Below are 45,357 nucleotides of genomic sequence, written 5' to 3' on the forward strand. Positions count from 1 at the left end.
GTAATGAGATAACAAAAACAAGCATCTGATTTGAAGCACATTTTTATTGTCTGACATACACTATAGACGCAAATGAACGGTCGTTCAAGTAATGTTATACATTGGCATAACAAACATCATATTAATAATATTTTCTCTACATGCGATGAATGAAATCGATCAGCTCCATTTCGATAAGTCTTGTTCGTACTACAGAGCCACTAAAGTTAAAAAATATTTTTATCGTTGTTTTTTCTTACTACTTACACAGTGTTACCTTCTTAAGATATTGATATTAATAGAGTAGTATGAATTAAGCAGAGTAATGTAATTTAGCCATTACAATTTACTTGAACGATTACTCAAATAATTATTGAGCGATTGCTCAATAATTATTTATAGTAGTCTCTATTGACTCGCTTACTAAGCAAAGTTGCTAATTTTGAGTAAATACTCAAGCCAATAATTGAATGTAATCAGCGATTGCTTTGAAGCGGGCATGAAAACTCTAAAACAGACCAAATCTCAAACCTATTATTAGGAATTATGTTATGACCGAATTTACTCTACACGATAAAGACACAGCCCCAGCAGAAAGCAAAGACTTACTTGATTCTTCAATCAAAGCATTTGGTATGGTACCTAACCTACACGCTGTGATGGCTGAAGCGCCTGGCTTGCTAGAGGGCTATCAAAAGCTACATCAACTGTTTTTAGACAGCAGTTTTGATGATGAAGAGACCACTGTTGTATGGCAAACTATCAACGTTGAGCATGCTTGCCATTACTGTGTGCCTGCGCATACTGGTATTGCTAAGAGCATGAAAGTAGATGACGCTATCACTGATGCATTACGTGATGAAACGCCACTACCAACTGAAAAACTGGAAGCATTGCGTACCTTCACACTATCTGTAGTCCGTAATCGTGGTAACGTTGATGACAGCGCGGTTCAAGCGTTTTTAGATGCAGGTTACACTAAGCGTCAGATTCTTGAAGTTATCCTTGGTGCTGCTCAAAAAATAATGAGCAACTACACGAACCACATAGCTAACACACCAGTCGACAAACCATTCCAGAAGTTTGAATGGCATAAAGCTGACTAATACGTTTTTCAGCTAACGCTGACACAGTCTATTTGATGTTTTCATGCTGTTGTTCGAAACATCTTCGGGCAGCAGTTTTTCATTTTAATTCATCGCTAATGAGAGATCCTATGGAACAGGTAAAAAAACCCTTACAAATAGACATCGTGTCAGACATTGTATGCCCTTGGTGCGCTATCGGTTATAGTCAATTGGCCGAGGCATTAAAACAAACCAACACGCCGCATGAGATTCATTGGCATCCATTTGAACTAAATCCTAATACGCCGCACGAAGGACGAAACTATCGTGAGCATATTATGGAGAAGTACGGTACAACTGCTGAAGACGTTAAAGAGAGCCGAGCTAGAATGACAGCAGCAGGTGCAGAAGCTGGATTTAATTTTCAGTTTACCGATGATTTCCGTACCTACAATACTTTTAATGCGCATCAGTTGCTGCATTGGGCTGATCAGCAAGGACGTATGCACGACCTAAAACAAGCATTATTCGTTGCACACTTCGTTGATAATAAAAACGTGGCTGACAGTACCGTACTGGCAGATGTGGCAGCAGATATCGGACTGGATCGAGCTGAGGTACTTGCGGTCATCGAAGATCAACGCTTTGCCAATGTGATACGTGAAGCCGTACAGCATTCAAAGCAGCAAGGTGTTCAAAGCGTACCATCGGTTATCTTTAATGGTCGTCATCTGGTGAGCGGCGCACAAGGTGTAGAAAACTACAAAAACATCTTAAAGCAACTAGCAGACATGCCAGAATAAAAACAATAAACTGGATCTGATTTACCAATTACACCCTACTGAGCACAGTATATAAAAAGGTATCATCATTATGTCAAACTCTAATCATTACGAGCCACCCAGCGTCTGGACATGGGATGCAGAAAGCGGTGGTAAGTGGGCAAGTGTCAACCGCCCTATCGCTGGCCCAACACATGAAGCGGATCTACCTCGCGGCAAACATCCGTTACAGATCTACTCAATGGGCACCCCTAATGGCCAAAAAGTCACCATTATGGTTGAAGAGTTATTGGCATTAGGTGTGACAGACGCTGAGTACGACGCGCACCTTATTCAAATTGGTGAAGGCGGACAGTTCTCATCAGGTTTCGTTGAGCTAAATCCAAACTCAAAAATCCCTGTACTTTTGGATACAGAGACTGGTAGCCGTGTGTTTGAGAGTGGCGCCATTTTATTCTATCTTGCTGAAAAATTCGGAAAACTACTGCCTAAAGATGCAGCAGCACGTACTGAAGTCATGAATTGGCTCTTTTGGTTACAAGGCTCTGCTCCTTACTTAGGTGGCGGTTTTGGACATTTTTATTTTTATGCGCCCGAAAAGTTTGAGTACCCTATCAATCGATTCACAATGGAAGTAAAGCGACAGTTAGATGTACTAGAACGTGAGCTTGCAGAAAATCGCTACCTAGGTGGCGATGAGTATACGATTGCAGATATCGCCACTTGGCCTTGGTATGGCAATCTAATACTAGGCGAAGCATATAATGCAGGAGAGTTCCTACAAGTTGAGAGCTATCCAAATGTACGCCGCTGGGCAACTGAGATTTTAGAGCGTCCTGCTGTGCAACGTGGTCGCAAGGTAAACCGCACTTGGGGTGAACCTGCTGAGCAATTACACGAACGTCATGACGCCTCAGACTTTGAGCTAAAAACTCAAGATAAAGTAGACCCTCAGACAACTGAAGAAGCAAAAAAATAGACGCTTTGTCTATGACTTACTAGCTTACTTAAGTAGTCTTATTAATTGATTTTAAAGGTAATGTTAACTTTTCCTATTACTACTTGGGACTACTGTAAACATCCAATACTTTTGCACTTAAGACTGCTAATGTAAGGCTGTTAAATACCAACTAACCATAAAAATATTATTAAAAAGGATAAGAACTATGTCAACAGATTATGCTCAAAAAATTCAAGCCGGTACTACGTTTCCTGAAATGGAAGTACAAGTATTAAACGGTGAAATCACTTCATTAGGCAAACCTAAAAACGGTCATGACTGGAAACTGGTTGTTGTATACCGTGGTAAGCACTGCCCAATTTGCACAAAATATCTAAATACCTTAGAGACAGTAAAACAATCTTTCTATGACGTCGGTGTCGATATCATCGCAGTATCTGCAGACAGCAAAGAGCAGTTAGAAGGTCATCTAGATCAAATAGATGTTAGCTTCCCTATGGCTTATGGTCTGACTATCGAACAGATGAATACGCTAGGTCTATATATCTCTGACCCACGTTCAGAGAAAGAAACCGACCATCCTTTCGCTGAACCTGCTGTATTCGTTATCAATGCTGAAGGAAAAGTACATATCGTTGATATCTCGAACGCACCGTTCTCTAGACCAGATCTTGAAGCCTTGGCAAATGGTTTGGATTTTGTTAGAAACCCAGAAAACAACTACCCTATCCGTGGTATGCACGGCTAATTGATATAGTAAATATAAAGTGTTGATTCACTCGATTATTTAGCTGCTCAATATCTAACCAGCATCTAACCAGTTAAATAATAGAGGGCGTATTGAGATAATTCTTGATACGCCCTTTTTTTGTTTATTGATAACTTAACTGCTATCAAATGCAGTCGCTTCATACCTAACTTCATCAGTATTTGCTCAGTACTAATGTTTGAGTAGCACTGTTAATCTATAAAAAGAGGTTCTGTGTGAAAATCATAGACTAGCCAGCCTATAAGGGCTATATTTGAGCTCGAAATATCATCATAAACATGTTCCCTTTTAATTAATCTGTATTTCATTTTTTATCGGTTAGTTTTTATAAATAAAACAGACTGTGTTTATGGTCTGGTTCGTATTTCGCTTTGGCAAAATCTTGATATAATTGTACGTTCTAATTCACCAATGCTGTTTATTATTTGTTGTTAACACTCGTACACTGAGATTAATTTCTGCTAAAATCATGCAGCAACATTATCAATATCTCATCATAGGTATGAGTAAAAGGATTCGATATGCGATTGAAATCAATCGTTCAAAAATTACATGAACGCGCTCCAAAACTGGGCAAAGCTGCCTCACTGACGACAGCAACCAGCGTTATCACTTTCAATAGTATGTTAGCTGGTCTACCTGTCTGGGTCATGGGTGCTACCAAGGCTATCACCGGTGCTGCCATCGCTGACAAAGCCGTTATCGATGTGACGAACTATTGGATCAATAGCAACAATGCATTGATCGATAACGTATTACCGCGCAAAGATTGGCGCATTAATCTGCCTGATGATGTGCATACCAACGGTAAGTATCTACTGGTGAGCAATCATCAATCATGGGTTGATACCAGTATCGTGCAATATATCAGCGAAAAACGTTTGCCATTGACGCGCTTTTTTACCAAGTTTGAGCTCATATATATTCCTGTCATTGGTCAAGCTTTCTACTTTCTCGACTTTCCTATGATGCGTCGACACTCTAAAGAAGCCATCGCCAAAAACCCTGCTCTAAAGGGTAAGGATATCGAAGAAGCGAAACGAGCATGTGCATTGCTCAAGGACAAGCCTTTTACACTATTGAACTATCTAGAAGGGACTCGCTTCACTCCTAGCAAACATGATAAACAAAAATCCCCATATACGCATTTACTTAAGCCACGCGCTGGCGGGTTATCACTGGCTATGAGTGCATTAGGGGAAGAGATTGATGGGATTTTGGACATGACGATTGTCTACCCTGACGGTGTTCCCACTTATAGTGATCTATGGAAAGGCAATATCAAGCGTTTAGGTGTCGATGTACGACATATTGAGATACCCAAAGACCTGTTTACGGCGATCAAAAACGGTGGCTATGAAACAGATGAAGCGATAAAAGCACAGATGTTTGATTGGGTAGAACAGATATGGCATCAAAAAGATCAACTAATCACAGAAATGTTGGCTGACTTTGAGAGCAGTGACTTTAAGAGCAATGACTCTGAAACTAAAGATAGTACTGAACAGGCTTAGCCTATTCTATCTACCAATAATCTTTATTATTTGATAACCTCAAGGTGTGTCGCACGTGTACTAATATGATAAAGGTAAAGCCATATAATGATGAAGTTCCGCGAAAAATGGTTTCGGGCGTTGTGCCTTGCAATATTAGTACATGTTGGGGTTTTCTTTATTTTCTATCTCAACACTCATCAGACGGATTCGGTAGAAGTAGCTGAGAGTCAAACGAACTCGACTGAACCTATTGCTATCAACAATGTAGATCTACCTGAAAAGGTCTATACCACTACTGTCACCAACACTAAGACATCTAATGACACTAACAACAATGTAGAAGACACGGTCAATAAAAAATCTGAGATTGGTAATGAGCTTGAAGCATCTCAGCTAACAAGTAGTGATGAGCAAACAGCCAACGTGGAAAGCAGAAAAGCACCCTCTTCTCCAGCGACCAACAACGTCGATAATAAACCTAAAAAACCAGCTTCTACATCGATAGAATCAGTACAAGCAAACAAAAATCCTCCGCAAAAGGAAAAGGCGCTAGATGCCCAAACTGATAGCACTACCCAGTCTATAGTTGCAAACACTGATGATAAATTAGAAGTGACCCCTGCCGTCAAATCCGTACAGTTAAACTTGGGAGATTTGAATCAAGCAGCTTGACGATAATAGTCAAACCATACCTGTCTTGGCGACTTATAGCCTAAACTCTTTTGAATCCTCGTTTGGTTGTAGTACAGCTCAATATAGCCAATGATATCATTGATTGCTATAAACCTTGTTTTATAGTCTTGGTAATACACTAGCTCATTCTTTAATGTGCCCCAGAAGCTTTCTATGGGTGCGTTGTCGAAACAATTGCCTTTACCACTCATCGAGCCTTTGAAATTATGCTGCTTGATGATTTTGTGATAGGCATGACTACAATACTGGCTGCCTCTGTCAGAGTGCACAATCAATCCTTGGCTTGGACGTTTATTCTTGATTGCCATATTGAGTGCACGACATACTAAATCTGCGGTCATTCGCTTATTGATAGCATACCCGACCAGCTCTTTGGTGTATAAATCTTTGACTCCAGCTAAATACAACCAACCCTCATTGGTCCAGATATAAGTAATATCACTGACCCACGATTCATTAGGATGCTTAGCATCAAATTGCTGATTTAGTATGCTTGGATAGACAAGCTTGTTATGGTTGGAATCAGTGGTGATTTTAAAGCGTTTGTGACGACGGCATTTGATGTCATGTTCTTCTTTAATGCTTCTGACCATATATAGGCTAATATCGTGCCCTTGCTCTATCAGCTTTGCGTGCAGTCGATCAGCACTATAACGTGCTTTTGTTTTACTATGTGCCGCTCTGACAAGTAGCTCAGACTGATTACGATGTATCTGTTGCTCACTAATATCACGACTCAGCCAGTCATAGTAGCTAGAATGCTTAACCTTTAGTACACGACACATAGTAGTGATACTAAAGAAGAGATCGTTGTTTTTGATAAAGGCGTACTTCACTAACTGTCACTGCGGGCATAGCCCTACGTCTTGCGTCACTAAAACAGTCTACTAGACTGTTTCTTAACGTTCCTCATTGGCAAAGTACGCCGTCGCCTTTTTTAATATCTCTCGTTCCTCTTCGGCTACTTTAAGCTGTCGTTTGAGCTGCTTTATTTCCTGAAGAGCCGTCATAAGATCAGGATCATATTGTTCTGTGCCGATAAGCTTGCCTTGATTGGCTTTATTATGCCAATTAGATAAGGTCTGCATGGCGATGCCAAGGTGCTTTGCGGTCGCTGAGATATTGCCATTATTGTCTGCTATCTTCTTGACGGCCTCGGCTTTAAATTCGTCACTGTAGCTTCTTATTTTCTTGGTCATGATAAACTCCGATTAATACGCTTAGTTTACCAAGTTTAGGTGTACGGTTTTTTCAGCATAGCTCACACAAATACATGACGTTATTACCGCACTAGAATGACCGGTGATAACGTGCTAGCGATAATTTCTGTCGTTGTACTACCGAGAAACAGTTGCTGCCATTTCGAATGTCCGTACGCCCCCACCACCATAATGTCGACATTGTTCTCTACCTGAAACTTTAACAATCCGTCCACCGCATCAGAAGCAGATAAATGATGTGCTTCAACGACAAACCCTGTATCTTCTAACTGTGCAGCGGCGGCGCTCATACTTTGCTTGGCGGCGTCATTCTGATTACCTACCATCACGATATGGCCTTTTAGACCTTTTAATAATGGACTTTTTGACACCATTCGTGCCGCTTTAATAGAGGTTTTGCTACCATCAAAGGCAATCATATAAGAGCTTGGCTCTTCAAATTTCTCTGAGCAAATCAATATGGGAATATCTGACCCACGAGCGACTGTCTCAATCTGACTACCAATATTGATCCGACTGTTCTTATGATCTTCTCCGCGTCGTCCCATTACAATCGCACGATTTTCTTCTTTGAAATGCTCAATACTAGGAAGCAGTTTGCCGTGGCGTTGATAAACGCGAACACTGACATCAGCGAAACTGCTTTGAATATGACTTTTGGCATCTTGTACCAACGCATTGCTATAGCTGTTGACGACTTTTGCTCTTTGCTCATCCAATTGGGACAACTCTTCTAATAAAAACTGACGACTATTGATGCCTATCGCGCCTGACAAGTCACGCCTAACTGAAGCAGGCACGTCACTGACATGTAATAACCCAACAGGTACGTTTAATTTACTGGCATACCATGCTGCATAGTCACAAACCGATTCAGTCACTGCCGAGCCGTCAATACAGGCCAAAATGTGCTGTGATGTTGTCATAATCTGTCCTTAAATTTAATTATTTAATCCTATACAGCTTGTTAGTCCTGACCAAGCCATGCTCTTTGGCTTATGTTCTCTGCTTTATACTCTTTAGCTTATGCTCTTTGGCTTATGTACTCTGACTGGGGTATGTTTCATTTACCTTATAATAGTTATTTTTCAAAAATTATCTTATTAAGTAAATTTACCCCTTCATTTGATAATAACCAATTTACACGGCTTCATCCAGCGATGTGTGCGACCCTTTTGCAATAATTGCAATTTGTTACTGACAGCCTTGTACATGGCTCACCGCAGATTGAAACTTAGCTATATAGAAAGTCTTATCATCGTCTGACCACATGCGCTAGCAAAGTTTGCTACAATGTATTCTTTAGCATTTATGATTTCGGTATCGTTATTTAGGTGATTGGATTATGGCAAAAAATGCCCTACAGGCTCAATTATTAAAGGCTGGATTGGTTGATAGCAAAAAGGCCAAAAAAATCAGCAAACAAACGCAACATGCCAAGCGTACTGGTGACTCAGAAAGCGTCGAAGCAAAGAAAGCGCTGGCAGAGGCGCAAGCCCAAAAGCTGGAAAAAGATCAAAAGCTTAATCAAGAAAAACAGCGCGTATTGGAAGAGAAAGCATTGAAAGCCAATATCGTCCAAATGATTAGGCAGCATCAAATTACTGAGACAGAAGGTGAGGTTAGCTATCAGTTTGTCGATGAATCCAAAGTAAAGAAAATCGCTATCACTCAGAAACTCTACGATCAAATCGTGGCTGGCCACGTGGTTATCGCACGCTTGGAAGAGAGCTACGCGCTATTGCCTCGTCCATTGGCTGATCGTATTGATTCAAAAATGGAAGGCTTTATGGTTGTGTCAAACGACACTGCTGAGGAAGCATTGGCAGAAGACGATCCGTATGCCGCTTATGTGATTCCAGACGATTTGATGTGGTAAGGCATTATTCTACTGCTGTTGGCTTTACTATAGTGTTATAAGCATCCCCTCAAAAGCCCTTTATAGAATTTACGTTCTATAAAGGGCTTTTTGCATTTATATAGGTTAGGCAAATCTTTAGAGCGCAAAATAAACGTTAAATGTGTCGATAGACTCAATCAAACGTACACAAATCGGGCTTCTTTAACCTAACATTGCTGGTTTGGTTAAAGAAAGTAACCTAGCGATCTAATTGCTAGAATATGGATATAATCAACTTGAACAGTTATTCAATAACCACTACAATGCGTTTTTAGTACGTTTTGTGGTAATACTTTGTTTATTTTTGAGTAATCACTCAATATTGTTCATATTTTACCTGTGTTTGTTACCTGATAGTTCGGTGCCCTCGTGCCCGTTGTATTTGCTTAATTTGTTCCAATTCACTTTTACTTTTTCTCAAAAAGAGATAATTCATGCCAAAACATTTACCACTCTCACTATTGTTTCTTCGCCTTGGTGTTTTCATCGTATTTTTCTTTTGGACACTCGACAAATTCGTAAATCCTGAGCATGCCGCCAATGTGTTTGCTAAATTCTACGCTTTAGAAAACTTAAGCATCACTATTGTTTATCTGATTGGTAGCTTACAAATCATTCTTATCTTCTCGTTTGTCATGGGTTTATTCAAAAAATGGACATACGGCATTATCTTATTACTACACGCCGCTTCTACTTTTGCATCTTTTGGTCTTTATCTAACGCCTTTTGATAACTTATTGTTCTTTGCTGCATGGCCAATGCTGACAGCCTGTTTGGCGCTATACCTAATGAGAGACTATGACGCCCTAACATTGGGTAAAAATACGTCTCCAGTATAACTGTTGGCAGCAGTGCTTATTGCTTCAGTCGTATAAATGTCAGCCAATAAGACATAATATATATACTATCAAGACTGCCGACTTCATTTTTTTATCGTAGTTAGGCGATTCAGACAATTAGCTTAGCTTTGATCGCCAATTTTTGTTAAATATAGTTACTCGAATTCTGTTACTTAGACAATGAGTATTCTACTGTTTGAGCAATGACTACTGTTTTAGCTTTCGCTCCCTTATTTGGCCGGACTTTTCATGATTAAAAGAATATTTTTAATACTATTAATATTGATATTAGCGGCAAGCTTTTTTTATTTTGACCTAAATCAATTATTGACGCTTGATGGCTTAAAAGGGTCGATGGCGCAATTTAATGAATACAAAGCGCAGTCACCGCTATTGATTATCGGTGGGTTTTTCCTACTATATGTCGTCGTTACTGCCCTCTCCTTACCAGGCGCTGCGATTTTGACGCTAGCCGCTGGTGCACTATTTGGTTTGGTTCAGGGCTTACTCGTTGCCTCATTTGCATCGAGTATTGGTGCTACGATTGCTTTCTTGGCATCGCGATATCTACTGCGTGACACCATCAAACAGCGCTTTCCTGAGCGGTTGTCAGCTATTGATGCAGGCGTCGAAAAAGAAGGTGGATTTTATTTATTTACCTTACGTCTGGTACCCATATTTCCCTTCTTTTTGATTAACCTATTGATGGGTGTGACGTCTATTAAAACATGGACTTACTACTGGGTTAGTCAAATCGGTATGCTGGCTGGAACGTTTGTCTTCGTCAATGCAGGGACACAGCTGGCACAGATAGACAGCTTATCGGGTATTTTATCTTTCAACTTAATTGTCTCATTTGCATTATTAGGTTTCTTCCCATTAATAGCAAAAGGAGTGTTGAACATGTTTAAAAAACGCCGTGTTTATAAAAACCACACCAAACCTAAAAAGTTCGATCGCAATATGATTGTGATTGGCGCAGGCGCTGGCGGATTGGTCACAAGCTACATTGCCGCAGCAGTAAAGGCAAAAGTCACATTGATTGAAGCAGGTGAGATGGGCGGTGATTGTCTAAATTATGGCTGTGTACCTAGTAAGGCCATCATTAAGAGCGCAAAAATTGCTGATCAAATTCGTCATGGGGAGAACTACGGGTTAGAGAATACCGTACCACAGTTTTCGTTCAAAAAAGTGATGGCACGCGTACAGCAAGTAGTGGCCGATATCGCGCCACACGACAGTGTTGAGCGCTATACCAATCTGGGTGTCGATGTGGTCAAAGGTTATGCCAAATTGGTCGACCCATGGACAGTAGAAATCAAACTGAACGACGGCGGCATGCAAACCTTAACAGCGCGTACCATTGTCATTGCCACTGGCGCTCGCCCATTTGTACCGCCTCTACCAGGTATAGAAGAAACAGGCTACGTAACCAGTGACACGCTATGGACGAAATTTGCTGAGCTAGAAGAAGCCCCGAAAAAGCTAGTAGTACTGGGCGGTGGCCCAATCGGTAGTGAGCTTGCGCAAAGCTTTGCTCGTCTGGGTTCTAATGTGACGCAAATTGAGATGAGCGATCGCATTATGGGTAAAGAAGATCTTGAAGTGTCTACCTTTGCTCACCAGTCGCTTACTGATAGCGGTGTTAATATTTTGACCTCACATCAAGCAATGCGCTGCGAGATGCGTGATGGTAAAAAATACATTATCGTCAAACACAATGAAACAGAAATCGATATCGAGTATGATGAGCTACTTTGTGCCGTTGGTCGTAGCGCACGCCTTGAAGGCTATGGTTTAGAGGCGCTAGGTATCGAAACCAATCGTACGATCGTGACCAACGAATATCTCGAGACGTTATATCCCAATATTTTTGCCGCAGGCGATATCGTTGGCCCATACCAGTTTACTCATGTTGCTGCCCATCAGGGTTGGTACGCCGCAGTGAATGGTTTATTTGGCAATCTGAAAAAGTTTAAAGTAGATTATCGCGTCATTCCTTGGGTTACGTTTATCGATCCAGAAGTCGCTCGTGTTGGTATTAACGAGCAAGAAGCCATTGATAAAGGCATCGATTACGAGATTACTCGTTTTGAGTTTGAAGAGTTAGATCGTGCCATTACAGATAGCGCGGCTAAAGGCTTTATCAAAGTTATCACACCAAAAGGTAAAGACAAAATATTGGGTGTTACGGTGGTTTCTGAACATGCAGGCGACCTAATCGCAGAGTTTGTACTGGCCATGAAACACAGTCTGGGTCTTAATAAAATATTGGGCACCATTCATAGCTACCCTACTTGGGCAGAAGGTAACAAATACGCCGCTGGTGAGTGGAAACGTGCTCAGGCGCCTGAGACCGTATTAAGTTGGTTAGAGAAATACCATACTTGGCGTCGCGGTTAGTTAATGACGGTTAGTTAATATCAGTTAATTAAGGACAGTTTGCTGATCAACGTCATTAAATGACGCGACTGGTAGCAAAGTTCTAAAAGACTCCAATAAAGCTGGTTTAGATTTTGTGGTATTTGTTTGGTTTGACATGGCAGGCTATGAAATCTTTACCAGCTTTACTAACATTTAAATCATAACGGAAACTTGAATGCGCGTTATTACCACTTTACCGATGCTCAAACGTCTTACGCGATATAGCACCTACGCTATGGTGATGAGCATTTGTATTGGTATATCAGCAAGCACAGCATCGCCAACTACTGCCAATATTAACCAAGACTTATCACCTTGGCAGCAGATAGAAGCCCAAGGTAGCAATCAAGACGTTTATTTCTATGCATGGGGCGGTGACCCACAGATTAACGCTTATCTACAATGGGTCGCTGATCAAGTCGATGATAAATATAATATCAACTTAGTTCATGTCAAATTGAGCGACACCAGCGAAGCAGTCAGTCGGGTACTAGCAGAAAAGTCTGCCCATAATGATGATCAAGGTAGTGTCGATTTGGTCTGGATTAATGGTGCTAACTTTGCCACCATGAGTGAAAACTCGTTATTACTCAAACAATGGGCCAATAAACTGCCCAATTTTGCGCTGACGGACCCAGAGAATAATCCAACCGTAAATTTCGACTTTGGTGTGCCGACCAACGGCATGGAAGCACCGTGGGGACAAGCCTCTCTGACGTTCTATTATGACAGCTTGTCGACCAGTAAACCGCCAACAACGCTAACTGAACTGACCACTTGGACAGCACAAAACCCTGGCCGCTTTAGCTACCCAAAGCCACCTGATTTTTTAGGTATGAGTTTCTTAAAATACGTCTTAGTCATGCTGCATGAACAACAAGATGCTCAAACGGGTAAGAACACTAGCGCACAGCTCAACTTGCCTGCCACTGAAGAAAACACCGCGCTCGTATTAGATCCGCTATGGGCGTTTTTGGATGGCTTTCATCCAACCTTATGGCGTAATGGCGAGCAGTTCGTGCAGACAGGCTCGCAGATGCGGCGCTTGGTCGATGATACGGAGCTGAGTCTCGCGTTTACCTTTTCGGCACCAGAGGTTCCTGCAGCCGTACAGCGTTATGACTTACCCAAAAGCATTCGCAGCTATGCGATGAGTGACGGCAGCTTAAGCAATACTCATTTTGTCGCTATTCCTTATAACGCTAGCCACCCACAGGCCGCACAATTAGTAGCCAACTTTTTGATGAGCCCAGAAGCCCAAGCAAAAAAACAAACCCCTTCGGTATGGGGTGATAAAAGCGTACTGGTTCAATCTACGCTTAGCCCTGTACAACAAGCATTATTCAAAATGAAGCAGTCTCATCCAAGCGCCCTGCCCTTTGACAGTGTCAAACGTACGGTAAGCGAGCCGCATCCAAGTTGGGTAGAGGCCATCCAGCAAGGCTGGCAAGCACGTTATGGGGTGAGTCCATGAGCCAAGATTTTGACAAAATAACGAAAAAAGGTGATAAACCTAGACCTATTACGCTTGAGAAGAAAGACCTGTTTACGCGCATCGTGTCTTTTAGTCCCAAACTCTTAATTCTCATATTAATATTACCGGTACTCTGTGGCCTTATCTGTGTACTGTTGCCTGCCCTGAGCTGGCTTCCTGCTCTAGAAAAAACGACTCTGAATCTGCAAGGGTTTATAAACCTGTGGCAAACGCCTGGCATCACGCAGATGGCTGCGTTAAGTCTCGCTACAGGACTTATCAGCACCTTACTTGCTTTTGTCATTGCCCTGATGATATTGGCCGCGTTTTTTAACAGTGTTTGGTTGCAGCGTATTGAGCACTTACTAAGCCCTATCTTGGTTATTCCTCATGCAGCTGCAGCCATTGCCGTTGGGTTTTTGATTGCGCCATCAGGCATGTTTGCACGCCTCATCTCCCCGTGGCTAACTGGTTGGGAGATGGCACCCGATGGTATGTTTCCGCATGATCCATACGGTATCAGCATCATCTTGGGTTTAACCTTAAAAGAGCTGCCTTTTCTATTATTAATGGCACTGGGCGCACTTGCTCAGCCTGAGCTTGGTAAAAAACTGCGTCAACAATATACCGTTGCGCTCAATTTAGGTTATTACCCAATTACTGCCTTTTTTAAGACGGTCTTGCCCCTGTTATATCCTTTTCTACGTTTACCAATTTTAGCAGTGTTGGCATATGCCAGTGCGAGCGTTGAGATGCCGTTGATATTGGGCCCTAACACACCGCCAACGCTTGCCGTCTCTATCATACAATGGTTCAACGATGTTGACCTGACATTGCGTATCAAGGCATCAGCAGGCGCATTATTGCAGCTCGTACTGACAGCAGGTTTAGTCGGCTTTTGGCTGGGCGGCGAAAAAACTATCAAGGCAATATTTAGTGTTTCGTCAGTCAATGGCAAACGTCATTATGCAGATACTATCTGGCAAAAAGTCACCGCTATACTTACCGTAGGCGTGATTGGTTTTATGCTCATGTCACTCGCTGGCCTTGTTTTATGGGCATTTGCAGGGTTTTGGCGGTTTCCAGCGATGCTACCAGAGCAATTCGTGCTATTACACTTTCAAAGTGCCTTTACTCAAATGAGCACACCATTGGTCAATACGCTTAGCATTGGGGCCGTCAGTACTGCCTTTGCTGTTTTTCTGACGTTGCTATGCTTGGAGGCTGAGCAACTGAGTGCTAAGCCATTGTCACACTTCACCAGTTTTATTATTTACTTACCGCTCTTGGTGCCAAGTATTGCGTTTTTATTTGGCTTGGTATGGTTACAGCAGTTGGCCAATCATCAATCAGAATTTTTTAATGTGGCCTTTGCTCATCTTTTATTCGTGCTACCGTACGTGTTTTTATCACTGGCCAGTAGCTATCGACGCTTAGACTCACGTTTCGCTCATGTGGCCGCTAGCCTTGGCGCTGCACCCATCAAAGTGTTTTTTCAGATAAAACTGCCGCAGTTATTTGCCCCTATTTTGATTGCCATTGCTCTCGGTCTAGCAATCAGCTTTGGTCAGTACTTACCAACTCTATTGGCGGGCGGTGGACGTATTGCTACTATTACGACAGAAGCGGTGACATTGGCAAATGGAGCCAGTCGGCGTACCAGTGCTGTCTACGCAATTATGCAAATGGCGCTACCGCTCATCGGTTTTGTATTGGCTTGGATGCTACCCAAATATTTCTTTAGAAGTGGCGCACGATAGCAGGTTGACCACGAATAAGAAAAGTTGTGAAAAGCATCAGCTATCGAAAATAGCCGTTATGAAAAAAATAGCTGCTAGAAATACGAAATACTAAAATAATTAGTTGTAAAAAACGCAAATAAAGGGTTCCTGATGCCATCATCTCTACAGATAAAAGACTTACAGCTGTTTCGTCAAAACGAGCAGTTATTGAGTATCAATGAGCACATCGCTGGTGGCGACATCCTAACCGTGATGGGCCCTTCTGGTAGTGGCAAATCCAGCTTACTGAACTGGCTAACAGGCACTTTGGCGAGCGATTTTACCGCGACGGGTACTGTCTGGTTAAACGATAAAAATGTGACTCACCTGCCAGCCCATTTGCGCCGTATTGGGGTGCTGTACCAAGATGCACTGCTGTTTTCGCACCTATCAGTCGCGGGCAACATTGCTTTTGCTATGCCAAAAGGAAATAAGAGACAGCGAGTTGAAAAAATAGCGCAGTCTTTAGCTCAAGTAGGATTAGAAGGGATGGGAGATCGTCATCCTGATAACCTATCAGGTGGTCAACAAGCACGTGTCGCCCTACTACGCACGCTGCTAAGTGAGCCCAAAGCGATACTACTTGATGAGCCCTTTAGCAAGCTCGATACCCAGCTGAGAATGGATACGCGGCAATTGGTGTTTGAGCAAATTCGTACTCATAAGTTGCCTGCTATTATGGTCACGCACGACCAAAGCGACGCTGAAGCAGCCAATGGTAAAGTTATTTACGTAGGACAATAGTCTTGTAGATTAAAGCCAAAAATCTAGCTAAAGTATCAAAATAAGCAAAATATAAAAGGCAGCTCGCATGTTAGACAAGTTCATTACGCCCGTGATCAAGCCGCTGCTAACCCCAATAGTAGCGACATTGCATAAGCTCGGCATCACAGCTGATCAGCTTACGGTAGCTGGATTCTTGGTTGGTATGTTGGCACTACCACTCCTCGCGTTTGAGCTATGGTATGGCGCGCTAGCAGCGATTATATTGAATCGTATCTTGGATGGGCTTGATGGCGCGTTGGCACGTTACGCACAGCAAAGCTCAAGCGCTGGCGGTTACTTAGATATCACGCTCGACTTCTTGTTTTATGCAGCCGTACCGCTTGGGTTTATCTTGGCCAATCCTGCCCAAAATGCCATTGCAGGCGCGTTGTTATTATCGGCATTTATCGGGACAGGTTCGAGCTTTTTGGCCTTTGCAATTTCTGCAGAAAAGTTTCAATTAGACAAGCCTCAGTTTAAATATAAGAGCTTTTATTATCTCAACGGTCTCACTGAAGGCACTGAAACGATTGCTATCTTTATCGCTTTTTGCATTTGGCCGCAGCATTTTGTGCTACTGGCTGGTATCTTTGCTACTGCCTGTGCTATTACTATTTTTACCCGTATACATGGTGGGTATCATACTCTTAAACAGCTAGAATCTTCTAAGTAAGCGTCTGAAGATATATGCCGTCTTGAACACCCGATTATGACATTCTAAGCGTTTACTGAGTTATCGAGTCGCAACTCTTCTATAGATAAGGCCATATCTTCAGCAAGGGCGTGTACTGTCGAGCTTTCTACATCACGCTGTGCAAAAGCACGCAGACCCATGACTTCTGCCTGTAGGCGGCGACCAAGTCTAACCGGATCAAGCTCACTATCCATCTCACCGACATTCTGCGCTTCTCTAAAGCATTCTATAAAGCGTGTCTCCATACCTGCCAGCAGCATTTCCACCTTGGTTAACGCTGTTTGTTCACGCGCACCAAGCTCTAGTAAGCTTTTGACCAACATACAAGCACGGCTCGGTAACGCTTTATCACGAATCCCGCCAAGCTGACGTATGTAAGCCGCAAGGCCCAATAAAGGCGTTTTATGATGGCTCAATACTCGCTCAAGTTCAGTCAATCCTAGACGCGCATAATATTCTAGTGCTTCTTGAAACAGTCCCTCTTTATTGCCAAAAGCTGCGTAGATACTGCCTGGGCGCATATCAAGTGCTTGCTCGATATCCTTTAATGAGGTGGCATGATAGCCATTTTGCCAAAAAAGCTGTAGCGCACGCTCCAAGGCATCATGACGGTTGTAAAGTGCGGTGCGTGACATAATGTGCCTCATTTAAAAAGCCGTGACCTCATATAAAAATGGGCACGGCTATAAAACTTGAATGATTGCTCAATTTTATCCTGAATGGGTGCGACAGTAAAGTTAATATAAGAAATGGTCTGGTAAACAAACGTAATGCTAGGGCGCGACTTAGCTATCAGCAATCACTCTACAATAATTCAACAGTCATGCTGATAGCTAGTAAATGGTCTCTACAGTGGCTAGTGATAATCTAGTTAAAAATCCAATTGATCGGTCAGTAATACGTGTTTGCTCTTCTGATAAGCGGACAAACCATCACCGCCCAACTCACGGCCGATACCGCTTTGCTTAAATCCGCCCCATCCTGCTTCTGGCAGTACGATTTGTTGCTCGTTAATCCAGATATGCCCGGCTTTTATTTGTAGCGACATCTCAAGCGCAGCAGTCTCATCGGCGCTCACGATGGTAGCTGCTAGAGCAAACTTGCTATCATTAGCTAGGCGAATAGCCTCTGCATTGTCGATAAAGGTTGTACTGACTAATACAGGCCCAAACACTTCCTCCATCCATAATTGGCTGGTCGTTGGTACGTCTGTATAAATCGTTGGGGTTGCAAAATATCCTGAACCAGTAACTATCTCGCCACCAGTCAAACAAGCAAGATGTTCGTCAGCGGCAATATCAAAGAACTTCTTAACTTGATTCAGCTGCTGCTCGCTCACCAATGGACCCATTTGCGTATCTGTCGCGAAACCATCACCTATTTGCAAACTTTCCGTTTTTACTTTTAACGTCTCAAAAAGCTGTTCAGCGATGTCTTGATGAACAACCAATCGCGACGTGGCCGAGCATATCTGACCAGCATTGGTAAATATACCGCCAATAATTAAATCACAAGCGTAGTCAATATCAGCATCTGCACAGACCACAATAGCAGACTTGCCACCCAGCTCTAGGCTAATGTCTTTGATGCCTTTTGCTGCTTGGATCATGACCTTTTCGCCGACTACATTACTACCAGTAAAAGACACTTTGTCAATCAGCGGATGACTGGTCATAGCAGTGCCCACTTCAGCAGCACCCGGTAAAATATTAACCACCCCTTTTGGCAAGCCTATCTCAGATAGGATATTACCTAGCATAAGCTCTGGTAGTAGTGTCACCTCAGACGGTTTTAATAGCACGGTACAACCTGCCGCTAGCGCAGGTGCCAGCTTCCAAGAAGTCGTTACCATTGGGAAATTCCAAGGGGTAATCAGCGCACAAATACCCACTGGCGAGTATGTCTTTAACAAACGAATACCCGATTCAAGCGTTGATACTTTAGACCATGTTGCCTGATCTGTGATGAGATTGGCATAATAACGATAGCAAGCGATGGCATCGCCGACGTCTATCTTTGCTTCTTCAATTGGCTTACCGTTGTTTAATACAGACAGTCCAACCAACTTATCGAATTGCTGCTCCATAGACTCTGCAATCGCATTTAGATAGCGGGCACGCTCACTTACACTAGTCTGTGACCAGCCAGCAAAAGCTTCATCAGCCGCTTTAACTGCCTGCTCTACATGGGCACTGGTGCATAAGCGTGTCGTTGCAATCACCTCGCCTGAATTTGGATCATACAACACATGGTTATTTGTATTATCAAAGCTTGCATCACCAGAATCGGTCACAGGTGCTGCAATCGTAACCCAGTCACCATTGATATAAGCGGCATTTAATACAACTTCGTTTTGAGCCGTTTGTATGGCAGTTTCTCTGGTTAATTCTGTAGAGTTCAGCATTTCCATAATGGTCAATCGCCTTATATGTTTGATCAAATTGTCTTTATGTGCGTAACGTCCGTAATGTGATTGGCTAAACGGTCGGTTTAACTGACTACAGAAAAACCGACCATTTGCATATTATCGTCAGGCTAGATGCCTTATGAATACTAGACGCGTCACTAATACAGTAGATGCGCCACTGAGGTGATAACTACCAAGCTGATAAGCGTACGAAGGATAAAGATTAAAAATAGCTCTAATACATTTAGCTTAATATTTGATTTCAAAATCAGCGCACCCACTTCAGACATATAGATAATCTGAGTAATTGAGGCAGCTCCAACGATGAATCGTGTCATCTCACTTTCAATGCTTTTGCCGACTAGCGCTGGCAAGTACATATCTGCAAAGCCCATAATCATGGCAGGTGCAGCCTTTGCCGCCTCTGGAATCTGTAACCACTCAAGTAGTGGTACAAGTGGTGTTGCAAGCCAATTAAAGACTGGCGTGTATTCTGCTAGGCCAAGACCTATGGTACCGATAGCAAAGATAACAGGAATCAGTCCAAAATAGATATCAAGCAGATTGTGTACGCTGCGTTTGAACACTTTACCTAAGCTTGGCATAGAGTGCGCGCGAGTAACCGCACGATTGACTGCCCACTGGTACGTTGTATATTCAGCAGGAATACCTTCATCTAGCATGCTTTTGCCAGAATGATACGTATCAGGCTTAAGTGATAATGGTGGTATACGCGGCATGATAATCGCAGCGATGAAACCGGTTAGCGCAATGGTCAGATAAAAGAAGACGAAGTTATTGTCTACACCGATGGTTTTGGCAACCACATAGGTAAAGGCGATAGAAGTGACTGAAAATGTAGTCGCGATAATGGCGGCTTCACGCTGACTGTAGAAGCTTTTGTCATACTCTTGCATAGTGACTAGCAAGCCGATAGACGCTGCACCAAACCAAGAAGACATTGCATCGACAGCAGAACGACCAGGTAGTTTGAAAAGTTTGATAAACACTTTACTGGCTAAGGTACCCAAAAATTCCATCAAGCCAAAATCAGTCAAAAATGGCAGCGATAAAATGGCAAAGAAGAACAACGGAATTAAGACAGGAATCAAATCTTCAAAAATGACACCGCCCGTATTACGATTGATAATAAACTCGGGGCCGACTTGCAGGAAAATCATCCAAACAAACAACATACCTAAAAAACGCGTGGACAGCCAAAACCAATCAACATTAAAAAGCTTTTTTACCAGTGAATCTTCATGCAAATTAGGCTTTAACGCTTTGACTGCCAGTGCACCAAGAGCGGAGATAGTCACTATCGCCATAGCAATATAGGCTACCAATCCACCTAACACGGACTGTAGCGTATCGGTCAATACACCTAATAAGATTGTGACCTTACCATTCCACTCAAACGGTATGATAAAAAGTGCGATACCTAGTGCTGAAAACAATAGGAACTTCCACATTGCTGCACGCCACTGTCCTGCTTTTGGCGTTTCTGGATCAACCGTATTATTCCCTAAAATCGGCTGCTGCGACTTATCCATGTAACTCGTCATTTAATTTCTCCTTAATGGGCGATGATTGCCAGTTTTTCCATTTCTCTGTCTGACCAATACCTGGGTTGAGCGAATTGGTTGGATCCAGTTTTTTATAAAAATAATGTAGCTCAGTTTTAGCAGGATACACATGCCCCACGTTGTGCTCAGCAGGATACTCAATATGACGTTGGTCATAAAATGCCAGCAGGTCTTCCTTGAATTGCTTCGCATTGGTCTTAGGTTTCAATAAATAGTCTTAGTGCATGACATGACAGAAAAAATGCCCCAGATAAAAGGCTTTACTGACTTGTTTTTGTAAATGTTCAGGTAGAGTCTCGTCCCAATCTACGGCATTTCTAGGTAAAGCAATATCGGTCGATAGCAGCTCGCCAAACTTATCTTGATTTAAATTGTGATAACGAAACATGGCAGCGGTCGCGGCACTGCGAAATACCAATAACGTTTGCGATTCAAGCTCTGTGCATACATGCAGCGCACCTTGATATTGCTGCATATGATTTTGCAAAAAATCCTGCGCAGCAGCGATATTGTTGCCATCGTTTTTATTAGAATCTTTATTAATGCCATTATCAAAGTCGTTACCAAAACCATCTGCGACTTTTATAATCAAATGGTATTTATATGAGAGCGCTTGCGTACTCAAAGTGGCTGGTAATGACGGCGGCATAAACCTAGATGTCAGTTGCAGTATTCGATCTGGCAGCGTCTTTGGAAGATGCCATTTATCCAGATAGTAGCCAATCTTTGCTTGCAGTCGATACAGCGCCCCTATCTTGCTAGCAGGAAGCTTACGCATGCTCAAGCAAGTGTCTCGACCATAGTGCATCGTGATGTCGTTATAGTTTTTGTGCATATACTCAGCCAACACGGGCAATTTCAACTCGCTTTTTAACCATTGTTTTCTGAGTGTGGTCAAGGTGTCAGCGTCGTTGGTCGAGATATAAAATGTTTGCTCGTGTTTAGGCTTGGCAAAGGTCGCTACCCTCACTGCAAATACGATGACCTTGCCAGCTGAGCCAGATGCTTCGTACAGACCGTTGGGATCATTATTAAATCTAGCAGGTGTCTCTGCCTCACAATCACGGACTTTATGTTGATAATGATGGTTGGTACAGACTTTACCATCGCTTGCACTATCTGACGCTTCGCTAAATGTGCCAGCTTGCAGGTTCTCTAGCATTTCCTCTGGATGCGACCCCAAATCCAGTCCCAGATGATTGATTAACTCAAACGCTCCTGAGGTATTGCGTCTGGCAAAGCAACCAGTTCTGCTGCATCATTAAGTAAATGCACACCGCCCAATAACTGCATAGAAATTACGACTAATGGCCTGTCATAATCCCCATTCGGAGTTGAGCCACCTGTTAAGCCTGTATTGGCCGCTTGAGCAATGATAATTACATCAAAAGCAGCACAGATATTAATGACGCGCCATAGTGCCACAAGAGAGTGCGGTATCACAACTGCGACGGTAGCGTCTGTGATAGCCTCAATTGCACCTTGCACATAAGACTGCTGTTGGCTAGGTTTTGTCAATACATTGGTCGTACCAACGACAACAGCAAGCGCCGTCAACAAACGCGGTATTTGCTCATGTCTACTTTCTGACATTTCTCTAGCATTGGGCGTCATGAAGGTGCTTCCTTGCGTAACCAGCGTTTGTCATTTTTTTGTCGTTTTTTAGAACTGTGACTATCGGTCTCGTGATTATCCGTGGCATTAGCGCCGGTATTACTTTAACTAAAATAAGTCACTGTCTCAGCCATTTCTTTTAGAAAGTCGTCTGCTTCATCAATCTCATAAATGATTGGTTGTTTACCCTTAGTGTCTGTTTCTAATGCGTCTAGCAATTGCTGCTTATCAGTGATTCTGCGATAGCCAGCGCCAAATCCTGCTGCTAATGGCTCAAAGTTTGGCGTTTTGATATTGACGCCAATCAATAGTAGGCCGCCCTCTTCCATATAACGACGTATCTCACCGTAGCCTTGGTTGTTCCATAGCAAAACGATCAATGGCAGCTCAAGCTCGGCTGCGCAGATGAGCTCAGCAATCGTAAATTGAATGCCGCCATCACCCATTAGACTGATGACAGGTAGATTTGAGCCAACCATGGCCCCAATAGCAGCAGGCAAACCATAACCTAATGTGCCAAAACCCGTCGATGAATTAAACCATTTACGAGTCGCTAAGGCTTCTAGGCCAAGGTTGCCACTGTAGACAGGCTGCGTTGAATCACCAACGAAAATAACGTCTTCTACTTCATCTCTAATTAGCTTTAGTAAGGCATTTTGACCCGCAAAGTCTGTCGTTACATCCTTCAAGATGGCTTGTTTTGTCTCATTGACACGTGACAGTGCTTGATGATCAAGTGTCTGACCTTCTAAGCGACTACATAAACCACTAATCGCCATTTGCGCGTCAGACAGTACCGCAATATCTGCTCTAAACGGACGCTGCAATTGCTGGGCATCACAGTCGATACGTACCAGCGTGCCGTTGATTTTGAACTCACCATTAAAGAACACATCATAGTCAGTCTCGCCAAGCTCAGTACCAATCGCTAACACCCAATCCGCCTCGGTAATCACGGCTCGGCCTGCTTCTAATGACTGATTGCTACCTAAACTTAATGGATGACCAGGTGGCAGCAAGCCTTTTGCATTAATCGTCAAAAACGTTGGCGCATCTATCAGCTCTGCCAATCGTTGTGCATCTTGATCGACATCAACACAGCCGCCTCCATAAAGTATTACAGGGTTTTTCGCGGTTTGTAATGACTGCACGATTAGGTCTAATTGCGTAGGATTCGGCAATGGTCTTGTGACCTGTGGTAGGCTCAAATTATTTGTACTAGCTTCGCTATTTGCTACAGCATTTAAACTAGGCGGCTTAGCAACATGACTGGCATCAGCGGTGATGACATCGATAGGCAGCTGAATATGTACAGGGCCAGGACGTGCCCCATTAAATAAGGCAAAAGCTTCTGCAATGACCTTCGGTAGCGACTCAGGTTGCCAAATGGTCTTACTCGTCAATGCTACTTTACTAATCATGCCTTGCTGATCGTGAAGCTCATGTAAATGCCCTTCGCCACTACCTGTGTCTTTTACTTTATTGACACTAGAGATTACTAGCATCGGTATCGAATCAGCCAGTGCTTGCGCCATCGCTGTCATAATGTTAGTCATACCAGGGCCAGTGATGATAAAGCATACGCCGATTTTTCCAGAAGCACGGTAGTAGCCATCTGCCATAAACCCAGCGCCTTGTTCGTGACGCGGTGTCACATGACGGATATTGGTATTTGGCAGACCGCGATACAGCTCTACCGTGTGTACACCAGGGATACCAAAAACGGTCTCTACACCATAATACTCTAGCCACTGCACCAACAGCTCACCGCAGGTCAATGATGATGTATCAGTCAAATGAGAAGGCGTTTGCGTCAATTGGGTCATGGGTCAGTCATCCTAAAAAATTTCGCTGAATATGCAGATAATTATCAATACCTCAAAACAACCTTTGTATTTTTTCTTTCATACCGATTATTAGTCACTAATTAATGGCTGCAAAGGCTGCTCATTATAGAGGTAATCATTGATGGTGATTAGTAAACCGCCTTAACCTTGTCGTCATAGCGTACGCCCGGCAGGATGCATAGCATCTCGAACAATAAGTTCGCCGCCAATACCGAAGTATTACCAAATGGATCATACGGTGGTGATACTTCAACTAAGTCCCCACCTACCACATCTAGGCCGCGCATACCGCGAATGATTTCGATACCTTGAGTAGAGGTCAGACCACCGATTTCAGCAGTACCCGTACCTGGGGCAAACGCAGGATCAATACCGTCGATATCGAAGCTCAAATAGACAGGACCATCTCCTAGCTTTTCGCGTACTTCAGCCATGAGCGGTGTTAGCGACTTATACCAGCACTCTTCAGCAGGTACCACACGGAATCCTTGCTCAGTTGACCAGTCAAACTCTTCAGCGCTATAGCCTGTACCACGTAGACCAATTTGCACCACACGATTACCATCGATGAGGTTTTCTTCAACAGCGCGGCGGAATGGCGTACCGTGCGCGATTTTTTCACCAAACATATCATCATTGATATCAGCATGGGCATCGATGTGTACCATGCCGACAGGGCCGTGTTTTTTAGCAAGTGCACGCAGGATAGGCAATGCAATAGTATGATCGCCACCTAGTGTTAGAGGAATCGCGCCGTGTTTGACGATTTTATCGGTATAGAATTTTTCGATGATATCAACGCTTTTTAGCAGGTTGAATGTATTGATAGGCACATCGCCGATGTCAGCGACTTGTAATGACTCAAAAGGCGCAGCACGAGTGGCCACATTGTAGGGACGAATCATTCTTGACTCATCACGAATCTGTCTAGGACCCAATCTTGCACCGCTACGGTTGGATGCACCAATATCTAAAGGTACGCCAACGAACGCCACATCTAACCCTTCAGCATCGGCTTGAGTTGGCAGACGCATCATAGAAGCGAAACCGCCAAATCTTGGCATATCGTTGCCGCTTAATGGTTGATTGAATGTCATAAGTTACTTCCTTGTTCTATTTGGTTTAAGTACACAATTTGCTACATGCCATTGACAATACATAAATATAAGAGAAGGAACCATGGTAAAATTTAGAAGTAAACTTCTATTTTTTCGTACTAAAGTGCGCTTATAGGTCACTATCAGAAGTTTATGAGAGGCAGTATTGATTGAAAGAAAGGTGATATTGATTTAATAAATAAGGAGCCGCTTTTGATATTGGATGAACTGATAAAGATAGACATCAAAACACTACGCAGCTTTATGGCTATCGTAGAGTGCCAAGGCGTGACGGCCGCGCAGTCGCGTTTGAATGTCACTACTTCTGTGATCAGTGGGCATTTGAAGCATTTAGAAGACCGCTTAGGCATGACGCTATGTCATCGTGGTCGAGCAGGATTCAAACTCACGGAGGACGGTGCGGCGGTGTATGAGGCATGTTTGGGCTTTACCGAATCAGTCGCCAGCTTTCAACATCAGCTGCATTATATTAAACAATTAGACTCAGTTCACGGCGGGCACATCAGGCTTTGCTTGATTGATCAGATGCCCAAGTTTTTTTATGATGCGCTTAGACAACGTCTAGCCAACAGCTACCGTAATAACCCGTTAATACACTTTTCTATCGACGTACAAAGCCCTGAGAGCATGTTAGAAAAGCTCTTAAGTAACGAGAGTGACATTGGCGTGGGTTATTTTGGCAGCTTTCCACCTTTACTGACTTTTAAGCCAGCATTTGTTGAAAAGCAAGTGGTCTGTTGTGGTCGCGAGCATAGATTGTTTTACAACTCAGAAGGATTAACTTTTGAGGATTTAGAACAGAACTATCCGTGGATAAAAAGAGGCTATGTGGTAGAGCATCATATCAATCATATTCGTCCCAAGACGTTAAGCGCGACTACTTATCATATGGAGGCGACAGCGCAGCTTATCCTAGCAGGTCATCATGTGGGTTATTTGCCACGCGATCTAGCAATGCGCTATGAAGAGATGGGGCTGATGAAAATACTACTGCCTGATGAGGCAAGCTATGAAGTGAAGCATCACTGGGCATACCGAGAAAACCTACACAAACATGTGGCAGATTTTTTGAATAAAATGATAAATTTGTTGTCAGAGAATTATTCTAAAGCCTAATTTATCAGCAGATTTTGCTACTCGGATTCTCAGTGTTTCTTAATCACAGTGTCCTAATAGCTGGTGCATTGTCTTGTATTGAAAGTAATGCCTTTAAAGACAAGGCTTTATCTTACTGTTTTGATCATCAGCTGTTAACAATTTGCGACAAAATTTTAGGCGGTCGCTGCTTGGTCTTGGTACTTTAGACCAATGGTTCTTAGCTTCCCTTTGTCATCGACTTCCTTAATAACCAATGACCATTCATCGCTTATCACAACAGTATCGCCTGACACTGGCGCAGTACCTAAGTGTGATTTCACGTACTCGGCCACCGTCTGCTCCCACATGTTTTTTGCGCTGTCTTCATCGGACGTTTTAAGTGTTTTTACCAATGTCTCAGACGCCATAATTCCTGTAAAAAATGGCAAGTCTCCAAGCTTAACACTTGGTGATAGCAACCAATCGCCATAGAAGTCATCGATAGCTTTGCGATCTAATGTCGTGTCATTAAAAATCTTAGCGATTTTGCTAGCGTGATTACCTCTCATCGCATACCAGACACTGTCACCGAATTTTAGCTTTGTGTTGTCATCGACTACTACGATTTGCTGATTACGGACTAGCGCAAAGACACTGATTTCATCTGGGTTAATACCTTTGGAGATACCCATAGGATGACGCCCAATGGCAAATGCGCCCGACTTTGCCTCAAACTCATACAGCGTGATACTGGCCTTATCGGATACCCAGACTTCATGCTCCTCTTTTGGGTCTTTATTGGTCGGAATACGTACTTTAAACAGATTGGCCATCGTCGGGATGGTTGTACCTTGCAAAATCAACGACAGAACCACGACGCCAAAGGCAATATCAAACAGCATAAAGGCGTTATCTATCCCAGCCATGACGGGTAAAATTGCCAAGGTAATAGGCACTGCACCGCGCAAACCAACCCAAGAGATAAACCCAATCTCTCTGTCTTTAAATTTGAAAGGTTTTACGCTGGTATAGACGGCAATAGGACGCGCGACAAAGATCATAAAGAGCGCGATTGCAACCGAATAATGCCAGACATTGAGGACGTTTGATGGAGTGACCAGCAGTCCTAATACTACGAAAAGCACTGCTTGTGATAGCCAAGCAAAGCTGTCCATCACTCGCATGACATGTTCTGTTGAGCGCACCTTGTGGTTGCCGATTAACACACCAGTGAGGTATACCGCCAAAAATCCACTGCCGCCAATAAGATTGGTCGCGGCGAACACAGCCAAGCCAGCGGAGAGGATTAAAATGGCGTACATGCCTTCTGCTAAATGCACCTTGGGCAATAATCGGGATAAAAAATAACCGAACAATAAGCCCATGCCTAGCCCAAAGCTCAGCTGCTGTAGCAATAAAACTAAAAAGCCAAATACTGTCTGACCATCAGGATCAACATTTAGCGCAATCAAACCAGTGACTAACAAAATAGCCAAGGGATCGTTGGCACCAGACTCAAGTTCAAGCGTTGCTTGTACACGGTCATTAAGCTTGACGCCGCCATTACGTAATAGAGAAAATACCGCTGCTGCATCGGTTGAGCCGACAATTGCTGCCATCAGTAGACCAAAACGCCAATCGACATCGAGCAGCCAAGTGACAAACACCCCTAGCACCATGACCGTGACCAACACGCCCCACGTGGCCAGCGTAATCGCAGGTTTTAGACCCACTCGAAATGATTTAAAGGATGTACGTAAACCACCATCTAGCAAGATACAGGCTAAGGCGGCCTGCCCAACGAAATTGGCTAGCGCATATTGAGAGAACTCAATACCCAAGATACCCTGCTCGCCTGCCAACATACCCACTATCAAAAACAGCAACAACAATGGTACGCCTAAGCGCGCCGATAATGTACTCGCCATGATACTGGCGAAAATTAGTACTGCGCCTACGAGATACAGGATATTTAAGGTATCCATTTTTTTTGAGCCCTACTTTTTATTATTAAGAATAGTAATTGATTGCGATGGGTTTTTCGTTATCTTGCTGTTAGTAAATATTACACCAGTGAGCCTATCATAAGCGGCCGTTATTCAAAATATGAATGACAATTATTTATAATGACATTAGGGCGTGTTGAACATTCATAATTTGAGCCAGATATAAGCACAAGCAAGAGCGACCGTATTTTCATAACTCTGCTTGAGCTTATCAAATCTAGTGGCAACCGCCCTATACTGTTTTAGCTTAGCGAAAGCGTTTTCTACTAGATGCCTGGCTTTATATAAGTCCCAGTCCATATGGTCGTTAGAAGACTGAGTGTTTCGTTTTCGAGGGATGTTATCCTGCGTCCCTGCTTGTTCAATATGGGCTCGTAGTGCATCAGAATCGTAGCCTTTATCGGCACATAAAACCTCTGTATCATTCAAGTCAACCTTGTCTACTAAATCAGGTGCGACTTTAACATCGTGGGTTGTGCCATCTGACAAGATAAAGGTAATCGGATTGCCATGCGCATCAACTGCTAAGTGAATCTTGGTCGCGCGGCCTGCCACACTTTTGCCAATGGATTGTAGGTTCTCATTGCCACTACTGCTGTGCTGATGCGCTTTAATATGAGTGCCATCGATAAAGACCCACTCAAGGTCTGCGTCTTTGATCAGTAACGTAAATAATGCAATCAGCTTATTACTGCGAAACCAGCGCTGGTAAGCTTTATAGATGGTATTAGGCTTGCCAAAATACTCGGGTAAGTCGCGCCAAGGACAGCCAACACGCATGCGATAAAGCACGCCTTCAACCGTTTGTCTAAGATTTCCTTTGTCATAGATATTAAGTTCTAGTAATATAGGTTTCAGTCTTGTCCAGTGTTCATCTTTGAGCATAGTGCGAGGCATAGCGAACGATATCTTTTTTGTGTGAGAACTTAAAGATTAACCGTTCGCTATTTTTTTTGCCATTAATTTATACCCAATGTTCAACACGCCCTAGCATCACCATCAGAACTAACAGCCAATACTAAATCAATAAAAATACTTCAATAAAAAACGCTCTAATATTAAAGTTAAGCTTATAAAATGCTATTGCTGCGCTAAAAGAGTTTACCTCTTAATATTACTTAACCTTGAATGTATTGCCATGTCAGTACCAGAATCGCAGCCGCCACCGTCCAAGCGACCACACCTAATAGCAGTGCCTTGTATAAACTCATATAACTGATGCTAAAAAACACCACAAAGGTATAAATCAAATGCGGTATGACGCCAAGCATACTGAATATCAGCGCGACCTTTAAATCAGCGGGACTGCGCTCAGTACCAACGATAAAGTGACTGATTAACGTAAAAGTGGGGAATAGTGGCGCAAGTGCCGCCAAATAGAAAAATCGGGTTTGGGCGAACATTTGAATCGCCAGTACCATCAATGCGCCGATAAGCATTTTTAACCAAATCACGACGGGGCCATCTCCTGTTGACTATAAAGGCTGAACGTAGCCTAATCCGCCATAATACTAAAGTCTGCCAACTGACATAAGAGCAATTGCTGATTAATTAATCCGTATGATAAAAAAATGCAAAAAACCCCATCTCGCTATTTTGCTAAATGGGGCTGTTACTTCTATTAAGTAAGCTTTTACGAATGACTTAGTCCTTTTTTGGCTTTAGTGCCGCGCTGATGTCTGCTAGCAATGGCGGGATATCATGCTTGTCTGCAATCACCTCGATCATTACTAGCTTATCGGTAGTCGCAGCAGCTTTGTCGAGAGCAGATTTTAGCTCGCCTGCTGTCTCTGCTTTGAGTAGTACACTATTTTCTTCTGTCGCACCAAACGCTCGCGGCATGATTTGCCAATCGCATTTAGGAATATCGTTATAGTATTGGTTTTCGCCATGAATTGCGCGCTCTACCGTATAACCGTCATTGTTGATTAAGACGATTACAGGGTTGATGCGCTCTTGAATCATGACCGCTAGCTCTTGGATTGTTAGCAATGCTGAACCGTCCCCAATTAATAACACACTGCGCTTATCTGGTGATGCAATCGCCGCGCCCAAGCTGGCTGGCAACGTGTAACCAATTGAGCCCCACATCGGCTGTCCATATGACGTTACCCCTTCTGGCAGACGCACATCACTGATACCAAAATAGGCAGTCCCTTGTTCAGAAAACACCAAGTTATTGTGGTCTAAGCGGTCAGCGATAATATGCCATAAATCATCTTGGCGGATAGCCTCACTGTCTTTACCTTTTTGTTCATGCGGCTTAACTTCTTCACAGAAAGGTTTTGGTACGATATTAATGCCAGAGGTCATCACTTCATGTAGGGCCTGCAGCGCATCTTTTAGCGCAATCGGTGCAAAGTTCTTACCACTGATAGAAGCACGCTCATAATGCAAGTCTACGACCACATCTTCATTGATATCTTGGCTAAACCCTGCGGTAGTAGTGTCAGTGTATTGCACCCCTACTTTTATGAGACATTCGCAGTTTTCTACCGCATCTTTGACAATTGGACGCGAAGCAACACCCGCATAAGTGCCTGCCCAACGATCGCTATTTTCATCAAGCAGTGTCTTGCCCCAAGATAGCGTGGTATAAGGAATATCGGTATCAACGATCAATGCTTTGAGCTGTGACTGCAATCCCAAACGATGCACCATCAAATCTGCCATTAATGTCGTGGTCTTGTTTGGCAAAAACTCTGTTAATGCTTGCTTAAAATCTGATAATGCCGCTTGGCTAGTAATGTCTTCTTGACTATCGATCAACTTAGTCGTTGGTGGATAGATAGGCTGACGAGCAACATCTGGTGATAATAGTAAGTAACCTGGGCGATGCTTTTTGAGAATTAAGCGAATTACTCTATCAATTTCTGAGGCAGCGTTCTCAGGAGTAAGCTGCGCACGGGCTACCGTCACAGGCTCAACCATCTTAATAAAATGATTGAATACGCCATCGCCAAGCGAATGATGAATACGGCGCTTTGAGTCTTGTAGCGCTGTGCTTGGTGCACCTACGATATGCAATACCGGTGCGTACTCAGCAAAAGAACCTGCGGTCGCGTTAATCGCTGACAGCTCGCCTACACCAAAGGTTGTCACCATGGCGGCAAACCCACGCTCGCGTGCATAGCCATCGGCAGCATAGCCAGCATTTAGCTCATTGGTATTACCCACCCAGCGCAGCTTGTCAGAGGCGAGAACGTTATCCAAAAAAGTTAAGTTAAAATCACCAGGTACGCCAAATATCTCAGATGCGCCCGCTTCTGCGACACGATCAAACAAATAATCAGCGATGGTATATTGTTGACTCATTTTTTATCCTTATGACTTATCTTTGTAAGTATTGATAATTGTGAATATGATTACTGTTAAATTATAAAGTGCGTCCCAGCTTATTTATGTACTACAAAGCTTTTGGAATACATATTATAATAAACCGTTATAACATATATCTATGGCTAGAAGACATGCCTATTTTAATAACTTTAATTTTTTTCGTCATAGGTGTTGACACCTAAAAAAAACTGCGTATAATACGCCTTCATCAACTGACGATAGTTAATTGATAATTAGCGGGAATAGCTCAGTGGTAGAGCATAACCTTGCCAAGGTTGGGGTCGAGAGTTCGAATCTCTTTTCCCGCTCCAAATATGGCTTGAAAGAGCACTAAAATCCTCACTTCTTATTTAAGAAGTGAGGATTTTTTTTGCCTGATTTTCGGGGTCTACAACGTTTTTATATCTTATTGACCAATCAAACCATAATGAAAAAGCACCTATTGTTTATAGAGGTAGAAGACGACTACCCCTTCATATAGTCAGCCATTCAAGACCTAACTTCTAAGACTGTCTACATACTTAAGACCCCGCAATCGGGGTATGTAAGGTACATGTAAGGTACACAGACTAAAGCATTCCTACCTTCATACAAGCAAAAAGCAATAGAGGTAACGATTTTCTGAAAACACCTCCGGCGTGGCTATAATCTATTTCGCTCTGCTAATGATAGGAGAGCTATTATTTGATAATTCTACATGGGTGAAAGCAACCCACGTAGAAGCTTTCCTACATGCTGCTTATCAATTTGGTATCACCCGCCAAATGGTATTAGAAAGGTCATCGGCAACGATGAGTGCCCCTTTTGGATCCACTGTCACGCCTACTGGTCGACCAAAGGTTTTGCCATTCTCTCCCTGAAATCCAGTGACAAAGTTAACTGGGTCTCCAGCTGGTTTCCCGTTGCTGAATGGGACGAACACTACGTCATAACCCGCTGGGTCTGAACGGTTCCAGCTGCCATGCTCACCGATGAATGCGCCTTCGCTGAACTTGCCGCCCATGGTTGTCGTTGAGAAAGCTATACCTAAAGGAGCTTTGTGCGACCCAAGGCTGTAGTCTGGAGCAATCGCGGCGGCTACCATATCAGGTTGCTCTGGCTTGACCCGCGGATCAACATTTTGTCCCCAATAGCTGTAGGGCCAACCATAAAACTTACCCTCTTGAACTGAGGTCAAGTAATCAGGTACCAATCGTGGACCGAGCTCATCACGTTCGTTGATCACGGCCCATAACTGGTTAGTACCAGGCAGGATAGCTAACGCCGTTGGATTACGCAGACCGGTTGCATAAGGTCGGTGAGCACCGCTTTTGGCATCGATTTCCCAGACCATGGCACGATCCGCCTCTACATCCAGTCCGTTTTCAGTAATATTGCTGTTGGAACCAATGCCCACGTACAGGAATTGCCCATCCGGACTGGCCGTCATCGCCTTGGTCCAGTGATGATTGACCATGCTAGGCAGGTCGGTGAGTTTGCGTGGCGGTCCACTAGCGGTGGTCTGTCCGGGCTGATAATCGAATTGCACTACCGCATCTTGATTGGCAACGTACAGTTGATCTTCGATTAGTGCAAGACCATAAGGCGCATTCAGATTCTCGGCGAATACAGTACGTGTCTCGTAAGTGCCGTCGTCATTACTGTCGCGCAGAAGAGTCAGACGGTTACCTCCTTTAACGGATGTAGTACCTTTAGCCTTAAAATAAGTAGCAATAATGTCTTTAGGACGTAGCTTGGGTGCACCACCGCCCTTGCCCTCAGCAATCAGTATGTCACCATTGGGCAAAACTAGCATCTGCCGTGGAATCTGAAGGTCAGTGGCAATGGCTGTGATTTTATAACCTGACGGCACTATAGGTCGGTTATCACCCCAACCTGCTGGCTCAGCTATTTTTAAAGTAGGTAATAAGCCGCGTTGAGCTTCAGGCAAGGTTGGATTAGCACCTAACTGTTCTGCATCGTTTACATTATTTTCGCCACATGCGCTTAAGAGAGCAGCGACTAAAAAAGATATCGATAAGATATTGAGTGATTTCATCTTACACCTCCAATGCGCCAGCTTGTGAGGCCAATCCAGGTTGCAATGCAGGCCAGAATGACAGTGATAACAGATAGAATAAGCCCAGTCGGCATACTGGCCCAGACATCCTTTGCATGGATAAATGAGTTGAGGATACCTAGTACAAAGGTGACCAGTAGCAACAGAAAATAAGCCACTGGTGTACCCATGCGCTTATCAGCGCGAACTAGAGATAAAATTGAGCCTAGCATGGCCAAACCATTGAATACCAGCGCACCTATAAGCATCCAAGAAGCGAAGTTTTTCCATTGCAGCTCGTAGCTGGACCAATAGGCGTAATCGTTAAGTAAGACTCCGATAAACAGAGGCACCATTCCGGCTAAAAAAAACGCATGCAGCGGGTGCAGCGCGGTGCCGGAGTGTCGGGCAACAGCACTAGTCATGGCAGTTTCCTTGTTGATAGTAAATGAGGATTCGATCGACCGTACTGATTGTACTGGCCCGAACTACGCGTGATAGAATTTAAATTACATGAAATCAAAGCATGGCTTGAAACATACCAAAGCCAAGAGAGTTCTTCAATCTTTTTTTGGTTATTTAATGAACATAAGCTGGTTATTATTTCTTAAATGAGCATTAGCTACAGTCTTTTTTGAATCACCGAACCTGAAGTCCACAATTAGCGTACTCCATCGACAACCTCCAAATACTAACTTCACAATTAGGGGCTTATTTATAAACATAAGTAAACTTTACTGTTGCCGCTAAACTTCATAGCTAAAATATTCCAAGTTAACATCTAATAAATTGACAGCAGGGGTTAGGTTGTAATAGCATGAGGTATTCCCTTTATTAATCTTGCCTATCAACTAGTAACATCATTCAAGAGCAATCTCATGCAGTGGACCAAACCAGCTTTTCAAGACATCCGTATCGGTTTTGAAGTTACTATGTATTTCGAAGCCCGTTAAAATTTACTAAACTTACATCCATTAAAAAACCCTAGTTCACTAGGGCTTTTTTTTGGAAATACTGATTTATTTTTACTTATGTTTTAGATTCTGCTGCTGATATTCTTTTTTCGCCCCAGAATTGCAATTACCATAACTATCACGGTATTCGACTAGGAACCATACAGGAAAAGACCTGCACCCAATCTTCAATAGCCATATCAGAAAATACCATAGATTCGATTTCATTCAATATATTGGTCAACATTAGTCAGTAATTGTTTGGATTTAAGTCGTTACCGCTAGCACGTCAATCGAAAAATACCGGCATCATTAATGCGGTTCTGATAGTCAGTCAGCTTGACCATATGGCAGAGCTATTAACCCTGTGTAAAGGTTGTTCGATTCTTGTTTGGCGCACTAACATGGTCTATTAAAATCTAACGACAAGACTCCTTTTATTAACATGTTGAAGCACTGGCACAACGATTTGCAATACCGTCAAATTGGTCCAAAAAAAGCTTTTAATATTGAAGAGTTTGGCAATTTAAAATTGACGACTCTGGTGATTAGAGACTATGCATCACTCTGCTCTGCGCATCATAATGATCCATATAATAAATAGGGGTTTATATCGCTGAAGAGCACAACACAATATGTTGCAAAGCCTATTAGCCAAGTGCGTCAATTACCTCAGCCAAAAATTGAATAGATAGCTTTATAAAGCACGCTAATTAACTTAGAATTTCTTTGCAAAGATGAAGCTATATCACACATTTTGTACTTAATATGATAGATCAGTCCTTTGTTTTGTGGGTTCTATCCATTTGGCTTCTGGTATTTTTTGATTTAATTGATGACAAGTCGTAATTTATATTAGAAGAATACATAGTACTATTAGAGTTAACTATCGCCACAGTTCATTACAATTAACGACAGATTGAGCCACTGATAAACTTTACAGACGATGAGCCCACGCTAATTGCGCAATATTTATATCGTTAGTATCATTTCAGTTTTGAAATGACTCAATTACAACTAGGAAAATATTATGGCAAAATTAGAATCAAACATCGAGTTAGAAGCCGCGGCATTTCGTCGCTTATTGGCTCATTTAGATGAGCGCAAAGATGTACAAAATATCGAGCTAATGAACCTTGCCGACTTTTGTCGTAACTGCTTATCTAAATGGTACAAAGCGGCTGGTGAAGAGCGTGGTATTGAAATCGAATACGAGGATGCGCGCGAGCTTGTCTATGGCATGCCTTATGCTGAGTGGAAAGAGAAGTATCAACAGAAAGCAACGCCAGAGCAATTAGCGCGTTTTAACGAGATTGAAGCTGCTAAGAATAAAACGGATTAAAACTGACAGTGATGGCTCAAATAAAACAAGCCACCAGTAGAGAGTAATATCAGAAAACCCAACATTGCCGCTAGATTAGCGGCTTTCTATAGATTTGAGTATGCTACTAAACCGTTCCAAAAATCTTACTCAAACCTATTCAATATTGACTAGGTTCAATGTTTTCTTTCTGCTTCATTGTTATGCGCTATTTCTCGTTTGAGATTTAGACTGACCACGACTCCACAGACTTTTTTTAATTGGCGATGGAACTCACCGTCCAATAAACAGGATTATGTGGCTGTTAAAATAACAGTCGCATTATTTAAAATATTGATACTGGCGTTGAGGTCACGGTCATGAGAAGCCTGACAGTTAGGGCATAACCACTCACGCATTTTCAATGTTAGCTGATCTTTACCAAGGATATGATTACAGTTTGAGCAAGTTTTTGAGCTTGGGTAAAAGCGCCCGACTGATTTAACTGTCTTGCCTTGCTCATTGGCTTTGTAGATAAGCTGACGCTTAAATTCACAGAAACCCAAATCACTGATTGCTCTTGATAATCGCCTGTTCTTAACTATACCTTTGACGTTCAAATCCTCAATCGCAATCACATCGAACGCTTTAACCAAATCAGAGGTTATTTTGTGCAAAGAGTCTTGCCTGATACATCTGATTTTATAGTGCAAACGAGAGAGCTTGGTTTTCGCTTTTTCTCTGTTTTTACTGCCTTTTTTGCTACGACTGAGTGCTTTGTTTAGCGTTCTTAGCTTTTTAAGGTTTGTCTTGAGCGGTTTTGGTGCTTTAATTTTGGTGCCGTCCGATAAAACCAGTAAATCGGCAATACCAAGATCGATACCCACACTTTTGCTAGTTCTAGCAATCTCTTTAACCGTTCCATGAATCTCAACAGCCACACTAACAAACCACTTACCACCACGTTTAGAGATGGTGGCTGACATGATCTTGCCTTCAAAACGTAAAGCTTCTTTTAAGCGAACCCAGCCCAAGTTTGGGATACGAATGGATTTACCTTTGATGGCAAATTGGTCGTTGGATAAACTAAATCTGTCGTCACGGCCTTTTTTACGAGCGGTTGGATATTTCGCTAAGCCTTTAAAGAATTTGTTATAAGCATCACCCAATTGCATGATTGCCGCTTGCGGAGCACATTTGGTGACCTCTAGCATATAAGGAAATAATTCACGCTTAATGGCATTCAATTCGCGCCTGAGCTTCGCTTGTGAGGGTTTGTTCAGCTTTTTGGTATCAATCTCAACGCCTGCGACCAAACACGCATCACGGTACGCCTTGTCAAGCGTATACTGTCGTTGCCACTCATGCAAAGCCCAGTTGTAGGCTTTTCTCGCCACGCCGCAAGCACGAGCAAGATGATTTGCCTGTACGTTGTTAGGTTTGAGTTCGATTGAGTGACCACGGATCATAATGCTTTTTTAACCGCCTCTATTAATTGTTGGTTTTTCTTGCTGCGAGAGCCGTATAGCCTCGCTGAAAATACGCTGATAATCTCTAATATATCTTGGGCTAATTCTTGTTCAAAACTAAGCTCCTCACCCTCATTGATTATTACTACTTCAACGTCACGAACCTCACACAACATAAAGACCAATTCAGCACCAAATCGCAAAAGCCTGTCTTTATGGGTAATTACCAGCCGTTCAACTTGATTGTCCAGTATGTCGTCAAGCAGGCTTTTCAAGCCTTTCTTTTTATAATTCATTCCACTACCAAGATCAGTAATCGTTTCAAAAGTCCAGCCTTGCTTGGCGCAATAAAGTTCCAAAACTTGAGCTTGGCGAAGTAAGTCATCTTTTTGATTACGACTCGATACACGAGCATAAGCAATGGTTTTTCTGTCTAATTTAGGTGGTGTATTCAAGGAATGTGGTCTGATTTCACTTAAATCATATCGCCTATGCCCGTTTTCGGTTCGCTTGGCGACTAACGTACCATCCTCATCCCAACGTCTTAATGTGGATTGAGCAACCCCGAAATGTTTGGCAGCCTCCCCAATACTAACCAGTTTCCCCATAACTCGCTCTCTATATAATAGATATAATTTATCTATTATAGTAATAAATAGGTAGGTTTGTATATATTTTATTTAACTTTTTGCAACCCTATGTTTCCTTGTTTCTGCATTTGACGGTCAAATAGGCGACCGACCAATGGCAATGGTCCAATCAATCGACCCTCAGATACCCAAGTCACGTGTGTGGTGCCATCGCCCAAGTCTTTTAAATCAATGATACCTTTATCATGTTGCATTTTGATAGGTTTAGATTTTTCGATTTGGTATTGCATATGAGTAGGACGCTCAAACGCCGTAATCCGCTCCCAGAACTTAACGGGTCCCGTTTGAATGCTACGTAAAGCCCCAACGCCATTGCGCTCCTCATTACCTTCAGCTATTAACTTAGCAACCCCCACCGCTTTAAATGAGCCATAACTGGCATGGTCACTCAGTGCTTCAAATACCTCATCAATTGGTTTTTTGACAATGCGCTCTACTTTTATTTTAAACATAATATGATCTCATTAAGATTAAAGTTATTTAGCTTACTGCTATTTCAGAAATAAATATAGCATTCACATTGTGAAAAATTATTACCGTGAAGAGCCTCGTCCTTTTGAAGGACGCCTGCCATTGGTAGCAGGTTTGCCACTGCCTCCGGACTTACCATTACTGCCTGACGGCCTACCACGACCAGTAGGACGTCCATCCCTACCTTTAGAACCTGCTGGTTTTCTAGCATCATCTTTGGCGTATTTGTTACGCCCCTTTGCTGCCCCTGCCGATTTTGTAGATGGTTTTGACTTTGATGAAGCATCAGCACGAGGTTTTTTTCGTGGCGTATTGCGAGATTTCTTGTTTGAGTGATTGTCTTGTGAAGAAGAGTCTTCTACAGATTTAAGTAACACAGACAACTCTTTTGGAGTTAAGTCTCGCCAGTCACCAACGGGAAGACCTTTGAGACTTACATTCATAATCCGCGTACGTTCAAGCTTAACGACTTCGTAGCCAAAGTGCTCACACATACGACGAATTTGACGGTTCAAACCTTGTACGAGCGTGATGTTAAAGACATTAGGCGCCACTTTAGTCACTGGGCATTTTTTGGTCATCTTGCCAAGCATCGGCACACCGCCCGCCAAACCTTCGATAACATTATCTGTTAACGGCTTATTCACTGTAACTAGATATTCTTTCTCATGATTATTGCCAGCACGTAATACCTTATTGACCAAATCGCCATTGTTAGTCAAAAAGATCAAACCTTGGGAATCTTTGTCTAAACGACCGATTGGAAAAATACGCAAACTATGCCGCACAAAATCGACAATATTATTTTTCTCAGAGCTTTCCGTGGTGCTCACAATGCCTACTGGCTTATTTAATGCAATAAAAATAAAATCATCAGGCTCTCTTGGCTCAATAAGCTGCCCGTTGACTTTTACTGCATCTCCAGCGACCACCTGATCACCGACCGACGCACGTTTGCCATTGATGTATACATTACCTTGTTCAATAAAGCGGTCAGCGTCTCGCCTAGAGCAAATACCACTTTCGCTGATGTATTTATTTAAACGAGTCGAGGAAGCGTTGAACATAAAGCACCGTTTTACCTGATAAGAAGCGTTTTTTGCTAAGAAAAAAGCCTGAATTGAATGGATCAACAATAACGAAACAGCTCACATTATATAGGAAATCAACTAGACCTTTTAGGTTGAATTGAGATGTGTATGAACTGAAACTTATAGAACGATGGTTCACTCTACAAAACCTTAACCATTTAGCATTAGTCGTTTATTAATGCTTAAACAGCTCTTTGAATCGAATTACTTTTAATATTTTGTTCGGTTGAGTTTGGCAGTATGGTTAATCATTCATATGAGCTAAAAAGTAGAAAACACGTATAAAATTTCTACAAAAAAGCCGTCTATCACTGATAAACGGCTTTTTTATTCATAAAAGACAGTGCTACAGGCTTATCTACCTGTTGAATTTAGTTTGCTCACTCTCATTTGTGTTAAACAAATAGCATGAAACTAATAAGTTGCCAGTTCAAGTCCAATACCAGCCCCGATATCACTAGAGCGATTATCTGCATCGACCGCCCATAGTCTAGTCGTCAATTTTGTCAAAGGCTGTAGTTGGTGTTCCCAAGAGACATCAATAGCAGTAAGCTTATCTGCCATCGGGAATGCTTGATTATCCGCCTCTCCCGTACGACGGTCTAACTCTCCTGACTGATTGACTTTGGCGTGTTGTAGCTTCGCATGAATAAAGTTACGTCCATCAAGCCATAATCGACCACCGAGCGCGACACTTTCGGCATCACCACCGAGCGCATAGCCGAGTGGATAGCCTTGCTGATAATAGCCATCAGTGTATGTTCCATGATCGTAAGAAATACCACGTACTTCACCGCTGGTGCGCGTATCAGTATATTCCGCATAAAGTTGGTAAGGCTTGCCCATCGCTGCAGAGGCATAATCTATGCCAGCCAAATACATATTCTTCGCGGGTAGACCACCGGCTTCATCTTCCCCAACATACTGTCCGTAGACACTTGCTGGCACGTTAAATAAAGGTGCTAACTGCACGCGTGCATCGAAGCCGCCTAGTTGATTGGCTGGGTCACCGTTATCATTATCACCATTGTCCTTGGTCCCTAAGATGGCATCGCCAAAGGAGCTGATACTATCTGGACGACCTTCCCCGCCCCACATAAAAGTACGGGAAGCGCCAACCTCTAACCAAGGTAATGGGCTGGCTGCTAGGCGCGCGCCAAATAGCTTGGCATCTGGAACCGCGTCATAGTCATCCAATTGACCAGCAAACAGCTGATACTGCCAAGGACCGACCCAGTTTAAATACTTATAAGTCGGTGCGGTTTGCGTATCGCGCTGCATCGTAAAGCCAGTGACTGGAATACTGGCATCGCCACGAATAAGACTACCATCATGCCCGGGTCCCCACCATGCTGGAATCTTACCAGCGATCAACCACTGATTGGCAGCCATACCAGCAATATAAGAGCCTTTAAAACTGAAATCTGAGTCATCATCAATCAGCTCATCATTCTTAAACGTTGCCTGTAGATTGAACTCCCAATTGGCTTCGCTCAAGCCGACCGAACCGCTAATCTGCTGCCCTGCTAGCTGATCATCACCAAAAGTCTGCGGCAGAGACTGACGATCGGATTGTAGCATTATTTCGCCAGAGGCTTTAACCAAAGAGTCGCGATCTTGACTGAGCCGCGTCTGTATCGACTGTATGACTTGCTGCTGTACCGCATTAGTGAATTGAGCGCCTTGTAAGCCTCGCTCGATCTCATTTGCGCTCAATGGCCAAGTGCTGGTACTGATCTGCGTTACACCTTGAGTGTTTAGCCAATCAATACCTGCTTTGAGACGTAAGTCATTGATATATAAATTCTGTGCTGAGGCAGTCGTTGTCAATATTGGTACTATCGCTACGATACTGACACTTAGTACTATTAACAATTTTTTATTCATAAGGGTCTGCTTTTATGTTGAAGTGTGACGATAAGTAAGCGTTAGCCAATTAGACACAATTAACTTCAGCCATCCGAGTAAATACAGTATTGATGGCATCAACGGTCTGCTCAATCTCAGCAGTAGTCAATGTAGGATGGACTAAGAACATTAGACTAGTCTCACCCAATTGCTTCGCTATTGGTAGCGGCGTCTCTGGACGCAACCCAGTATTATCAAATGCCTTTTCTAAATATACTTCAGAAGCGGAACCTGAAAAACACGGTACATTTAGCGCATTTATCTCATTAATAAGTCGATCGCGTGACCAACCTTGTGGCAGAGTCTCTGGCTGCACGTATACATAGAGCTTGTAGTAAGCGTGGGTACAGTCAGCAAACGCGGATATTGCCTCCAACCTAGGTACTGATAAATAGCCTTGTGTCTCCCAACCAGTGCATGCATCTAATATTGCGCTGGCATTAGCAGTACGCTTAGCAGTCCAGTCGTTCATACGCTGTAGCTGGATACGACCTATCACTGCTTGCATCTCTGTCATACGCCAGTTGGTGCCAAAGCTCTCATGCAGCCAGCGATAGCCTGGTGGATGCTCGGTCTCATAGACAGCCGCATAGCTCTTACCATGGTCTTTATAAGCCCACATCTTGCGCCATAGCTGCTCATCATTGGTAGTGACCATACCACCTTCACCGCCTGTGGTCATTACTTTATCTTGGCAAAAGCTCCACGCACCGATATGGCCAATACTACCAACGCTACGACCTTTGTAGCGCGCACCATGTGCCTGCGCACAGTCCTCTATCACATATAGATTATGCTGTTCTGCCAACGCCATGATGCCATCCATATCACAAGGCCAACCTGCCAAATGCACACAGACGATAGCTTTGGTTTTAGCCGTCAATACCGCAGCGATTGACTCAGGCGTGATATTACCGGTAGCCTCATCAACATCAGCAAAAATCGGAGTTGCTCCTGCATTGACGACTGATGAGATACTTGCAATAAAGGTACGCGGCGTGACGATAACTTCATCACCTGCGCCGATATCTAACGCTTGTAAGGCAACGTCTAATGCCAACGTCCCATTACCCATCGCAATGGCATATTTGCTCTCAGACCATTTAGCAAACTCCGTCTCAAACTTGCGACATTCTTGCCCTGTCCAGTAATTTACCTTATTAGATAGTAATACTTGACTGACCGCATCAGCCTCTTCTTGCGTAAAGCTTGGCCAAGGTGAAAATGGCGTGTGTAACATAGTTGCCTCGATGGTACTTATTTATAAATGATGATTCATCATTGATGATTAGTGTTTTACAACGGAATACCTGATTCTGATTTTTTATTTATACTTTTTATTTATTGAGGGGTCTTGCAGGATTACCAATCACGACTGCTCCAGCTGGAACGTCTTTGGTAACAACCGCACCCATTCCCACTATGGCACCTTTACCGATAATTAATGGCTTATCAGGTGTGCCTTGTTTGATAACTGCCCCTGTGCCAATATATGCATGGTCATGGATATGAATATTGCCATTGCAACTGACGCGTGGGGCAAAGGTGACATAGTCGCCAATCACGCAATCATGAGCGATATAACTATAAATATTAGCTTGAAATTGCTTACCAATTTTTATATTAGACGTTAATTGGGTAAAGTGACACAGTACAGAGCCCTCTCCAATTTCAACATTATCTAATACAATTGAGTTAGATGCCTTTAAAGATAAAATCAACACCTTGTCCTTAGCACACTTAGCTTCTAATACTTCACGTATTTTACTATCTGCAATAGCTAAGACTACCGCCTTATCTGCATTGGGTAATGCTAAATACTGTGTATAGGTATAAATGCGATAATTATTTAATTCATTATCTTGCGAGCCATCGTCGACAAAACAAAGTTGCGCATCTCTATATTGCTCACGAACTAAAGACAATAACTCTTTACCAAAACCACTAGCGCCATATATACCGATTAACTGCTGCATTTTGACTTCCTTGTTATTATTAACTATTTACTTCCTGTAAACTTACTCATTGTCGCTTCGCCGTCAGCGCTAATACCATCTTTGATGACCACTTTCTTTACTGTCTTAAGTAGTATCTTGATATCTAACCATAATGATTGGTTATCTACATACCAAGTATCAAGCTCAAACTTCTTATCCCAACCGATGGCATTACGCCCATTCACTTGCGCATAACCGGTAATACCAGGGCGTACATTATGACGACGCGCTTGTTCTTTACTATATAATGGCAAGTATTCCATCAATAATGGGCGTGGTCCGACTAAGCTCATATCACCTCTGACGACATTCCACAGTTCAGGTAGCTCATCCAAACTACTATTACGTAACGCTTTACCAAAGTCAGTCAAGCGCTCACTATCAGGCAAAGGATTGCCATCACTATCTATGCCATCTTTCATGGTACGAAATTTAATCATCTCAAACGGCTTACCGTCTAGACCCGGGCGTGTTTGACGAAATAGCACTGGCGAGCCTAAGTTTTTTTTGACTTTATAAGCGGTGATGACATATACCGGAGATAAAGCGACCAAAGCGGTGGTCGCAGCAGTGATATCGAAAAGGCGTTTGATCATTTATCTCTCATCTTGTATTTGATTTAAATAAAATTCTAAATAGTTTTGCCAAACTTTTTTCTGCTCGAAGTTTTCTACTGCCCAACTTCTTGCGTTAGGATATTTACTGGAAAAGTCTGTACTCTTTGCTGCTTCATCAATCGCTCTAGCAATAGCTTTAGTGTCTTTGAAATCGAAACGTTGTCCGCTGATGCCATTTTTTACACTATCTTTTACTCCAGTAACATCATAAGCAAATGTAGGAACTCCGCAACTAGCAGCCTCAATTGCGACATTACCAAAGCCTTCGCGGTGGCTTAAAAATAGATGCAAATCGGAGCACTGAAAAATTTCATGAATTTCTTTTAAATAAGGGATATAATACCCTCGTTCCTCCTTAACTATACATTTAACTTTATATTTACTTCTTTCATCTTCAAACGATCCAACGAAAACAAATTTTATATTATTATTAATCTTTCTCGCTATTTTATATACGTCTTCTATTCCCTTATCAATACAAATTCTACCTATTATACAAATTAAGAACTCACTCTTGCTAAACCCATATTTTACTCTTAACGATTCTTTATTTTCCAGATTTACAGAATGAAATACAGACTCATTTACACCGTTAAAAGAACCTGAGCCTATAACTTTGCTGGCTCTACTATTTACAATATTTTCTCTGAAATAATTTTCTTGTAGAGAATTTGATACGAACACAACTTTATCTGATAGCGTAAAGCTAACCTTATCTAAAGCCATAAATGCCTTTTTCTTTAATTCTGGAAAATTCTCATAAACTCTACCTTGCACAATTGCTACGCTCTTACTACGTTTGACATTTAAGCATTTAGCTAAACTAGCTATAAGTAAGGCTTTTGGAGTAGAGTATACAATTAAATCAAAATCATTTTTCGCTAGAAACTTCCATAACCTTCCTAAGCTAATCATATCTTTAAAAAGATGAGGTTTACGTTCCATTGGAATGTAGACTACATTTCCTACATTCCGATTCTTTAGATATGTTAACTCTTCTTCTCTTCCACCAGAAACTAACGTTA

The 45,357-nt window shown here is 42.7% G+C and carries 38 protein-coding genes, 1 tRNA gene and 2 pseudogenes; 17 read left to right on the top strand and 24 right to left on the bottom strand.

Annotated features, from left to right (window positions below):
• Positions 1 to 530: 530 nt before the first annotated feature.
• The 6 genes from CXF61_RS06535 (at position 531) to CXF61_RS06560 (ending at position 5,726) form a co-directional block, all read left to right on the top strand.
• The gene (locus CXF61_RS06535) at positions 531 to 1,085 is read left to right on the top strand and encodes a carboxymuconolactone decarboxylase family protein (RefSeq protein ID WP_165597613.1); all 555 of its coding nucleotides are present in this window, start codon (positions 531 to 533) and stop codon (positions 1,083 to 1,085) included.
• 110 nt (positions 1,086 to 1,195) lie between these two features.
• The gene (locus CXF61_RS06540) at positions 1,196 to 1,849 is read left to right on the top strand and encodes a DsbA family oxidoreductase (RefSeq protein WP_165597614.1); all 654 of its coding nucleotides are present in this window, start codon (positions 1,196 to 1,198) and stop codon (positions 1,847 to 1,849) included.
• A 70-nt stretch (positions 1,850 to 1,919) separates the two neighbouring features.
• Positions 1,920 to 2,807: a glutathione-dependent disulfide-bond oxidoreductase gene (gene yghU, locus CXF61_RS06545; protein ID WP_165597615.1), complete on the top strand. Its 888-nt coding sequence runs from the start codon at positions 1,920 to 1,922 to the stop codon at positions 2,805 to 2,807.
• Between the two features lie 187 nt (positions 2,808 to 2,994).
• Positions 2,995 to 3,537 carry a peroxiredoxin-like family protein gene (locus CXF61_RS06550; protein ID WP_165597616.1) on the top strand — a complete coding sequence of 181 codons (543 nt, stop codon included), beginning with the start codon at positions 2,995 to 2,997 and terminating at the stop codon, positions 3,535 to 3,537.
• Between the two features lie 542 nt (positions 3,538 to 4,079).
• On the top strand, positions 4,080 to 5,072 hold the full coding sequence (locus CXF61_RS06555) for an acyltransferase (protein ID WP_165597617.1): 993 nt from the start codon (positions 4,080 to 4,082) through the stop codon (positions 5,070 to 5,072).
• An 87-nt stretch (positions 5,073 to 5,159) separates the two neighbouring features.
• The gene (locus CXF61_RS06560) at positions 5,160 to 5,726 is read left to right on the top strand and encodes a hypothetical protein (RefSeq protein ID WP_165597618.1); all 567 of its coding nucleotides are present in this window, start codon (positions 5,160 to 5,162) and stop codon (positions 5,724 to 5,726) included.
• Here CXF61_RS06560 and CXF61_RS06565 read toward each other — a convergent pair.
• Positions 5,714 to 6,946 (bottom strand): annotated as a pseudogene (locus CXF61_RS06565) (IS3 family transposase). The gene CXF61_RS06560 and the pseudogene CXF61_RS06565 sit on opposite strands and share 13 nt — an antisense overlap.
• 83 nt (positions 6,947 to 7,029) lie before the next feature.
• Complete coding sequence (locus tag CXF61_RS06570; RefSeq protein ID WP_114700183.1) at positions 7,030 to 7,893, bottom strand: universal stress protein; 864 nt, start codon at positions 7,891 to 7,893, stop codon at positions 7,030 to 7,032.
• A 419-nt stretch (positions 7,894 to 8,312) separates the two neighbouring features.
• Between CXF61_RS06570 and CXF61_RS06575 the strand changes: the two genes are divergently transcribed.
• The 7 genes from CXF61_RS06575 (at position 8,313) to CXF61_RS06605 (ending at position 16,823) form a co-directional block, all read left to right on the top strand.
• Complete coding sequence (locus CXF61_RS06575; RefSeq protein ID WP_165597619.1) at positions 8,313 to 8,846, top strand: DUF2058 domain-containing protein; 534 nt, start codon at positions 8,313 to 8,315, stop codon at positions 8,844 to 8,846.
• Between the two features lie 455 nt (positions 8,847 to 9,301).
• A complete protein-coding gene (locus tag CXF61_RS06580; RefSeq protein ID WP_165597620.1) occupies positions 9,302 to 9,706 on the top strand; it encodes a hypothetical protein in 405 nt (134 codons plus the stop codon).
• Positions 9,707 to 10,060: 354 nt separating this feature from the next.
• Positions 10,061 to 12,109 carry an FAD-dependent oxidoreductase gene (locus tag CXF61_RS06585; protein WP_264755674.1) on the top strand — a complete coding sequence of 683 codons (2,049 nt, stop codon included), beginning with the start codon at positions 10,061 to 10,063 and terminating at the stop codon, positions 12,107 to 12,109.
• A 196-nt stretch (positions 12,110 to 12,305) separates the two neighbouring features.
• Positions 12,306 to 13,604 carry an ABC transporter substrate-binding protein gene (locus CXF61_RS06590; protein ID WP_165597622.1) on the top strand — a complete coding sequence of 433 codons (1,299 nt, stop codon included), beginning with the start codon at positions 12,306 to 12,308 and terminating at the stop codon, positions 13,602 to 13,604.
• A complete protein-coding gene (locus CXF61_RS06595) occupies positions 13,601 to 15,364 on the top strand; it encodes an ABC transporter permease (RefSeq protein ID WP_165597623.1) in 1,764 nt (587 codons plus the stop codon). Before CXF61_RS06590 ends, CXF61_RS06595 begins: the two co-directional genes overlap by 4 nt.
• Positions 15,365 to 15,496: 132 nt before the next feature.
• A complete protein-coding gene (locus CXF61_RS06600) occupies positions 15,497 to 16,129 on the top strand; it encodes an ATP-binding cassette domain-containing protein (RefSeq protein WP_165597624.1) in 633 nt (210 codons plus the stop codon).
• Positions 16,130 to 16,196: 67 nt separating this feature from the next.
• Positions 16,197 to 16,823: a CDP-alcohol phosphatidyltransferase family protein gene (locus CXF61_RS06605; RefSeq protein ID WP_165597625.1), complete on the top strand. Its 627-nt coding sequence runs from the start codon at positions 16,197 to 16,199 to the stop codon at positions 16,821 to 16,823.
• A 44-nt stretch (positions 16,824 to 16,867) separates the two neighbouring features.
• On the opposite strand, the gene CXF61_RS06610 is transcribed toward CXF61_RS06605, so the two are convergent.
• The 7 genes and pseudogenes from CXF61_RS06610 to speB all read right to left on the bottom strand — a co-directional run bounded on the left by CXF61_RS06610 (position 16,868) and on the right by speB (position 25,395).
• Positions 16,868 to 17,479, bottom strand: a complete 612-nt coding sequence (locus CXF61_RS06610) for a TetR/AcrR family transcriptional regulator (RefSeq protein ID WP_165597626.1) — start codon at positions 17,477 to 17,479, stop codon at positions 16,868 to 16,870.
• A gap of 236 nt (positions 17,480 to 17,715) precedes the next feature.
• Positions 17,716 to 19,254, bottom strand: a complete 1,539-nt coding sequence (locus CXF61_RS06615) for an aldehyde dehydrogenase family protein (protein WP_227526618.1) — start codon at positions 19,252 to 19,254, stop codon at positions 17,716 to 17,718.
• Between the two features lie 155 nt (positions 19,255 to 19,409).
• Positions 19,410 to 20,816 (bottom strand): YjiH family protein, encoded by a 1,407-nt coding sequence (locus tag CXF61_RS06620; RefSeq protein WP_165597627.1) that lies wholly within the window; start codon positions 20,814 to 20,816, stop codon positions 19,410 to 19,412.
• A pseudogene (gene dld / locus CXF61_RS06630) lies at positions 20,797 to 21,999 on the bottom strand (D-lactate dehydrogenase). The gene CXF61_RS06620 and the pseudogene dld overlap by 20 nt, the downstream one beginning before the upstream one ends.
• 41 nt (positions 22,000 to 22,040) lie before the next feature.
• Entirely contained in the window at positions 22,041 to 22,451 is a 411-nt protein-coding gene (locus CXF61_RS06635; protein ID WP_165597630.1) for a hypothetical protein, read from the bottom strand.
• A gap of 104 nt (positions 22,452 to 22,555) precedes the next feature.
• Positions 22,556 to 24,277, bottom strand: a complete 1,722-nt coding sequence (locus tag CXF61_RS06640; protein WP_165597631.1) for a 5-guanidino-2-oxopentanoate decarboxylase — start codon at positions 24,275 to 24,277, stop codon at positions 22,556 to 22,558.
• A 149-nt stretch (positions 24,278 to 24,426) separates the two neighbouring features.
• Positions 24,427 to 25,395: an agmatinase gene (gene speB / locus CXF61_RS06645; protein WP_057760617.1), complete on the bottom strand. Its 969-nt coding sequence runs from the start codon at positions 25,393 to 25,395 to the stop codon at positions 24,427 to 24,429.
• A gap of 213 nt (positions 25,396 to 25,608) precedes the next feature.
• Here speB and CXF61_RS06650 point away from each other — a divergent pair, with 213 nt between their 5' ends.
• Positions 25,609 to 26,532, top strand: coding sequence for a LysR family transcriptional regulator (locus tag CXF61_RS06650; protein ID WP_227526619.1), 924 nt, complete (start codon positions 25,609 to 25,611; stop codon positions 26,530 to 26,532).
• Positions 26,533 to 26,687: 155 nt separating this feature from the next.
• On the opposite strand, the gene CXF61_RS06655 is transcribed toward CXF61_RS06650, so the two are convergent.
• From CXF61_RS06655 to CXF61_RS06670, 4 genes are all read right to left on the bottom strand, one after another.
• Positions 26,688 to 28,478 carry a potassium/proton antiporter gene (locus CXF61_RS06655; protein ID WP_165597632.1) on the bottom strand — a complete coding sequence of 597 codons (1,791 nt, stop codon included), beginning with the start codon at positions 28,476 to 28,478 and terminating at the stop codon, positions 26,688 to 26,690.
• Between the two features lie 165 nt (positions 28,479 to 28,643).
• On the bottom strand, positions 28,644 to 29,396 hold the full coding sequence (locus CXF61_RS06660) for an IS5 family transposase (protein ID WP_165597633.1): 753 nt from the start codon (positions 29,394 to 29,396) through the stop codon (positions 28,644 to 28,646).
• A gap of 221 nt (positions 29,397 to 29,617) precedes the next feature.
• Positions 29,618 to 29,953 (bottom strand): GlpM family protein, encoded by a 336-nt coding sequence (locus tag CXF61_RS06665; RefSeq protein WP_224737711.1) that lies wholly within the window; start codon positions 29,951 to 29,953, stop codon positions 29,618 to 29,620.
• A gap of 190 nt (positions 29,954 to 30,143) precedes the next feature.
• Positions 30,144 to 31,814, bottom strand: a complete 1,671-nt coding sequence (locus tag CXF61_RS06670) for an alpha-keto acid decarboxylase family protein (protein WP_165597634.1) — start codon at positions 31,812 to 31,814, stop codon at positions 30,144 to 30,146.
• Positions 31,815 to 32,074: 260 nt separating this feature from the next.
• Here CXF61_RS06670 and CXF61_RS06675 point away from each other — a divergent pair.
• Positions 32,075 to 32,149, top strand: a tRNA-Gly gene (locus CXF61_RS06675).
• 431 nt (positions 32,150 to 32,580) lie between these two features.
• On the opposite strand, the gene CXF61_RS06680 is transcribed toward CXF61_RS06675, so the two are convergent.
• Together CXF61_RS06680 and CXF61_RS06685 are read right to left on the bottom strand one after the other, a co-directional pair.
• On the bottom strand, positions 32,581 to 33,876 hold the full coding sequence (locus CXF61_RS06680; RefSeq protein WP_165597635.1) for a PQQ-dependent sugar dehydrogenase: 1,296 nt from the start codon (positions 33,874 to 33,876) through the stop codon (positions 32,581 to 32,583).
• The gene (locus CXF61_RS06685; protein ID WP_165597636.1) at positions 33,873 to 34,301 is read right to left on the bottom strand and encodes a DUF2231 domain-containing protein; all 429 of its coding nucleotides are present in this window, start codon (positions 34,299 to 34,301) and stop codon (positions 33,873 to 33,875) included. Before CXF61_RS06685 ends, CXF61_RS06680 begins: the two co-directional genes overlap by 4 nt.
• 453 nt (positions 34,302 to 34,754) lie before the next feature.
• Between CXF61_RS06685 and pqqA the strand changes: the two genes are divergently transcribed.
• A complete protein-coding gene (gene pqqA / locus CXF61_RS06690) occupies positions 34,755 to 34,829 on the top strand; it encodes a pyrroloquinoline quinone precursor peptide PqqA (protein ID WP_082894360.1) in 75 nt (24 codons plus the stop codon).
• A 1,030-nt stretch (positions 34,830 to 35,859) separates the two neighbouring features.
• On the top strand, positions 35,860 to 36,171 hold the full coding sequence (locus CXF61_RS06695; RefSeq protein WP_101205288.1) for a DUF1244 domain-containing protein: 312 nt from the start codon (positions 35,860 to 35,862) through the stop codon (positions 36,169 to 36,171).
• A gap of 272 nt (positions 36,172 to 36,443) precedes the next feature.
• Here the strand turns inward: CXF61_RS06695 and CXF61_RS06700 are convergent, their stop codons facing one another.
• From CXF61_RS06700 to CXF61_RS06740, 9 genes are all read right to left on the bottom strand, one after another.
• Positions 36,444 to 37,598, bottom strand: a complete 1,155-nt coding sequence (locus CXF61_RS06700; RefSeq protein ID WP_165597637.1) for an RNA-guided endonuclease InsQ/TnpB family protein — start codon at positions 37,596 to 37,598, stop codon at positions 36,444 to 36,446.
• Positions 37,595 to 38,206, bottom strand: coding sequence for an IS607 family transposase (locus tag CXF61_RS06705; RefSeq protein WP_165597638.1), 612 nt, complete (start codon positions 38,204 to 38,206; stop codon positions 37,595 to 37,597). Before CXF61_RS06705 ends, CXF61_RS06700 begins: the two co-directional genes overlap by 4 nt.
• A 68-nt stretch (positions 38,207 to 38,274) precedes the next feature.
• Complete coding sequence (locus tag CXF61_RS06710; protein WP_165597639.1) at positions 38,275 to 38,700, bottom strand: SRPBCC family protein; 426 nt, start codon at positions 38,698 to 38,700, stop codon at positions 38,275 to 38,277.
• Between the two features lie 81 nt (positions 38,701 to 38,781).
• Complete coding sequence (gene rluF, locus CXF61_RS06715; protein WP_165597640.1) at positions 38,782 to 39,786, bottom strand: 23S rRNA pseudouridine(2604) synthase RluF; 1,005 nt, start codon at positions 39,784 to 39,786, stop codon at positions 38,782 to 38,784.
• 438 nt (positions 39,787 to 40,224) lie between these two features.
• Positions 40,225 to 41,697, bottom strand: a complete 1,473-nt coding sequence (locus CXF61_RS06720) for a capsule assembly Wzi family protein (protein WP_165597641.1) — start codon at positions 41,695 to 41,697, stop codon at positions 40,225 to 40,227.
• A gap of 49 nt (positions 41,698 to 41,746) precedes the next feature.
• Complete coding sequence (locus CXF61_RS06725) at positions 41,747 to 42,958, bottom strand: DegT/DnrJ/EryC1/StrS family aminotransferase (protein ID WP_165597642.1); 1,212 nt, start codon at positions 42,956 to 42,958, stop codon at positions 41,747 to 41,749.
• Positions 42,959 to 43,055: 97 nt separating this feature from the next.
• The gene (locus CXF61_RS06730) at positions 43,056 to 43,694 is read right to left on the bottom strand and encodes an acetyltransferase (RefSeq protein WP_165597643.1); all 639 of its coding nucleotides are present in this window, start codon (positions 43,692 to 43,694) and stop codon (positions 43,056 to 43,058) included.
• Positions 43,695 to 43,717: 23 nt separating this feature from the next.
• A complete protein-coding gene (locus CXF61_RS06735) occupies positions 43,718 to 44,311 on the bottom strand; it encodes a sugar transferase (protein WP_165597644.1) in 594 nt (197 codons plus the stop codon).
• Positions 44,312 to 45,357 (bottom strand): glycosyltransferase (locus tag CXF61_RS06740; RefSeq protein ID WP_165597645.1); only part of this gene is annotated, 1,046 nt, incomplete at its 5' end. It abuts the gene before it with no gap.

It is taken from the genome of Psychrobacter sp. 4Dc, from assembly GCF_002836715.1.
Classification (GTDB): domain Bacteria; phylum Pseudomonadota; class Gammaproteobacteria; order Pseudomonadales; family Moraxellaceae; genus Psychrobacter.

Bases quoted from the DNA above. Each gene is read 5' to 3' on its own strand.
- CXF61_RS06705 (WP_165597638.1), bottom strand. From the start codon at position 38,206: ATGGGGAAACTGGTTAGTATTGGGGAGGCTGCCAAACATTTCGGGGTT.
- yghU (WP_165597615.1), top strand. From the start codon at position 1,920: ATGTCAAACTCTAATCATTACGAGCCACCCAGCGTCTGGACATGGGAT.
- CXF61_RS06535 (WP_165597613.1), top strand. From the start codon at position 531: ATGACCGAATTTACTCTACACGATAAAGACACAGCCCCAGCAGAAAGC.
- CXF61_RS06695 (WP_101205288.1), top strand. From the start codon at position 35,860: ATGGCAAAATTAGAATCAAACATCGAGTTAGAAGCCGCGGCATTTCGT.
- CXF61_RS06540 (WP_165597614.1), top strand. From the start codon at position 1,196: ATGGAACAGGTAAAAAAACCCTTACAAATAGACATCGTGTCAGACATT.
- CXF61_RS06600 (WP_165597624.1), top strand. From the start codon at position 15,497: ATGCCATCATCTCTACAGATAAAAGACTTACAGCTGTTTCGTCAAAAC.
- CXF61_RS06620 (WP_165597627.1), bottom strand. From the start codon at position 20,816: ATGACGAGTTACATGGATAAGTCGCAGCAGCCGATTTTAGGGAATAAT.
- CXF61_RS06720 (WP_165597641.1), bottom strand. From the start codon at position 41,697: ATGAATAAAAAATTGTTAATAGTACTAAGTGTCAGTATCGTAGCGATA.
- CXF61_RS06680 (WP_165597635.1), bottom strand. From the start codon at position 33,876: ATGAAATCACTCAATATCTTATCGATATCTTTTTTAGTCGCTGCTCTC.
- CXF61_RS06570 (WP_114700183.1), bottom strand. From the start codon at position 7,893: ATGACAACATCACAGCACATTTTGGCCTGTATTGACGGCTCGGCAGTG.
- CXF61_RS06595 (WP_165597623.1), top strand. From the start codon at position 13,601: ATGAGCCAAGATTTTGACAAAATAACGAAAAAAGGTGATAAACCTAGA.
- CXF61_RS06610 (WP_165597626.1), bottom strand. From the start codon at position 17,479: ATGTCACGCACCGCACTTTACAACCGTCATGATGCCTTGGAGCGTGCG.
- CXF61_RS06710 (WP_165597639.1), bottom strand. From the start codon at position 38,700: ATGTTTAAAATAAAAGTAGAGCGCATTGTCAAAAAACCAATTGATGAG.
- CXF61_RS06575 (WP_165597619.1), top strand. From the start codon at position 8,313: ATGGCAAAAAATGCCCTACAGGCTCAATTATTAAAGGCTGGATTGGTT.
- CXF61_RS06670 (WP_165597634.1), bottom strand. From the start codon at position 31,814: ATGAGTCAACAATATACCATCGCTGATTATTTGTTTGATCGTGTCGCA.
- CXF61_RS06550 (WP_165597616.1), top strand. From the start codon at position 2,995: ATGTCAACAGATTATGCTCAAAAAATTCAAGCCGGTACTACGTTTCCT.
- CXF61_RS06685 (WP_165597636.1), bottom strand. From the start codon at position 34,301: ATGACTAGTGCTGTTGCCCGACACTCCGGCACCGCGCTGCACCCGCTG.
- CXF61_RS06660 (WP_165597633.1), bottom strand. From the start codon at position 29,396: ATGCCTCGCACTATGCTCAAAGATGAACACTGGACAAGACTGAAACCT.
- CXF61_RS06590 (WP_165597622.1), top strand. From the start codon at position 12,306: ATGCGCGTTATTACCACTTTACCGATGCTCAAACGTCTTACGCGATAT.
- CXF61_RS06635 (WP_165597630.1), bottom strand. From the start codon at position 22,451: ATGACGCCCAATGCTAGAGAAATGTCAGAAAGTAGACATGAGCAAATA.
- CXF61_RS06700 (WP_165597637.1), bottom strand. From the start codon at position 37,598: ATGATCCGTGGTCACTCAATCGAACTCAAACCTAACAACGTACAGGCA.
- CXF61_RS06730 (WP_165597643.1), bottom strand. From the start codon at position 43,694: ATGCAGCAGTTAATCGGTATATATGGCGCTAGTGGTTTTGGTAAAGAG.
- CXF61_RS06640 (WP_165597631.1), bottom strand. From the start codon at position 24,277: ATGACCCAATTGACGCAAACGCCTTCTCATTTGACTGATACATCATCA.
- CXF61_RS06585 (WP_264755674.1), top strand. From the start codon at position 10,061: ATGGCGCAATTTAATGAATACAAAGCGCAGTCACCGCTATTGATTATC.
- CXF61_RS06560 (WP_165597618.1), top strand. From the start codon at position 5,160: ATGATGAAGTTCCGCGAAAAATGGTTTCGGGCGTTGTGCCTTGCAATA.
- CXF61_RS06580 (WP_165597620.1), top strand. From the start codon at position 9,302: ATGCCAAAACATTTACCACTCTCACTATTGTTTCTTCGCCTTGGTGTT.
- CXF61_RS06615 (WP_227526618.1), bottom strand. From the start codon at position 19,254: ATGGAAATGCTGAACTCTACAGAATTAACCAGAGAAACTGCCATACAA.
- speB (WP_057760617.1), bottom strand. From the start codon at position 25,395: ATGACATTCAATCAACCATTAAGCGGCAACGATATGCCAAGATTTGGC.
- CXF61_RS06555 (WP_165597617.1), top strand. From the start codon at position 4,080: ATGCGATTGAAATCAATCGTTCAAAAATTACATGAACGCGCTCCAAAA.
- CXF61_RS06725 (WP_165597642.1), bottom strand. From the start codon at position 42,958: ATGTTACACACGCCATTTTCACCTTGGCCAAGCTTTACGCAAGAAGAG.
- CXF61_RS06735 (WP_165597644.1), bottom strand. From the start codon at position 44,311: ATGATCAAACGCCTTTTCGATATCACTGCTGCGACCACCGCTTTGGTC.
- CXF61_RS06605 (WP_165597625.1), top strand. From the start codon at position 16,197: ATGTTAGACAAGTTCATTACGCCCGTGATCAAGCCGCTGCTAACCCCA.
- rluF (WP_165597640.1), bottom strand. From the start codon at position 39,786: ATGTTCAACGCTTCCTCGACTCGTTTAAATAAATACATCAGCGAAAGT.
- CXF61_RS06655 (WP_165597632.1), bottom strand. From the start codon at position 28,478: ATGGATACCTTAAATATCCTGTATCTCGTAGGCGCAGTACTAATTTTC.